This window comes from Serratia sp. PL7, from assembly GCF_945957435.1.
In genome coordinates this window covers 56,835-114,181 of the sequence record NZ_CAMFLB010000008.1, presented here as the reverse complement: position 1 = coordinate 114,181, position 57,347 = coordinate 56,835, and the positions used below count along the sequence as shown (strand labels likewise).

54 protein-coding genes, 1 tRNA gene and 3 pseudogenes (2 of these 58 cut by a window edge) are annotated in these 57,347 nt (G+C 51.2%); 35 read left to right on the top strand and 23 right to left on the bottom strand.

Annotation, left to right across the window (positions count from 1 at the left end; translation table 11 throughout):
* Positions 1-255, top strand: the end of a protein-coding gene (locus N6G83_RS28210) for a dTMP kinase (protein ID WP_260524070.1). Its footprint begins 417 nt before the window's first position; the window shows 255 of its 672 coding nt (coding positions 418-672); its start codon lies off the left edge, out of view; the stop codon is at positions 253-255.
* A gap of 285 nt (positions 256-540) precedes the next feature.
* Positions 541-1,383, top strand: a complete 843-nt coding sequence (locus N6G83_RS28205) for a nucleotide-binding protein (protein WP_260524069.1) — start codon at positions 541-543, stop codon at positions 1,381-1,383.
* A gap of 392 nt (positions 1,384-1,775) precedes the next feature.
* Here the strand turns inward: N6G83_RS28205 and N6G83_RS28200 are convergent, their stop codons facing one another.
* The 3 genes and pseudogenes from N6G83_RS28200 to N6G83_RS54960 form a co-directional block, all read right to left on the bottom strand.
* Positions 1,776-2,564 carry a malate dehydrogenase gene (locus N6G83_RS28200; RefSeq protein WP_260524068.1) on the bottom strand — a complete coding sequence of 263 codons (789 nt, stop codon included), beginning with the start codon at positions 2,562-2,564 and terminating at the stop codon, positions 1,776-1,778.
* Positions 2,565-3,798: 1,234 nt separating this feature from the next.
* A complete protein-coding gene (locus tag N6G83_RS54835; RefSeq protein WP_282440788.1) occupies positions 3,799-3,864 on the bottom strand; it encodes a hypothetical protein in 66 nt (21 codons plus the stop codon).
* 211 nt (positions 3,865-4,075) lie between these two features.
* Positions 4,076-4,282: pseudogene (locus N6G83_RS54960) on the bottom strand (hypothetical protein); the annotation flags it as partial.
* 182 nt (positions 4,283-4,464) lie between these two features.
* Here N6G83_RS54960 and N6G83_RS28190 point away from each other — a divergent pair.
* From N6G83_RS28190 to N6G83_RS28180, 3 genes are all read left to right on the top strand, one after another.
* The gene (locus tag N6G83_RS28190) at positions 4,465-4,980 is read left to right on the top strand and encodes a hypothetical protein (RefSeq protein ID WP_211134586.1); all 516 of its coding nucleotides are present in this window, start codon (positions 4,465-4,467) and stop codon (positions 4,978-4,980) included.
* Between the two features lie 142 nt (positions 4,981-5,122).
* Positions 5,123-5,338: a hypothetical protein gene (locus N6G83_RS28185; protein WP_260524067.1), complete on the top strand. Its 216-nt coding sequence runs from the start codon at positions 5,123-5,125 to the stop codon at positions 5,336-5,338.
* On the top strand, positions 5,339-6,073 hold the full coding sequence (locus N6G83_RS28180) for a hypothetical protein (RefSeq protein ID WP_260524066.1): 735 nt from the start codon (positions 5,339-5,341) through the stop codon (positions 6,071-6,073).
* 496 nt (positions 6,074-6,569) lie between these two features.
* Here the strand turns inward: N6G83_RS28180 and N6G83_RS28175 are convergent.
* A tRNA-Ser gene (locus N6G83_RS28175) sits at positions 6,570-6,659 on the bottom strand.
* A 225-nt stretch (positions 6,660-6,884) separates the two neighbouring features.
* On the opposite strand from N6G83_RS28175, the gene ghrA reads away from it, so the two are divergent.
* The 3 genes from ghrA (at position 6,885) to N6G83_RS28160 (ending at position 9,286) form a co-directional block, all read left to right on the top strand.
* Positions 6,885-7,826 carry a glyoxylate/hydroxypyruvate reductase GhrA gene (gene ghrA, locus N6G83_RS28170; protein WP_211134583.1) on the top strand — a complete coding sequence of 314 codons (942 nt, stop codon included), beginning with the start codon at positions 6,885-6,887 and terminating at the stop codon, positions 7,824-7,826.
* 105 nt (positions 7,827-7,931) lie between these two features.
* Complete coding sequence (locus N6G83_RS28165; protein WP_024530476.1) at positions 7,932-8,669, top strand: phosphatase; 738 nt, start codon at positions 7,932-7,934, stop codon at positions 8,667-8,669.
* A gap of 38 nt (positions 8,670-8,707) precedes the next feature.
* Entirely contained in the window at positions 8,708-9,286 is a 579-nt protein-coding gene (locus N6G83_RS28160; RefSeq protein ID WP_211134582.1) for a molecular chaperone, read from the top strand.
* 37 nt (positions 9,287-9,323) lie between these two features.
* On the opposite strand, the gene N6G83_RS28155 is transcribed toward N6G83_RS28160, so the two are convergent.
* From N6G83_RS28155 to mdtH, 4 genes are all read right to left on the bottom strand, one after another.
* Positions 9,324-9,887 (bottom strand): lipoprotein, encoded by a 564-nt coding sequence (locus tag N6G83_RS28155; protein ID WP_024530478.1) that lies wholly within the window; start codon positions 9,885-9,887, stop codon positions 9,324-9,326.
* A 144-nt stretch (positions 9,888-10,031) separates the two neighbouring features.
* Complete coding sequence (locus tag N6G83_RS28150) at positions 10,032-11,672, bottom strand: ABC1 kinase family protein (RefSeq protein WP_074028701.1); 1,641 nt, start codon at positions 11,670-11,672, stop codon at positions 10,032-10,034.
* Between the two features lie 31 nt (positions 11,673-11,703).
* Positions 11,704-12,351 carry a glutaredoxin 2 gene (grxB, locus tag N6G83_RS28145; protein ID WP_199063658.1) on the bottom strand — a complete coding sequence of 216 codons (648 nt, stop codon included), beginning with the start codon at positions 12,349-12,351 and terminating at the stop codon, positions 11,704-11,706.
* Positions 12,352-12,520: 169 nt separating this feature from the next.
* Positions 12,521-13,726 carry a multidrug efflux MFS transporter MdtH gene (gene mdtH, locus N6G83_RS28140; RefSeq protein WP_211134581.1) on the bottom strand — a complete coding sequence of 402 codons (1,206 nt, stop codon included), beginning with the start codon at positions 13,724-13,726 and terminating at the stop codon, positions 12,521-12,523.
* A gap of 334 nt (positions 13,727-14,060) precedes the next feature.
* On the opposite strand from mdtH, the gene rimJ reads away from it, so the two are divergent.
* From rimJ to murJ, 4 genes are all read left to right on the top strand, one after another.
* Complete coding sequence (rimJ, locus tag N6G83_RS28135) at positions 14,061-14,645, top strand: ribosomal protein S5-alanine N-acetyltransferase (protein WP_021181129.1); 585 nt, start codon at positions 14,061-14,063, stop codon at positions 14,643-14,645.
* A 10-nt stretch (positions 14,646-14,655) separates the two neighbouring features.
* Positions 14,656-15,300 carry a YceH family protein gene (locus tag N6G83_RS28130; RefSeq protein WP_098930863.1) on the top strand — a complete coding sequence of 215 codons (645 nt, stop codon included), beginning with the start codon at positions 14,656-14,658 and terminating at the stop codon, positions 15,298-15,300.
* Positions 15,293-16,210, top strand: coding sequence for a Gfo/Idh/MocA family protein (locus N6G83_RS28125; protein WP_211134580.1), 918 nt, complete (start codon positions 15,293-15,295; stop codon positions 16,208-16,210). The genes N6G83_RS28130 and N6G83_RS28125 overlap by 8 nt, the downstream gene beginning before the upstream one ends.
* A gap of 119 nt (positions 16,211-16,329) precedes the next feature.
* Positions 16,330-17,865: a murein biosynthesis integral membrane protein MurJ gene (gene murJ, locus N6G83_RS28120; protein WP_024530484.1), complete on the top strand. Its 1,536-nt coding sequence runs from the start codon at positions 16,330-16,332 to the stop codon at positions 17,863-17,865.
* A gap of 209 nt (positions 17,866-18,074) precedes the next feature.
* Here the strand turns inward: murJ and N6G83_RS28115 are convergent.
* Positions 18,075-18,807: pseudogene (locus tag N6G83_RS28115) on the bottom strand (transposase); the annotation flags it as partial.
* A 548-nt stretch (positions 18,808-19,355) separates the two neighbouring features.
* Between N6G83_RS28115 and N6G83_RS28110 the strand changes: the two are divergent.
* The 4 genes from N6G83_RS28110 to N6G83_RS28095 are packed head-to-tail and all read left to right on the top strand — an operon-like array spanning position 19,356 to position 21,121.
* Positions 19,356-19,805, top strand: coding sequence for a glycosyltransferase (locus N6G83_RS28110; protein WP_211134579.1), 450 nt, complete (start codon positions 19,356-19,358; stop codon positions 19,803-19,805).
* A 39-nt stretch (positions 19,806-19,844) separates the two neighbouring features.
* Positions 19,845-20,522 (top strand): hypothetical protein, encoded by a 678-nt coding sequence (locus tag N6G83_RS28105; protein ID WP_211134578.1) that lies wholly within the window; start codon positions 19,845-19,847, stop codon positions 20,520-20,522.
* Positions 20,512-20,874, top strand: a complete 363-nt coding sequence (locus N6G83_RS28100; RefSeq protein ID WP_074028709.1) for a nitrogen fixation protein NifS — start codon at positions 20,512-20,514, stop codon at positions 20,872-20,874. Before N6G83_RS28105 ends, N6G83_RS28100 begins: the two co-directional genes overlap by 11 nt.
* Positions 20,867-21,121: a hypothetical protein gene (locus N6G83_RS28095; RefSeq protein ID WP_139102415.1), complete on the top strand. Its 255-nt coding sequence runs from the start codon at positions 20,867-20,869 to the stop codon at positions 21,119-21,121. The genes N6G83_RS28100 and N6G83_RS28095 overlap by 8 nt, the downstream gene beginning before the upstream one ends.
* A gap of 503 nt (positions 21,122-21,624) precedes the next feature.
* Here N6G83_RS28095 and argS read toward each other — a convergent pair.
* Positions 21,625-23,355 (bottom strand): arginine--tRNA ligase, encoded by a 1,731-nt coding sequence (gene argS, locus N6G83_RS28090; RefSeq protein WP_024530485.1) that lies wholly within the window; start codon positions 23,353-23,355, stop codon positions 21,625-21,627.
* A gap of 859 nt (positions 23,356-24,214) precedes the next feature.
* Here argS and N6G83_RS28085 point away from each other — a divergent pair.
* Entirely contained in the window at positions 24,215-24,784 is a 570-nt protein-coding gene (locus N6G83_RS28085; protein WP_211134577.1) for a VOC family protein, read from the top strand.
* Between the two features lie 232 nt (positions 24,785-25,016).
* Positions 25,017-25,763: a copper homeostasis protein CutC gene (gene cutC, locus N6G83_RS28080; protein WP_024530487.1), complete on the top strand. Its 747-nt coding sequence runs from the start codon at positions 25,017-25,019 to the stop codon at positions 25,761-25,763.
* 250 nt (positions 25,764-26,013) lie between these two features.
* Here the strand turns inward: cutC and N6G83_RS28075 are convergent, their stop codons facing one another.
* The gene (locus N6G83_RS28075) at positions 26,014-26,148 is read right to left on the bottom strand and encodes a hypothetical protein (protein ID WP_255519184.1); all 135 of its coding nucleotides are present in this window, start codon (positions 26,146-26,148) and stop codon (positions 26,014-26,016) included.
* 379 nt (positions 26,149-26,527) lie between these two features.
* Here N6G83_RS28075 and N6G83_RS28070 point away from each other — a divergent pair, with 379 nt between their 5' ends.
* Entirely contained in the window at positions 26,528-27,028 is a 501-nt protein-coding gene (locus tag N6G83_RS28070; protein ID WP_211134576.1) for a hypothetical protein, read from the top strand.
* A gap of 56 nt (positions 27,029-27,084) precedes the next feature.
* Here the strand turns inward: N6G83_RS28070 and cmoB are convergent, their stop codons facing one another.
* The 5 genes from cmoB to N6G83_RS28045 form a co-directional block, all read right to left on the bottom strand.
* Positions 27,085-28,056 carry a tRNA 5-methoxyuridine(34)/uridine 5-oxyacetic acid(34) synthase CmoB gene (cmoB, locus tag N6G83_RS28065; RefSeq protein WP_074028715.1) on the bottom strand — a complete coding sequence of 324 codons (972 nt, stop codon included), beginning with the start codon at positions 28,054-28,056 and terminating at the stop codon, positions 27,085-27,087.
* Entirely contained in the window at positions 28,053-28,796 is a 744-nt protein-coding gene (gene cmoA, locus N6G83_RS28060) for a carboxy-S-adenosyl-L-methionine synthase CmoA (protein ID WP_024528725.1), read from the bottom strand. The genes cmoB and cmoA overlap by 4 nt, the downstream gene beginning before the upstream one ends.
* A gap of 95 nt (positions 28,797-28,891) precedes the next feature.
* Positions 28,892-29,287, bottom strand: a complete 396-nt coding sequence (locus N6G83_RS28055; RefSeq protein WP_024528726.1) for an MAPEG family protein — start codon at positions 29,285-29,287, stop codon at positions 28,892-28,894.
* A 101-nt stretch (positions 29,288-29,388) separates the two neighbouring features.
* Positions 29,389-30,204, bottom strand: coding sequence for a DUF72 domain-containing protein (locus N6G83_RS28050; protein WP_173410159.1), 816 nt, complete (start codon positions 30,202-30,204; stop codon positions 29,389-29,391).
* 77 nt (positions 30,205-30,281) lie between these two features.
* The gene (locus N6G83_RS28045) at positions 30,282-30,854 is read right to left on the bottom strand and encodes a hydrolase (protein WP_065685641.1); all 573 of its coding nucleotides are present in this window, start codon (positions 30,852-30,854) and stop codon (positions 30,282-30,284) included.
* Between the two features lie 201 nt (positions 30,855-31,055).
* On the opposite strand from N6G83_RS28045, the gene N6G83_RS28040 reads away from it, so the two are divergent.
* From N6G83_RS28040 to ruvB, 7 genes are all read left to right on the top strand, one after another.
* Entirely contained in the window at positions 31,056-31,286 is a 231-nt protein-coding gene (locus N6G83_RS28040; RefSeq protein WP_021181142.1) for an FmdB family zinc ribbon protein, read from the top strand.
* An 82-nt stretch (positions 31,287-31,368) separates the two neighbouring features.
* The gene (gene aspS / locus N6G83_RS28035; protein ID WP_024528729.1) at positions 31,369-33,153 is read left to right on the top strand and encodes an aspartate--tRNA ligase; all 1,785 of its coding nucleotides are present in this window, start codon (positions 31,369-31,371) and stop codon (positions 33,151-33,153) included.
* Complete coding sequence (gene nudB, locus N6G83_RS28030; RefSeq protein WP_021181144.1) at positions 33,153-33,599, top strand: dihydroneopterin triphosphate diphosphatase; 447 nt, start codon at positions 33,153-33,155, stop codon at positions 33,597-33,599. The genes aspS and nudB overlap by 1 nt, the downstream gene beginning before the upstream one ends.
* 21 nt (positions 33,600-33,620) lie before the next feature.
* Positions 33,621-34,364, top strand: a complete 744-nt coding sequence (locus tag N6G83_RS28025; protein WP_021181145.1) for a YebC/PmpR family DNA-binding transcriptional regulator — start codon at positions 33,621-33,623, stop codon at positions 34,362-34,364.
* 67 nt (positions 34,365-34,431) lie between these two features.
* A complete protein-coding gene (ruvC, locus tag N6G83_RS28020) occupies positions 34,432-34,953 on the top strand; it encodes a crossover junction endodeoxyribonuclease RuvC (RefSeq protein WP_021181146.1) in 522 nt (173 codons plus the stop codon).
* A 136-nt stretch (positions 34,954-35,089) separates the two neighbouring features.
* The gene (gene ruvA, locus N6G83_RS28015; protein ID WP_021806658.1) at positions 35,090-35,704 is read left to right on the top strand and encodes a Holliday junction branch migration protein RuvA; all 615 of its coding nucleotides are present in this window, start codon (positions 35,090-35,092) and stop codon (positions 35,702-35,704) included.
* Between the two features lie 18 nt (positions 35,705-35,722).
* Positions 35,723-36,730 (top strand): Holliday junction branch migration DNA helicase RuvB, encoded by a 1,008-nt coding sequence (gene ruvB, locus N6G83_RS28010; RefSeq protein WP_024486543.1) that lies wholly within the window; start codon positions 35,723-35,725, stop codon positions 36,728-36,730.
* Between the two features lie 42 nt (positions 36,731-36,772).
* Here the strand turns inward: ruvB and znuB are convergent, their stop codons facing one another.
* Both znuB and znuC read right to left on the bottom strand, forming a co-directional pair.
* Positions 36,773-37,558 carry a zinc ABC transporter permease subunit ZnuB gene (gene znuB / locus N6G83_RS28005; RefSeq protein WP_074028721.1) on the bottom strand — a complete coding sequence of 262 codons (786 nt, stop codon included), beginning with the start codon at positions 37,556-37,558 and terminating at the stop codon, positions 36,773-36,775.
* A complete protein-coding gene (znuC, locus tag N6G83_RS28000; RefSeq protein WP_024528731.1) occupies positions 37,555-38,313 on the bottom strand; it encodes a zinc ABC transporter ATP-binding protein ZnuC in 759 nt (252 codons plus the stop codon). The genes znuB and znuC overlap by 4 nt, the downstream gene beginning before the upstream one ends.
* A gap of 78 nt (positions 38,314-38,391) precedes the next feature.
* Here znuC and znuA point away from each other — a divergent pair, with 78 nt between their 5' ends.
* From znuA to lpxM, 3 genes are all read left to right on the top strand, one after another.
* Positions 38,392-39,333, top strand: a complete 942-nt coding sequence (gene znuA, locus N6G83_RS27995) for a zinc ABC transporter substrate-binding protein ZnuA (RefSeq protein WP_024528732.1) — start codon at positions 38,392-38,394, stop codon at positions 39,331-39,333.
* Positions 39,334-39,354: 21 nt separating this feature from the next.
* On the top strand, positions 39,355-40,677 hold the full coding sequence (mepM, locus tag N6G83_RS27990; RefSeq protein ID WP_024528733.1) for a murein DD-endopeptidase MepM: 1,323 nt from the start codon (positions 39,355-39,357) through the stop codon (positions 40,675-40,677).
* A gap of 192 nt (positions 40,678-40,869) precedes the next feature.
* Positions 40,870-41,838: a lauroyl-Kdo(2)-lipid IV(A) myristoyltransferase gene (lpxM, locus tag N6G83_RS27985; RefSeq protein WP_024528734.1), complete on the top strand. Its 969-nt coding sequence runs from the start codon at positions 40,870-40,872 to the stop codon at positions 41,836-41,838.
* Between the two features lie 326 nt (positions 41,839-42,164).
* Here lpxM and N6G83_RS27980 read toward each other — a convergent pair whose 3' ends face one another.
* The 5 genes from N6G83_RS27980 to N6G83_RS27960 form a co-directional block, all read right to left on the bottom strand.
* Entirely contained in the window at positions 42,165-43,046 is an 882-nt protein-coding gene (locus N6G83_RS27980; RefSeq protein WP_211134575.1) for a leucine-rich repeat domain-containing protein, read from the bottom strand.
* 125 nt (positions 43,047-43,171) lie between these two features.
* Positions 43,172-44,167, bottom strand: a complete 996-nt coding sequence (locus N6G83_RS27975; RefSeq protein WP_211134574.1) for a YadA-like family protein — start codon at positions 44,165-44,167, stop codon at positions 43,172-43,174.
* A gap of 438 nt (positions 44,168-44,605) precedes the next feature.
* Positions 44,606-45,457 carry a hypothetical protein gene (locus N6G83_RS27970; protein WP_211134573.1) on the bottom strand — a complete coding sequence of 284 codons (852 nt, stop codon included), beginning with the start codon at positions 45,455-45,457 and terminating at the stop codon, positions 44,606-44,608.
* Positions 45,458-45,715: 258 nt separating this feature from the next.
* On the bottom strand, positions 45,716-47,158 hold the full coding sequence (gene pyk, locus N6G83_RS27965; protein WP_021181157.1) for a pyruvate kinase: 1,443 nt from the start codon (positions 47,156-47,158) through the stop codon (positions 45,716-45,718).
* A 190-nt stretch (positions 47,159-47,348) separates the two neighbouring features.
* Positions 47,349-48,215 (bottom strand): MurR/RpiR family transcriptional regulator, encoded by an 867-nt coding sequence (locus N6G83_RS27960; RefSeq protein WP_024528738.1) that lies wholly within the window; start codon positions 48,213-48,215, stop codon positions 47,349-47,351.
* Positions 48,216-48,607: 392 nt separating this feature from the next.
* Here N6G83_RS27960 and zwf point away from each other — a divergent pair, with 392 nt between their 5' ends.
* From zwf to N6G83_RS27930, 6 genes and pseudogenes are all read left to right on the top strand, one after another.
* Positions 48,608-50,083, top strand: coding sequence for a glucose-6-phosphate dehydrogenase (gene zwf / locus N6G83_RS27955; protein WP_021181158.1), 1,476 nt, complete (start codon positions 48,608-48,610; stop codon positions 50,081-50,083).
* Positions 50,084-50,374: 291 nt separating this feature from the next.
* Entirely contained in the window at positions 50,375-51,016 is a 642-nt protein-coding gene (locus tag N6G83_RS27950) for a bifunctional 4-hydroxy-2-oxoglutarate aldolase/2-dehydro-3-deoxy-phosphogluconate aldolase (RefSeq protein ID WP_021181159.1), read from the top strand.
* 81 nt (positions 51,017-51,097) lie between these two features.
* A pseudogene (locus N6G83_RS27945) lies at positions 51,098-52,102 on the top strand (ABC transporter transmembrane domain-containing protein); the annotation flags it as partial.
* Positions 52,103-53,572: 1,470 nt separating this feature from the next.
* Positions 53,573-56,383, top strand: a complete 2,811-nt coding sequence (gene dagR / locus N6G83_RS27940; RefSeq protein WP_211136464.1) for a transcriptional regulator DagR — start codon at positions 53,573-53,575, stop codon at positions 56,381-56,383.
* Positions 56,384-56,520: 137 nt separating this feature from the next.
* On the top strand, positions 56,521-56,940 hold the full coding sequence (locus N6G83_RS27935) for a PTS sugar transporter subunit IIA (protein WP_409529727.1): 420 nt from the start codon (positions 56,521-56,523) through the stop codon (positions 56,938-56,940).
* Positions 56,941-56,942: 2 nt separating this feature from the next.
* Positions 56,943-57,347 carry the 5' portion of a PTS system mannose/fructose/N-acetylgalactosamine-transporter subunit IIB gene (locus tag N6G83_RS27930; protein WP_024528742.1) on the top strand. 81 nt of this gene lie beyond the right edge of the window, so only the first 405 of its 486 coding nucleotides appear in the window; it begins with the start codon at positions 56,943-56,945; its stop codon lies beyond the right edge, outside the window.

Here is a 57,347-nt window from a genome sequence, read left to right as displayed (position 1 = left end):
TCATGGGCAAGGGCCACGGCCCGATCGCGTGGGCTAGGTAGTACAGTGATTTCTAAGGTGGAGGAGCATGTCGCTTGTACCAGGGCATTCGAGCGAGAAATTGCAAATCACGGCTGGGTTTTATGCCGTAATGAAGGAAGAATTGAAGACGCAACAATGCAGGTCATTTCTGAGATTTACAGTATGCTCGGATCCCCCGCCTCAGCGGCTTCCTACGCTCCCCCGCATTCATCTGCGGGCCTGGTTGCAGGCTGAATCGTTGCTCGTAAATCGACAAATTGAAGGGTAGCTTTGTGCCAGGAGCTGACGTTGCTGAGATCAGTGTGTGTTATTCAACTGGTTCAGCTCACTGATTCAATGTTCGCAATCTTCAGTACCTGCCTTGTAGAGCGCTCTCTAGGCGGGAATTAACTTGTGTTGAAATGTATGGATTTAGACGACCATCTGCATCTAGTTGTTTTCCTTGTGGTATTGTAGTAAACATAAAGATGTTCTGCTTTACTCCTACCATCGTTTTTGAAAGGATAAGGGTGTGTAATTATGAGTTATTACCATATTGTTGTTGAAACCATTGACAGGGATGCAAATAAAAGATTTATAAAAATAATAGAGTATGATAGAAGAGACCTTGAAGAAATTAAGTCTGAAGTAATAAATCCATACTCTAAAAAAGAAGAGGTTTATATTGACGGTGCATATTTAAAGCCTGCTAATATTCGCTCACTTAAAATCAAAAAATCAGAAATGAGTTCTGCCGAGCTGACCACGAAAGCAAACAATGAAATTCCAGATGGTTTCATTACGTATATTACTAGTGAAAATGTAATTTCAGGTGATGGATATACCACAGATATAACCAGGGATTTAATTAGGGAAGTCACTGAAAAAAATTCCATTTCTTCTAGAGAAACTGCTGTTCCTTTGAGCCTCCATGCTGACAACAAAAAGGTTTTCGTGGTACACGGGCAGGATAACGCAATTAAGTCTGAGATGGCTAGGTTCCTTGATAAAGCGGGTCTGGAACCCATCATACTGCACGAGCAGGCTAGTTCAAGCAACACGATAATTGAGAAAATAGAAGCACATAGTAATATTGGTTTTGCGGTAGTGCTCTATACCCCCTGCGATATAGGGGCAAAAAAAGTTGATAACCCTGAACTTAAATCAAGAGCAAGGCAGAACGTAGTATTTGAGCATGGTTATTTTATTGGTCGCTTAGGTAGGTCCAGAGTTTCTGCTTTGTTAGTGGAAGGTGTAGAGGCGCCTAACGATATTAGTGGTGTTGTATATATTGACTTAGATACCCGAGGCGCATGGAAACTTGATCTGGTTAAAGAGTTGACAGCCGCAGGATACGATATCAACCCTAAAGCGTTCATGTAGCTGATTATTTGACTTTTAGTTAACTAGACCTGTAATTATTTGGCGAGCATTGCATTAACAATAATACTCGCCTTTTTATATAATCACTCATTGACTGTGACCTTTTCCTTGTTGGTTAAAACATGGGGATGAGATTAATACTTATAAAAGAGTTGATAACGTTTGCGTACTTCCTCTGTGCGCTCAAGGCCGACTGTCAGATAAGATAGCGTTCTATCCGCGGAAACTGTTAGTTCAGGTTTGAGCTAATACAGCTTAAGCCTGCGGATTTTCACGTAGATCTTGATTCGAACTAGCAAAGATAACAAATCCGGCCGTGCCAGCGGCCTTTTTTATGCTCGCCCGGCTGGCACGGCCACAAACCTAACCCTGTAAGGTGACACTTAAGCGTGTCAGAACTGCGCAATAATCACTTTCACTTTTCCTTCCGCATCTTTAGATTCCAGATCGGTTTTCACACCCAAAGGATTATTTATGTAGCAATCCGGGTCATATACAAACAAGATCAGCGTATCGCAGTCCTGGTGAGCGCGGTAGCGTGCCATATCAATAAGCAACTCCCCGCCAACTTTACCGGCTCCCAGCGATTCACGGGTTTTCTTCACCTCGATCACAATTTTCTCTTTTTTCAAAAGAAAGTCCTGTCTTGAGGCTGCGCCCGCAAAGCTGGGGGTATACTCTTCTGCCCTTATATCATTAAAGTGAAGCGTCAGCAGCGCATAAACCATATCCTGTACGTCATACTCATCATTAACTTCAAGCGGTGCACGGCCGCTGTGCCGTCTCTTTAACTGGCGAACAAAGGCCGGAAACCTGTTAAGAATATTAAGCACGAGGCTCAGCGCTGAACTTTCTTGAGGTGCATTCGTACTGACAGCAGAGTGCGCAAGATCATCTCTCGCCGCATCAAACAACGGCTTATAACTTCTTATCAGGGTTTTGTAATTACTAGACCAACTGCTGTTTACAGTATTGAATTCATTGTAATAATCAGACTCTTTTCCGTAGCTGTCCTCTATTAACTTTTTCACTCTGGCGATCCAGTTTTTATATTTACCGGAATCAACATAGGTTTCCATAATGTGAGTGAGAGCGCTCTGCTCAGTATATTTTGTGGAAATGAGCGTCTCATAATCTTTCTCAAGCGCCTTAAATCTTTCTTCCAGTTGTTGGTTTGTCATGGTGCCTTCCGGGCTGCATAGTTGGGTAACAAAGTATGTACGTATAGAAATTCTACCATACTTAACTTTCTTTCCTTCACACTGGACGTAACAGTCATTCTGTCCAGTACCCCCCGTGATCCTGCCAGCTGCGGCATTCCGCTGTCCGATCGCCAGAATGAGACAGGACAAAACCGCCCGGAAATGCAAAACTGTCCAGTACCGTACGCGCCCCAATCCGATTTATTTACTTCATAGCTTTTCAGTAGAATGAATAAATTTTTTAATTTCTGCGGTGATTAGTATCGGACGGTACTATGTCTGCTTATCGCTCATAGTCGACGATGGATCCTATTCGCAAGCTCACCTTGCGGGCGGCCGGTCGGCCGTCCAAAATGTCTCTGCGTTGCGAGCCATTTTGTCGAACCTTGTCGAGGCTTCTCACCCCTCCCAGTGTGGGGAATATTGACTAGTCCTAGCATAGGTTGACACTTTTTTGTCTGTTGACACTCAAATACAACTATATATATCAGTGAGTTATATTGGTTTTGCGGTTAAAAAATAAACTGATTGACTCAGGCCTCGCCCAATAATCACGCAGCTGTTTATAGAGTAAAATACAGTAAAGTCAACATCATTCATTATGGTAATGTAGGTAGCGTTGCGATCTTCTCTGGCCGTTATGTCGAGCTCAATTGAGCTCCTTTTACTAAGTGTATAACTGACATATTTACTGCCGATGAAACAGAAGTACTGCATGATGAATACGGAGTTTCTGGGGCGAGTCTATTGGCCGGATTTGCCTCGTTGGCGAATTAATGCGACTAATGCGGACACCATGACCTTGGTGTCGGCTGGTGTGACTGGTTTAGGTACTGAGTGCCCTAATTTATATGTTATCTCAAAATCAGTTGGCTCAGGCTTAAGTTGACACACAGGGAAGTGAGGGAGGGGCGTGGATGGATAATAGGGAAACTTTTTGAATAAATATAGAGGGAATACAGATATTGATCTTACACATAAAACAACTATTTCCTTCTTCCCTGCCAAGCCCCGTTTGGTAAAATAACTAACTCGGCAATCATCTTGTCGGAGTCGCTCATGAGCCATGCTAGTGCAAGGACACAAGTAAAAGCAGCAGACTGGAGGCTGTAATTCAGGGGCGGTAGCCTTGTCTGATGAGAGCAGTAAACAAATGGCGGCATACTAGGTGTTAAAGTGTTCACCCTTGCGGGCTAACCACACCAGCAAAGCCCTAGCCCAGCACATGCGTATAGATCTGCGTTGTGCGTACATTGGTATGCCTGAGTAGCGTCTGCACTGTTCGGATATCACTGCCACGGTGCAGCAGTCCGGTAGCGAAAGGTATGGTAACTGACAGGTTTATGCAGATTGGATTGTCTGACAGCTTTCTGTATTGCTCTGACGTGAATGTGATGGAGAAAGATCTGCTTGCTCGTCTTCATCCGTGCAAAGCCCCGCCGATGGGAAAAGCCACTACCACTAGAATGAACGCCCGGCACTGGAGGTACCTATGTTATAACGCAAATGGTAGGCTGATGAGTGCTTGATAAAAGATGTCCTGTTGTTCCTAGGCGTGAAACATGCTCCAGTAGTGGTGCGATCAAGGGGGCAGGTAAGAGCGTTGTACGTTCTTTGGCTTCTTTATTAGCATGAATGGTGATGACCTGCCTGTCAAAGTCTATATCCTTGATGCGCAAACGTGCGGCCTCCGCTACACGTAAGCCTGCGCCTTACATTAGCGAAGCCAGTACTGACCAAGCCGAGCGATCAGCGCAGTGGCTTTCTCTAGTGTCAGCACGTAGGGAATACGAACCGTGCGTTTCTCGCTTACCACTGCTATGTTTTTAAAGCTATATTTATTACTTAATGTGTAGATTGTCATTAATATTTGGAGGTTATGATGAAAAATCCATTTTGGTTCAATATTATTCAGCAATGGAAACTTATGGGGAAAGGGCAGTATGGGGTTACATTTCCTTTTCTAATGGGAGCTATTGCGCATAAAAATAGCGAAAAAACTGACATTGAAAGTGTATTTCAGTTGATAATTAATGAACCAGTAGATGGGTATTACAGTGAGGTTCGTTGGTGCGGAAATATCGATGAGCCAGTTGTTTCAATCAAAAAAATTGAAGATATAACTAAAGTGGCTATCAAAGCAAGCTTTTCTGCTCGTAGCTCAGACACCACGTCACTAGGATTTACTGAAGACTTGATGTCGTTTTTTCACCTAGATTGTACAACGGCAGATGAATGTTTAAGTAAGTTGATATCCTATACCGAAAAGTACGTGAGTAATGGTCAATTTTCTAAGGAATTGAATAGAGAAACATTTGAGCGTGAATTTACAGTATTCTCTTCTGACGATATTAAGTTCATTGAAGATATTCGTGCGTTGACAGATAAAAACTGACAAATTGTTTAAGAGTGATTCTCAATGCGTGACATTTTTACTATGCGTTGTGTTTAGGGTGGTTTGCGGAGGCGGCGATATCGCATTGCTAACACCTTAAAATAGCATTGTTTTATAGAAAAAAACAGTATAGGTATACTTGATGAGTACAGTTAAAACAAGTCATAATATTGATGAGTTGATAATTGAGTTCGATCGGTTAATTTCAAACATTGAAAAATGGCTTAAAAAGATTAGACCTCGAACAAATGTGATGAATACTAGATTTGGTAATATTCGTCGAGATCTCGAGAATATTTTAGAACTTAAGCCTGTAGAAATGGCTAAGCTTTTAGAAATTGTAATCAAACATAACTAATTGAATGTTATTTTTGATAACGGAATTGACTTCAATGATGATGATATACTGAAAATTATTGAAGGTAAGTACGATCTTTCTCAAGATGATAAAGAAAAATACCACGACTTTGTCTTTGAATTCGTCATGGGAGTTAGATTCGTTTTGGCTATTAGTGACAGCGATAAAGTTAACTTGTCAGGTCGGGGTGACGTAACAATTGGCAATAATATTGCAATTGAGTGTAAAAACATTCGAAGCCTTAAAAACCTAGTCAAAAATGTCGACAAGGCGAAAGATCAAATTGAGAAGAGAGTTGCGATGAATGAAGTTAAATTTGGATTTGTTGCTTTAGATATTTCGAACATCTTCCCAATGGAGAAGGCTCAAAGCTTTGTTCAAAGAATATTCGAAGTCTTTGCCCAAAACCATGCCAGACTGAAGGATTTTCAGCGATTTGATCAAAGTGTTATTGACAGTGTTTTAGAAGACGTAAATTTTCAAAAGTTAATTCAAAGTTACATCATGCATGAGGCAGAAACGTCACTCTATAGTGCTTTATCTCTTCGCTATGCAATGGGCAGTTGTGTCTTTGGTATAATTTTTCAAATTAATCAGTGCTTTGTGGTTCAATATGAAGGTCTATACTTACCTGTACCAACTAGGGGGATGACTTACATTTTAAACACAGACCTTTCTGGAGAGGGCTACAAGAAAGTTCAAGAGTTTATTCATGGATTGGCAGTCGGCTTTTAGAAAATCATAACAAAGCTTTTAAGAGTAATTCCAACGCTTGGCACTTTTAGTTTAAGGTTGGATTTTGTGTTTATGGAGTAATGCTTTAGGTTTAGTGATAGAGTTGCTCACACGTTAATGTGGCGTTAGTTGCTTGGAAAGTTTGGAGAAAAATGAGCAGTATTTTCTATAAAAAAACACAAACAGGACCAAATTCCATCATGCTGCTGGATATTGCCGGTTTTGAGTTGGCATACCTCTGGGGGCTCAATCCGGCATACGGACATAACAGATGCACCCAGAAGTCCTGAGGTTTTAATTTTCTTTTTTCGACATTGTTTGTTGCGCAAACTAGCAAACAGTTGATCCGCACCCTACGGGCGGCCCGTCGGCCGTCCAAAATGTCTCTGCGCTGCGAGCCATTTTGTCGAACCCTGTCGAGGATTCTCACCCCTCCCAGTGCGGGGAATATGCAAAAAAAAAGTCTGAACGTGAGTTCAGACTTCTTCTTTAAATATGGCGGTGAGGGAGGGGTTCGAACCCTCGATACACTTACGCGTATACACACTTTCCAGGCGTGCTCCTTCAGCCACTCAGACACCTCACCGTTTTGTCATCGGCAACGGTTTACGCTGTCGACGGGCGCTAATGTAGGAGAATCTGATCCCAGCGTCAATAGCCTTGTGCCATAACCGCGTGCGTTTAGCCAAACTTCCAGCAATCTGCTGATTTGTCGCACGATAATTCCGCCTTCTCCCTGCCAGTTTATTCTTGCATCGTGTGGCAAAGCGCGAAAGGATAGCTAAAAATCCACCCAAGAAGGGAACCGGCAGTGAATATTATTTTCTATCACCCGTTTTTTGATGCGCAAGATTGGCTGGCAGGAATGGCGAAGCGCTTACCACAGGCGAATAACCGGGCATGGCAGCCGGGGGACGATCGCCCGGCGGACTACGCGCTAGTATGGCGGCCACCTTATGAAATGCTGGCCAACCGCCGCGATCTGAAAGGTATCTTTGCTCTTGGGGCTGGAGTAGACGCCATTCTTGAGCAGGAACGCCAGCATCCAGGAGTCCTACCGGCGGGAGTGCCGCTAATCCGGCTGGAAGATACCGGCATGGCGCAGCAGATGGATGAATACGCGTTAGCCGGTGTGTTACGCTATTTCCGTCGTTTTGATGAATATCAGTTGCAGCAACAACAGCAGAACTGGTTACCGCTTGAGCCTCATCAGCAGAGTGATTTTACCATCGGCATCCTGGGCGCCGGGGTGTTGGGGAAAAGCGTGGCGCAAAAGCTGGTGGCGTTCGGATTTAACGTCCGTTGCTGGAGCCGCAGCCCCAAGCAGATTGAGCAAGTACAGAGTTTTGCTGGGCAACCTCAGTTAGCGGCGTTTCTTGATGGCACGCGGTTGCTGATCAACCTGTTGCCTAATACGCCTGAAACGGCGGGTATCCTCAACCGCCAGCTGTTTAGCCGTTTGGTACCGGGCGCTTACCTGATCAACATTGCTCGCGGTGCCCATCTGGTGGAAGACGATCTGCTGGCGATGTTGGCACAAGGGCAACTGGCGGCCGCCATGCTTGACGTATTCGTCAATGAACCTTTGCCGTCCGCTCATGCTTTCTGGCGTCATCCTCGTGTCACTATTACCCCGCATATTGCTGCAGTTACCTTGCCGGAACAGGCCATGGATCAGGTTAGCGCCAATCTCCTGCGGCTCGAGGCGGGTGAACAGCCTTCAGGCCTGGTTGATATTCAGCGTGGCTATTGATGCTTTCACAACCCGCTAACATGTCGATAGCCGCGTTAACTGCTATCATGAACAAGGATTGGCCGCCATCCGCTGACTCTGGCGAGCGCCTAAGAAGGAGAAAGAATGTACCCCGTTGATTTACATATGCATACCGTAGCCAGTACCCATGCCTATAGCACCCTGCACGACTATATCGCCGAAGCGAAACACAAAGGTATAAAACTGTTCGCCATTACCGACCACGGGCCGGATATGGCCGATGCGCCACACTACTGGCACTTTATGAACATGCGTGTGTGGCCACGCCTGGTGGATGGCATTGGCATTTTGCGCGGCATTGAGGCCAATATCAAAAACCTGGCCGGTGATATTGACTGCACCGGTCCCATGCTCAACGAAATCGATCTGATCATTGCCGGGTTCCATGAGCCGGTATTTGCACCTCAGGATCGGGCCGCCAACACCGAGGCGATGATTGCCGCCATGGCTCAGGGTGATGTCCATATCATCAGCCATCCGGGCAACCCCAAATATCCGGTCGATATCCCGGCGATTGCCGCAGCGGCAGCCAAATATCAGGTAGCGCTGGAGCTGAATAACTCTTCGTTTATTCATTCCCGTAAGGGCAGTGAATCAAATTGTCGTGCAATAGCTGCCGCAGTGCGTGACGCTGGCGGCTGGCTGGCATTAGGCTCTGACTCGCACGTGGCTTTTGCTCTCGGTGGTTTTGAACATTGCGAGCGTATCATTGAGGAAGTGAATTTCCCGCAGGAGCGCATTTTAAATGTGTCACCGCGCCGGATCCTGAACTTTCTTGAGCAGCGTGGCAGACCGGCAATTGCGGAATTAGCCGATCTGTGACATCGTCACGGCAAATTTTAGTTTTATAGGGTGTTATCATGAATGAGTTTTCCGTTGTCTGCCGGGTGTTAGGTACGCTGTTTTACCGCCAGCCGCAGGATCCGTTATTGGAGCCGCTGTTTACCTTGATCAAAGAGGGTAAACTGCAACAGCACTGGCCGCTCGAGCAGGACGAACTGCTGACTCGTTTGCAACAGCATTGTACCGATCCGCAGTTGGCCGCCGATTTTAACGCCCTGTTTGTCGGCAGCGAGTGCAGCGTCTCACCACTGCGCTCGTCCTACGTTGAAGGTGCCAGCGAAGCGGACGTGCGGGTATTTCTCCAACAGCGTGGGATGCCATTAGGCGAAGCGCCAGCCGATCATTTCGGTTCGCTGCTGCTGGCCGCCTCCTGGTTGGAGGATCAGTCGCAGGAAGATGAAGTCCAGGCACAAATCACGCTGTTTAACGAGTTCTTGCTGCCTTGGTGTGGCCGCTTCCTGGGTAAGGTTGAAGCACACGTCACCAGCGGTTTTTACCGTACTCTGGCAGAGATCGCTCGCCATGCCATCGCCGCCATGTGTGATGAGCTAGCAGAGTATGAGCAGGATGAAGAAGGGAAGGACGAAGAAGAGTAAATGTGAGAGGGCGCAGCCTAGACTGCGCCCAAAAGAATTAATCGGTGAACGGGATCACCAACTGACCGGGCTTCACTTCCAACCCTTTAGCCAGCTTGAGTGCCATGGCTTCCGTTTTGCTCTTATCCGCGTCGAGAACATACACTGGTTTCTGATCGAAATACGATTTCAACGACTGATTCAGGTAAGGCGATAGAGCTTTCATCACCGTATCCATCTTCTCCGGCTGCACCTGGTAATCGACCAACTCCATGTCCTTGAGGAAGATCGCTCCCTTTTCGCGGTCGTAGACCGGTTGCGCCTTCAACGTTAGCTGCAAATCGGCGGCCTGTGGGCCGAGGATCGAGGTGATGTTGACCTTGGCATTGCCGGAAAGCGTTACCTTATTAGGTTCTGTACGACCAATCTGGCTCTGCAACTGGGTTAGCACGATATTGGCATCAACCAACCCCGGAACGCCGATCTGCTTTTGGTAGTCGTTATGTTTTTGCAGGTAATTATTCACTTCCTGCTCGCTGACGCTGTATTGGGTAAGCTGGTTACAGCCGATAAGCGTACCGGCAACGACCAGGGCGGCCACGCCCATCAGGATCTTCTTCATTCAAACCTCGTAAAACGAAAATGTGGCAGACTTTGACTGTTGCAAACCAAAGGCGACTGCCAGCAAAGAAAAATTTCAGCTTGCAGGATAACAGATGACACGGCGCAAAGGGTTTTTTACCTAGTCGGATAAGGCTGAAATTACCTATCGCCGCAGCCGCCATACCAACAGCACCACGCCTCCCAGACAGGTTAGCCCGCCGAGCGCGGGGAACAGAGGAATGCCCCAAAGCTGGCTGGTGGAGCGCATGAGATAAGGAGCCAGGCCCAGTGCGAATGCCGCCGTGACGATAGCAATGGCCAGCGTGACCGCTGCGCGTTCCAGAGCTTTGCTCAGTTGGTTAAGGTTCTTGACGTTGATTTCAGCATCGATCTTGCCTTGCTTTAACCTGCGCATCAGCAAGCGAATGGCCTGCGGCAGTTCCTCTCCGGCATCCAGCGCCTCACCACCCAGCAATAAAGCACGACGGCGCAGCGCTTCGGGTGTATAGCGCTGGAGCATCACCTGGCGCAGCATTGGTTTCAGGGTGGCAACAATATCAAAGGCGGGATCCAGGCGGTGTAACACGCCATCTGCGGTGATCAGCGCCTTGAATAACAGCACCAGATCGGGTGGCAATGGCAGTTGATGCTCACGGGCCATCACTAACAGGTCGGTGAGTGCCTTGCCTAGCGTCAGAGTGCTCGAAGCCTGCTTATCGAGAAAGTTTTGCGCAGCCTGTTCCAGATCGGTCAGATCCAGTTCCTGGCTGTCAGACCAGGCGATCAGCGTATTGACGATGCCGTCGCTCTGGCGCTCCGCAATGGCCTGTAGCAACAGCAGAAGCTGGTTACGCCGCCGTTCCGACAGTTGGCCAACCATGCCAAAATCGATAAACCCTACGTGGTTGTCGCCCAAAGCCATCACGTTACCGGGATGAGGATCGGCGTGATACAGCCGATGTTCCAGCACCATGGTCATAAAGGCCTGCGCACCACGCTGTGCCAGCAACGGGCCGTCGAATCCGGCAGCGGCTAATTGCTGCGGATTTTCGGGGGCGATGCCGGGCAGATATTGTTGTACCAGCAAGCGTTTTGACGAGTGCTGCCAATAAATTTTCGGGATCACCACTTCGGGCTGTTTGGCAAAGTTTTCCGCAACCCGATCGCAATTATTACCTTCATGCGTCAGATCCAGCTCGTGATTGAGCGCGGTGGCCAGCGTTTGCACCATCTGGTGTGGGCGATAACGCGCCAGCGCCGGGCTTTGTTGTTCCACGGTTTCGGCCAGATAGGCCAACAGGCGTAGATCGGCATGAATGGTTTTGGCTAATCCAGGGCGCAACACTTTCACCACCACCTGCTCGCCACTGTGCAGGCGGGCGCGGTAGATTTGTGCCATAGAGGCAGCGGCTAGCGGGATCGGATCGAATTGGGCAAATACTCGTTCAGGGTCACCGCCCAGATCGGCGGTGATCTGCGCGGCCAGCTTTTCCCAGGGTAGGGTTGTCGCCTGGCTATGCAGACGCTCCAGTTCGTCTGTCCAGCGCTGTTCCAGCAGATCGGTGCGGGTGGCTAGGATCTGGCCGAATTTAACGAAGGTTGGCCCCAGCGCTTCCAGGGCCGCGCGCAGGCGTTCTGGCAATGTCTGATTATCGGCCTCCACGCCGCCGCTGCTCAGGCCGCCAAGCATTTTGCCTAACCCCAGCAGCCTGATGACATCCTGCAAACCGTAGCGGATCAGTACGGATGAGATTTCTTGCAGCCTGGCGCGGTCACGAGCGGTGACAAAAAACATTTTTAGCATCTGCGCGTGACTCCCTTATCGCCGTTGTGGATCATTGCTCCATATCGAACAGCAACGGAATATCAACTCGCTGCGCCATGCGGTTGCGGTAAGCCTCCACGTTGTCCGGCAGGGCGACACCGGCCACGATCGATAGCGAGCGTAACAGCGGAAACAGATGGATATCATCTTCACTGAGAGTGCCGTTGACCGCTTCCGATGACTGGATCAGCGGGGAAAGCGTGGCCAGATCCTGTTCCAACTGGGCGATCAGATCGGCGCTGTCGGCCAGTAACACGGCAAAATCACCGCTGGCCGCCTGTTTTTTGTCGCTGAAATAGCGGCGTGCGTTGTCAGTGGCGAACTCTTCGAAATCGGCATTGGCAAAGCGCGGTAACAGCAGTTTGTTGACGTAGGTGGCAGTGTATTGCAACCACGCGGTGATGGCCGGATTGGTTTTCCCCGTCAGTAGCGGTTTGCCGTCCAGGTTATCGACGTAATGCACGATATCCATGCTTTCGGGTAGATAGCTACCGTCGTCTTTTTGCAGGATTGGCGCCATTTTCTTGCCGATCATACTGATGGGGGTGATTTCGTCATCGCTTAACAGGGTCACTAAACGTACCGGCAAATCCTTGAGGCCGAAAATCATGCGGGCCTTTACGCAGAATGGGCAGTGATCGTAAATAAACAGTTTCATGCATGCTCCTGTTGTCGGGGTTGGCAGCCAGTCTTGGCCGCTGCGCAGGTTGTCGTGGGATGATGCGCCATCATAAGCCTTTCTGCGCCGTTTTTTGTACTATCAGGATAGCAACTTTGGCAGGTTTGGTCGCCAGAGACTGGGCGCAAGGGATGCTTCCGGGCAAAAATCAGCCACCACGTAGGATCGCGGGGGCTGCGGTACGCGGATTAAATTGCCAGTACAAGGCAAACAGCGTGATAAAGCCTACCAGCCCCAGCAGGAACCAGGGCAACTCCGGCATACCCATCGCATTGCCGGTGTCATACATCCAGCCGCCGCCGGTATAACCCAATGCGCCACCGAGTGCCAATCCCAGGCGGCTAAAGCCCATATAGCTGCCGCGTGCCCGTGAATCGGCCAGTGAGGCGCTCAGGGTCTCACGTGCCGGTTCGGCGATGATCGATCCCAGGTAGAAGCAGCAGATCAGAGTAAACACCGCTTGCAGGCTGGTGGCAAAGCCGACAGGCAGCAGGCTGAGGGTCATCAGCAGCAAGCCGGCCATCAAGCGTTGTTCCAGTCGGAAGTGCTTTTCGCTCCAATGGGCCAGTGGGTATAGCAATGAGAGCGATAGCGCAGCTTCGATGGCGTACATCCATTTGACCGCCGACGGCGAACCGGCGATCTCGTTGACCACGATTGGCAGCATCAACATCACCTGCACCGATAACATGTAATAGCCGGTCAACGTCAACACATAGGTCAGGAAGCGGCGATCGCGCAGTACGCGCATCATGCCTTCTTTCATCGGTGCCCGAATGGTAGAGATCCGGTAATTGGGTAACAGCCAGGCATTCCAACCTGCGGCCAGCACAAAAATACCCGCGCCTACCCAGCAGACGAAATGGAAGTCGTACTGCAGCAGCCAGCTGCCGATTAACGCACCGATAACGGCACCGGCGCTGTCTTGCATCATCAGCAGCGAATAAAAACGGCTGCGTTCATGTGGACGGGTCAGTTTGATCACCAGCGCGGTACGGGGCGGATCGAACAGGGTGCCGCCAATGGCCGACAGCGCGCAGGAAAACCACAGTATCCAGGGTTGATCGGCCATCGCCATGGTGGCAAAGCCTGCCGCACGCAGCAACATGCCGGTGACGATCATCGGTTTGGCGCCAAAACGGTCGGCAATCGCTCCACCAAAGATCCCCAATCCCTGCTGAATGAGCTGGCGTAATCCCAGTGCCAACCCCACGACCACGGCCGCCCAGCCAAGTTGATCGACAAAGCGAATAGAAATAAGTGGGAAGACGACGAAAAAGCCTAAAACCACCAACAGGTTATCAAACAATAAAAAATACTTACCCAAGCTCCGAGCTTGCGATACCAGAGACATGCTTCACCACGAGCAGTTAAAAGGAGAGAAAGACTACCCGGTTATTCTCTACCCAATACGTAATGTCTGATAGGGGGGTGATAGATAATATTTTTTAATCGTCAATACGTTACCTGAGTGGCAAAACTACACTTAAAAATGGGCAAAACAGCTAACTGGCTATTTACTGAGCGCTCAGGGGCTTACCTGCTGGGCGGGCTACGGTTATATTACCGGGGGAATACGCGGTTTTACGCCGACAGTCTGCCATGAGTCATGTGAGATAATGCCTGACCCTGTAGATGTTGACCCAATCAATACTTCTTATCGAACCGTTCTGACCGCGGGGGAAATGATGTTTGGCTATCGCTCTGCATCACCGAAAATACGCCTTACCACCGACCGGCTGGTTGTCCGTTTAGTTCACGAACGCGATGCCTACCGCCTGGCCGAATACTATGCCGAAAACCGGGCGTTCCTGAAGCCCTGGGAGCCGGTGCGCGATGATAGTCACTGTTACCCCTCTGGCTGGCAAGCCCGCCTGGGTATGATCACGGAAATGCAAAAGCAGGGCAGTGCCTACTATTTTATCCTGCTCGATCCGGAAGAACTCCATGTGTGCGGCGTCGCCAATTTCAGCAATGTGCTGCGCGGCTCGTTCCATGCCTGCTTCCTGGGATATTCCCTGGGTGAAAAGTGGCAAGGGCAGGGGCTGATGTACGAAGCGTTGCAAACGGCCATCCGCTATATGCAGCGTCAACAGCGGATGCATCGCATTATGGCCAACTATATGCCGCATAACCAACGCAGCGGTGCGTTGCTGACCCGGCTCGGCTTTGAACGCGAAGGCTATGCCAAGGATTACCTGCTGATCGACGGACAGTGGCAGGATCATGTGCTAACCGCATTGACCAATAAAGAGTGGCAACCGCCACGCTGAGGCCGTAACAATGAAATATGAATTAAATGCCAAAGAAGCCCGAGTGATCGGTTGCATGATGGAAAAACAGGTGACCACGCCTGACCAATATCCCCTTTCCCTCAATGCTATTACGCTGGCCTGTAATCAAAAAACCAACCGCGAGCCGGTGATGGACCTGTCGGAAAGCGAAGTTCAACAGCAGCTTGATTTGCTGTTAAGAAGGCACTTCCTGCGCACCTTAAGTGGTTTTGGTAATCGGGTAGTCAAGTATGAGCAGCGTTTTTGCAACTCCGAGTTCGGCCAACTGAAACTGTCACCGGCCGAAGTGGCGGTGATTGCGACCTTGCTATTACGTGGCGCACAGACGCCGGGTGAACTGCGTACTCGCACCAACCGGATGCATGAATTCAACGACGTCAGCGAAGTGGAAGAGGTGTTGCAACAGTTGTCGACCCGTGAGGATGGGCCGTTCGTGGTACGTTTGCCGCGTGAGCCAGGCAAGCGTGAGAGCCGCTTTATGCACCTGTTCAGCGGCCAGATTGATGCGGCTCCGGCTGAAGCCGAGGAGGCCAATGCGGGTGAATTGACTGAACGCGTGGTGCGTCTGGAGGCCGAAGTCGCTGAATTGAAACAACAGGTGCAGCAGTTGCTGGCGCGGGGTTCACATGAGTAAACTTCGTATCGGGGTCGTGGGTTTAGGTGGCATCGCGCAAAAGGCTTACCTGCCAATTCTTTCTCAAGCGGTGGACTGGCAGTTTATAGGCGGCTTTTCACCGAATCAGCAAAAAGCCCAGCCGGTATGCGATAGCTATCGTATGCCTTATTTCTCTCGTCTTGATAGCCTGGCACAACAGTGTGATGCAGTGTTCGTGCACAGCAGCACGGCTAGCCATTTTCAGGTAGTGGGTGAGCTGTTGGCGCAGGGCGTACACGTCTACGTGGATAAACCGCTGGCGGAAACGTTGGAACAGGGCGAGCAACTGATCGAGCTGGCCGCAAAGCAGGGTGTGGCACTGATGGTGGGCTTCAACCGCCGTTTTGCGCCGTTGTATCGCCAGTTGAAACAACAAATGCAGCTACCGGCCTCGATCCGTATGGATAAACACCGCGCCGATAGCGTAGGGCCAAAGGATCTGCGTTTTACCCTGCTGGATGATTATCTGCACGTGGTGGATACCGCGCTGTGGTTGGGTGGCGGGAGCGCCAGCTTGCAGAGTGGCCAGTTGCGCGCTAACGAAGCGGGCGAGATGCTTTACGCGGAACACCACTTTGCCTGCGGTGACACCATCGTTTCCACCAGCATGCACCGGCGTGCAGGCAGCCAACGGGAGAGCGTGCAGGCGGTTACCAACGGTGCGGTCTATCAGCTGAACGATATGCGCCAATGGCTGCGGGAAGACCCGCAAGGCGTGCTCGAGAAACCAGCCCCAGGCTGGCAAACCACGCTGGAACAACGCGGTTTTGCCGGTGCGGTGCACCATTTTATTCAGTCCATCAGCAACCAGACCGTGCCGGAAACCGCCGGAGAACAGGCCATTTACGCCCAGCGATTGATCGAGAAAATGCTGCGTGATGCCAGTTAACCCTATGTAACATATGGCGGTAGCTATTAGCGGCGCGGAGCCGTAGACTAACGCCACTCAACTGACGCCTGCCGATGCAGGCGTTGATATTTACCCGTCGTACTCATCAGAATAACCACATGAATCTACTTAAATCACTGGCAGCCGTTAGCTCGATGACCATGTTTTCACGGGTGCTGGGCTTTGCGCGTGATGCCATTGTGGCACGCGTTTTTGGGGCAGGGATGGCTACGGATGCTTTCTTTGTGGCGTTCAAACTGCCAAACCTTTTACGGCGCATCTTTGCTGAGGGGGCTTTCTCCCAGGCGTTTGTGCCGATCCTGGCGGAATACAAAAGCCAGCAGGGGGAAGAGGCGACGCGCACCTTTGTCGCCTACGTTTCCGGCCTGTTGACGCTGGTACTGGCGGTAGTGACCGTACTTGGCATGCTGGCCGCGCCCTGGGTGATTTTTATTACGGCGCCGGGGTTTACTGATACGCCGGATAAGTTTGCCCTGACCTCGTCACTGTTACGTATCACCTTCCCATATATCCTGTTGATTTCGCTGGCCTCGCTGGTGGGGGCGATCCTTAACACCTGGAACCGTTTCTCCATTCCGGCCTTTGCGCCAACGCTGTTGAACGTCAGCATGATCGGCTTTGCGCTGTTTGCCGCACCGTACTTCAATCCGCCGGTGCTGGCTTTGGCCTGGGCGGTGGTAGTTGGGGGCGTGCTGCAACTGGGTTATCAATTGCCACATCTCAAGAAAATTGGGATGCTGGTATTGCCGCGCCTGAAGCTGAATGACGCAGGCGTATGGCGGGTGATGCGCCAGATGGGGCCAGCGATACTGGGGGTTTCGGTCAGCCAGATCTCGCTGATCATCAACACCATCTTCGCTTCGTTCCTGGTCTCCGGCTCGGTTTCGTGGATGTATTATGCCGACCGCCTGATGGAATTCCCGTCTGGGGTATTGGGTGTGGCATTGGGAACCATCCTGCTACCGTCCTTGGCGAAGAGCTTCTCCAGCGGTAACCATGACCAATATAACCGCCTGATGGATTGGGGCCTGCGTCTGTGCTTTGTGCTGGCTTTGCCGAGTGCCATTGCGTTAGGCATCCTGGCCAAGCCGCTAACCGTCTCGCTGTTCCAGTACGGCAAGTTCTCCGCCTTTGATGCGGCGATGACCCAGCGTGCGCTGGTGGCCTATTCGGTTGGTTTGATGGGCCTGATCGTGGTGAAAGTGTTGGCACCGGGTTTCTACTCGCGCCAGGACATCAAAACGCCGGTCAAGATTGCCATCATTACGCTGATCCTGACTCAGGTGATGAACCTGATATTTATTGGTCCACTGAAGCATGCCGGGCTTTCGTTATCGATTGGTCTGGGAGCCTGTCTGAATGCTTCTCTGCTGTATTGGCAACTGCGCAAGCAGGATATTTTCCAACCGCAACCCGGCTGGGCGATGTTCCTGTTCAAGCTGGTGGTTGCCGTGCTGGTGATGGCGGCGGTACTGCTTGGCGTGATGTGGCTGATGCCAGAATGGGATCAGGGCAATATGCTGGCTCGTTTACTGCGTCTGTCGGTCGTGGTGGCTGCGGGGATTGTGGCCTACTTCGCGGTGTTGGGGATCCTTGGTTTCCGCCCTAGAGACTTTGCTCGGCGGGTAGATTGACTTCCAACCGCTAATGCGACCTCAGACTGCTGACTAACCCCACTTTTTCAGGTGGGGTTCTTCTTTTTTAGCGACCGCAGGTCGCGATCGCAATATTTTTCCATAACCACATCAGTTGACCTGGCTTCCCGTCTATAGAAGCCTTCTGCTCCTCCTGAACCTCGTTCAGCCACATATAAAGACGATAAAGAAGCTCCAACAGCGCCATCTTCCGTCAGATGGCACACCACCGAGGTAAAATAACCCGCATCCACACCCACGGTGACCGTATCACGACTGAACCGCTCCACCTGCCGCGCCAGCCTGCCGATGAACGGCTGGCTGCCATGCACGTTGCCCTGTATCCAAGATGATGCCGTGCTTGTCGTCCACCGTGAATGGTCCAGATTGAAGAAGCCCTTCGGCTTGTTGTCCCGGTGCATGAAGCTGCTTTTCGGGGCGGTGGTGCTGATTTTGGTGTTTTTAACCGTGTCATTTTTGGGGACTTTTCTTACGGCGGGCAGCGATTTTTTTCGCGTTGCTTCCTGTCGGCCTCCACGGCATCATTCAACTGTGTGAAGTATTCACTGACACCTTCAGGGCGCAGTTCATTCACGGCCTTGCACGGGTTGGCATCGGCTTTCAGATGAGTACTGTCGGTGTAAAGCACACGTCCGTTTGCCATGCTGCCATTGAGAGCCTGCCCTATGGTCTGGATTTCCTTGACCAGACGGCGTTCGGAAGGAACACCGAAGAGGTAGCCCAACAGCATCATTTTAATCAGACGACGGGGTCGATAGCGGGCCTGCCATTATAGGGGCAATAGAGGTGAGCAACGGCATCGCGGATAAATTCAAAATCGATGGCGGCATCAATTTTGCGCACCAGATGGTCTTCGAGAACCAGTTGATCATGGGGGATGGTTTTAATCTGGTATTGCTGGGGAGAGGGTTCTTTAAGCATGGCAGTCAGTCCGTTTTTTCACTGACTTTGTCAGCAATCTGAGGGCGCTAACGCAACCTGAGGCTTATGTAAATTGTTACTAATGTCACTTGCCATTGCTGAAAAAATGTTGGCGGTAACCCTATTTATACCTAGTTAATACGCACGGATTATCCTTTCACATACACTATGTTGATCATGTAGAAACCAGACTTTTGAATACCATTAAATTTTCAATGGAGAACAGGGGGTTAAATAAGCTAATAACTGCGAATATTACTCACGTCGGGATCTAAATCGCTTTGCTTAAAATAGCGTATTTTGACCAATATTCAATTGGGTATGTGCTTATGAAGGATAGCGAGCTCGACGTTAGGAGGATAGTAGTTTTATAAGTCAGAATAGCTGTTAATGATGTGTTCATTGTTAGAAAAAAAACGTAATAACATGAAGCGCATCACGTTTTTGACCTTAAAATGCGCTTTTATGTGTATTTCACACAGCGTTATTGATAATGATAATAGATATCATCTACGGAAGGCGATAGGAATCAATAAAGGGAGGCTTGAATGAATGACTTTGAAAGCAACGTGACAGTAGCAGCGGCGATTATTGTCAAAAATGAAGAGCGCTGTATTGCTCGCTGCATCGACAGCTTACTTCCACTTTTTCAAGAAATAATCGTTGTTGATACAGGATCAACAGATAATACGCTTAAAATATTAAATGGCTATTTAGCTGATGGAGTTAAAATATTTCATACTGAATGGGAAGATAGTTTTTCAAAACCAAGGAATCTTGCCATAAGCAAGTCAATATCTAATTATGTTTTTTTTGTTGATGCAGATGAATATGTTGTTTCTTCAAAGCATGAGGTTTCAAAGATATTTGTAAAAATAAACAACCATAACAATAGAGACCTTGTTGCAATTTGTCCTAAAATTAAAAATCATGATGGTGATATATCAAAGGATATACGAAGAGGATTTGCTAATAACGGAGGTTTTTTCTATTTTTGATATGTCCATGAAGAGTTGAGACGAAAAGACAAAAATAGGATGATCGACATCAGTGTTGATATTATTATCAATCACGATGGTTATACTCATGATGTTTTAAAAGCCAAAGGAAAATATAATAGAAATAAACGGCTGAATTTAAAAAACTTATCTAAAGAGCCTTTGTATCTTCGCTGGAAATTCTTTTACTACCGAGACTGCTTCGAGGGGACTCCACCCGATGAAATTTATAAAGGCTTAGCGAAAGCAATAAAATGCGAAGAGTTAGAACCGTTAAGCATGACAAATATAAAGATGGAAGCCTATACCTTTTCCATCCTTGATCTGATGGCGAAAGCAAAACTAAGTATGATGGATAATGATAAAGAATTTTATGAGGTGATTGAACTCATGGATGCTATCATTCCTTATAATAGCAATGGTTTTTACTATAAACTTATTTATGAATTATTCAAATGGAAATGCAAGTGTAGAATATCAATCAAAGAAATTATAGAGTATAAAAGAAAAAATAAAAAAGTCCATGAAGGAATGATTCATTCAGAGGGGTTACATATTGATGCTGCGCTTTCATTTTATCTTAATGAGATTGGTATGGTGAAACAGGCAAGAAAGCTATTGCTAAGTGTTAGGGATAATGGATTTTCCACGGGGATTGTTAATCAATACTTGAACAGTACAAACACACTAAATTATGAGGGTGACAATGGTAAGTAAAAGAATTTACTTTATTTACAGGCCCAGCCCGACATTTGGTCGGTCTCCTATCCAAGGTGCAGGTGGCGGTTTGTTCGGTTTTTACAAAGAAGATAAATACATTACAACTTTGCAGGATTATCTAAATAAAAAAAATCTCAACTGGCTCGTTGAGCGGGATGACACTGAATCAGATATAGAGAAACTTATAGAGCAAAATGCTCAATTACTGGTTTGCGCACCCGGATTACGCTTCCAGTTCTATCGTAATGGTTTTGATAAAAAAAATATTATTTATCTTAGCACAATGGAATATGTGAGCAATAATATTAACCCTGTTGTTAAACGAATAAGGGAAATAAGTAATGAATAAATATCATGATTTAGTTTTAAGAGAAATAACAGATGAAATTGAATTGATGTCCGTTGGTGGCAGTGGTGGTGGCAGTGGGCAATGGGAAACTGGAGCGGCAGGGGTTTGGGCCGGAGTTATGGATGGGTTAGGCTATAGTTGTTCATTACCTGGTGGATTTTATGGTCCAGGTACTTCTGTAGCAACAGGTTCCGGAACTTGTGTAGGAGGTAACATGGGATCGTCTGACCCCATATGGGGAAATTGAGAAGAGCCTAATCAAACAAACGTAAACTGATAGGATTATATTAAATAATGGTTCGTGGACTAACAGAATGCCATTTTAAATAAATACCAATTCTACTTTTTGCAATATTAGCCCGGCCTTTCGCCGGGCTAACCACCAACCTAGCTATTGAGGAAGATAAACACACTAAGCTATCCTGCGAAATTGAGCAATTAGGCTAAAACCGACTGGGCTTATTGAAATACACGCCAACAGCGCGGAGGCGCAATGCTGATGATAGTATCAATGGTACATATCAGAAGTCCTTGGGGATGTCATTAGCATCAAGGATCATGAGTTCATATTGGTACTGATGAGTGAGCGTTTTTTATATGGAAGCCAGTCCGTTATTGGCACTGGCTTTAGTAGAGTCAAGCTTTGATCGTCAGATAAGAACTTTGTCAGCAATCTGAGAAGTCGGTAACGCGACCTTCTTCAGATTGATGACAAAGGCTAGATGGGAGCGCATGCAGCGTCCCTACATGTTACATGCGTTCGACGGTTTCGATCCCGAGCGTATCCAGACCGGTTTTCAACGTTTTGGCGGTCAGCAGTGCCAACTTCAGGCGGCTCTGACGGGCCTCTTCGCTTTCGGCGTTGAGGATCTGGCAATGCTCGTAGAAGCCAGAGAACAGCCCCGCCAGGTCATACAGATAGGTACACATCACGTGCGGCGTACCTTCACGGGCGACCACGGTGAGGGTTTCTTCGAACTGTAGCAGGCGAGTTGCCAGCGCGATTTCACGCTCTTCTGTCATCACCAAAGGTAGCGTCAGGTTGCTTTCGTCTACGCCAGCACGCTTGAACACCGAGGCAACGCGAGTATAGGCATACTGCATATACGGCGCGGTGTTGCCCTCGAAGGTCAGCATGTTATCCCAATCGAAGATGTAGTCCGTGGTACGGCTTTTCGACAGATCGGCATATTTCACTGCACCGATGCCGACCGCGTTAGCCACGTTCTGCATTTCGTCGGCAGGCATATCCGGGTTCTTCTCGGCAATCAGTTTGCTGGCGCGTTCAACGGCTTCATCCAGCAGATCGGAAAGTTTGATGGTGCCGCCTGAACGGGTTTTGAACGGTTTGCCGTCTTTCCCCAGCATCATGCCGAACATGTGGTGTTCCAGCGAGACAGAGTCTGGCACGTAACCTGCTTTGCGCACGATGGTCCAGGCTTGCATCAGGTGCTGATGCTGGCGCGAGTCGATGTAATAGAGAACACGGTCGGCACCCAGGGTCTCGAAACGGTATTTGGCGCAGGCGATATCGGTAGTGGTATACAGGTAACCGCCATCTTTCTTCTGGATGATGACACCCATCGGATCGCCGTCTTTATTTTTGTACTCGTCCAGAAACACCACGGTGGCGCCTTCGCTTTCTACCGCCAGGCCTTTCGCCTTGAGATCGGCAACGATGCCCGGCAGCATGGCGTTGTACAGGCTTTCGCCCATGACGTCATCTTCGGTCAGGGTGACATTCAGACGGTTATAGGTCAGTTGGTTCTGCGCCATGGTGATGTCCACCAGCTTGCGCCACATCTTCAGGCAATATTCGTCGCCGCCTTGCAGTTTGACCACATAACCACGGGCGCGCAGAGCGAAATCTTCGTCTTCGTCGTAGTTTTTCTTGGCTTCGCGGTAAAATTGCTCCAGATCCGACAGCCCCATATCGCTGGCGTGCTCGTTTTGCATCTTTTCCAGGTAGGCGATCAGCATGCCGAACTGGGTACCCCAGTCGCCCACATGGTTGGCGCGTACCACTTTATGGCCCAGGAATTCCTGGGTACGGGCAGCGGCATCGCCAATAATGGTGGAGCGCAGGTGGCCCACGTGCATTTCTTTCGCCACGTTGGGCGCAGAATAGTCGATCACGATGGTTTGCGGCTTAACGGGGGCAATGCCCAGCTTAGCTGCGCCCAGGGTGGCATCGGCCTGACGGGCAACCCATTCGCTGTTCAGGAAGATATTGATAAAGCCCGGGCCGGCAATTTCCACTTTGCTGCTGATGTCACCCAGGTCAAGCAGTTGCACGACTTTCTCTGCCAGTTGTCGTGGCGGCATACCAAGTTTTTTGGCAACGGACATCACGCCGTTGGCCTGATAGTCACCAAACTGTGCTTTCGCGGACTGACGAACCTGAGCTTCGCAATCTGCAGGCGCACCTGCGGCAATCAGCGCCTGGCTGACCTTATCTGATAGAAGAGCCTGAATATTCACCGGGTTACCTTAAATGACAAACGAGGGCCGTGCAGTACGCCCTCCGGATCAAAAGGTGGTTTTACTCTGTTGGCCTGCAAAACGCCTTGGCGTACAACTTGCAGTCCAGCAGGGACGACGCCACACATCGCAGACGACGCTCAACCACAAAACAGCCTGCAATTGTAACCGATTGACGGCACCGCGTCAGTAGTTGACGCGGGCTGGCATGGTGAAAGATAGGGAAAAGAGAAGGCCAAAATGGTAAGCAGGTGAATCAAACCGTCCGCGGTCATTGGTTTGATGGGAGCGGATTAATGGTAGCTTTAACGCTTTTTATTGCCTCGTCCAGAGCGTAACACACTATTCTGGCGAGTTTTGAAATGGCGATAAATCGCGTAGCCAGCAATGGCTATTAAAACAAGGGATATACCTAACAGGGTCATGTTTATTTATCCAAAATCAAATGCTCTCCTAACCTAACTTATTAACGTCACCTAATCAATTATAAGAATGCTGTTTAGGATTGTTCGCATGATTATCTTTTTTTGATAATAAAAACATTGTGTTACCTCGGTGTTTGAGAGGGGTGTAAATTTCATTTCAAGCGATTTTTATACATTGGCCTTGAGAAAGCGTAAAACGACAAATCGTTAGGGAAACTTAAGGGTTTTAATGGTGGCTTAATTAAGTGCGGACTAAGATGATTCTTGATCATTTCTTGCTTCCTGAAGGATAACTCGGCCTAAAATAGGCACTAGCGCTAAAGAAACAGCATTATGTCCATCCGTTAGGTTTTTATTCTCTGATCCATAGCCTCCAGGCGATTCGACGTGTAGATTATTGGCCTGCCAAAGATCCTGGAGAGCCTGAGAAACTTATGACTACCTTGTCATCGATCGCCGAACTTAACGACCTGACGCTGGATTTACCTCGCTTTGAACTGGCGCTGGAGCAGTTTGCACAACGGCTTCATCTTGAGCTGGCAAAATTCATCGCAGACCATATCTCGCTGCGTTGCCATCAGAACAGCACCGCCGATCGTTGGCGGCAGGGGTTGCTGCAATGCGGATCGCTGCTTTCGGAAACGATGATTAACGGCAGGCCGATTTGCCTGTTTGATCTCCGTCAACCACTGAAGGTTGGCCCTTGGCAGATTGATTGTATCGAGCTGCCATACCCCGGTGAGAAGCGCTATCCGCATGAAGGATGGGAACATGTAGAGCTGGTGCTAAGCGGCGATCCCTCTACCCTGTATGCTCGCGCCCTGGAACATCTGGCGGACGAAGCCTTGCTGCTACCTGGCATCAAACTTAAGCAGAGCTCACCTAAAGGTGAGGGCGAACGCCTGGCCAATCCGACTCTGGCGATCACCGATGGTAATGTCACCATCAAATTCCATCCGCATCATATTCGTGACATCGTGGCCAGTGAACGGGCGAAACCGTAGCGTTTCGTTCGTTGCCGGTTTCGAATGGGGGCTTACAGGGAAAAATGATGCGTTCGCGTTATTTATCAGACTTAACGCCGCCACTGTGACTGCGATCGATCCATTCATCAAAATTGAGTGCCATAGTTAGCACCTTGTGCCGTTAAGACTTTTATCAGGTTTTCATCCTGTGGCTTATAGGCGATGGGTGAACGTTTGCTGTAGCATTTTTGACCGTTATCTGGGGGTAACAATAATGAAGCTGGAAGTTTGTTGCTATAGCGTCGACTGTGCCATGACAGCAGAGCATGCGGGCGCTGACCGCATAGAATTGTGTGCTAGCCAGAGTGAGGGCGGATTGACGCCGAGCTTTGGTTCGTTACGGCTGGCACGGGAGCGGGTAACGATACCCGTTCATCCAATAGTGCGGCCGCGTGGGGGCGATTTCTGTTACAGCTCCGTCGATTTCGAGATTATGAAGAACGACGTGGCGCAAATCCGCGAGATGGGTTTTGCCGGTGTGGTAATCGGCATGTTGGACGACGAAGGGCATATCGATCTTGCGCGGATGCGCGAGGTGATGAAATTAAGCGGTGATATGGCGGTGACCTTCCATCGCGCGTTCGATATGTGTCAAAACCCGATGGTGGCGCTGGAGCAACTGACGCAGCTAGGCGTGGCACGCATTCTGACCTCTGGGCAGCAGCAGAATGCCGAATTGGGCTTGCCGCTCTTGCGCGACTTGGTGCATGCCAGCAAGGGGCCGGTGATCATGGCCGGTGCAGGTGTCCGTTTGAGCAATATGCATAAGTTTGTGGATATCGGTATTCAGGAATTGCATAGCTCGGCCGGGCATACGGTACCTTCCACCATGCGTTACCGTAAGGCGGGTGTCACTATGTGTGCCGATAATGAGTTTGACGAATTCAGCCACTACTGCGTGGATGGTGAAACGGTCGAGGCGATGAAGAACGCGTTGGCCATGCTCACTCCTGCCTAGTGAGATAGTAGGGGCCGCATGCTGAGAGCGTTAGCAATGGCCCAACGGTGTGAGCCCTGTTTGAAGCCCCGAATATTCGGGGCTTTTTGCTTCTGTGCGCAAAAAAAGCCCTGAACAGGGTAGAGGTGCTCAGGGCAAACAGGTTCAATACTTCACTGGTGTTGGCGCGATACCAACACTTTAACTCTAGTTAACGATGAGTCACTGTCTTAAGTTTAAATATTGATAAAATGTAACTGGCAGCGGTGGCTTATCGCAGGCTCTCCACCCAGTGAAAAATGGCCGAGAGCATTTGCACGGTGCCGCCGATATTGAATATGACGGCGAGCCATATGCCAGCCATGATGGTAAGCAATGCCATCAACAGCCTGTCAACGCTTATCATTAACCATCCTTATGAATTTGTTGGATTTTGTCCAGTCTACCACACCAGTGAAAGCGTTCAACCCTGGACGCTGAGCCCCGATTGGTTTTTCCCGCGATTGTATTGCCAGCGTTGACACACATGACAGGAAGCGACACGTAACCGCCGAGACGATACCGTTTGTCGGTGCTGGTGCTCAAGCCGCACGAAACAAGATCAACCGCTTTTGGTCAGGAGGATACATGAGAGTTTATGTTGTGTGGTTAATGCTGGTTTGTTGTTCATTATCGGGCTGTGTTGCGGCCTATTATCGTTAACGGAGGAGGGGGAGATGCGTTATTTACTGATTGTTGGGCTTGTCATGTCGTTAACGGCTTGCGCCACGCTGTATTACAGGTGAATGATGAGATATTTAATTTTATTGCTGGCATTGGCATTGACGGGTTGTGTTTCGGTGTATGGCCCAACTAAAACCGGTAACCAGCCCGGCAGTGCGGCTGAAACTGCCGCTGGCGAGCCGACTGCTGGTGCGAAGCCCACCTTGATAGGCAACCGTAAGCCGGATGAGCTGTTAACTCGTGCCGAGGCAATTTTTGTGCAGAAAGGGTTAAAGGCCACGGTTGTCGACCCACATCTGGGGATCGTTGGCACGACGGGCAATGATGCCGAGCTGGCCAGCCTGTATCTGATTTGTTCAGACCAGCCAGGGCCGTCTAATCTGAATGTGACCTACCGGATCCTGGTGCAGATTTTTAGCGCTGGAGAAGGGACTAACGTGATGGTGCAAGTCAATGGCGTTGCGGGGCTAGTGGCGGGAGATGGCAACGACAAGGTCAAGCCTTTCGAGTGTTCATCCAGCGGAGTGTTTGAAAAGGATCTGCTACAGGCTTTGAGAAAATAACAATACAACTAAAAGGGCGTAGCATTGCTACGCCCTTTTAGTGAGTTGATTAAGGCTTACGGTTTTTTGGCGATCAGCACGGCGCGGATCGGTGCCGGGTAGCCTTCAACCGTTTTGCTCGGATCTTTGGGATCGAGAAACTCGGCCAGTGACTCGCTGGTCATCCAGTCAGTGCGGCGCTGTTCTTCGGTGCTGGTTGGGCAGATATCGGCAATCCTGACGTCCACAAATCCGCATTTCTCCAGCCAGCACTTCAGCGCTTCGGCAGACGGAATAAAGTAGACGTTACGCATCTGCGCGTAGCGGTCGCCCGGCACCAATACCTGATGACGATCGCCTGGTACAACCAGCGTTTCCAACACCAGTTCGCCCTCGGAGACCAGTTGGTTTTTCAACTGATACAGGTGATCCAACGGGGAGCGGCGGTGATAAAGCACACCCATCGAGAAAACGGTGTCGAACGCGGCCAGCTCGGGCAGTTGTTCAATACCCAACGGCAACACATGGGCGCGTTGATCGCCTCCCAGCAGTTTACGTACCGCTTCAAACTGGCACAGGAACAGCTGCATCGGATCGATACCTACCGCCAGATGCGCTCCGGCACCGACCATGCGCCACAGATGGTAACCGCTGCCGCAGCCCACATCCAGAATGGTCCGGCCAGCCAGCGGGGAGATATGAGGCAGCACCCGATCCCACTTCCAGTCGGAGTGCCATTCGGTATCGATATCGATGCCGTAAAGTGAGAAAGGCCCTTTGCGCCACGGCATCAACGTACGCAGCATTTTCTCAATGCCTTCGAGCTGGCCAGGTGACAGCGGTTGTTCCATCTCGGCACGCACGCCATGCAATAAATCCAACTGGGTTGGCGTGAGGGAAGGTAGGTGCTCTACCGAATTGAACCACTGCTTGAACTTGCCATGCAGCGATTCTCGTTGCCAGGCGGTGATTTGTGCCGGCAGCGTATCCAGCCAGTGGCTCAGCGGGCTTTTGGCGATGCGCTGGTAGAAGTCTCCAAACTCGATCATGCGGTTTCTCCTGATTTCAGGGCGATCAACGAGCCGAAGTTGAAACATTGGAACCAGACTTCTGCATGTTCAAAACCGGCTTGCCGGAGGCGCGCTTTATGCGCTTCGACCGAATCGGTCAGCATCACGTTTTCCAACATGCTGCGCTTTTGGCTGATTTCCAATTCGCTGTAGCCGTTGGCTCGTTTGAAGTCGTGGTGCATGTTGAACAACAGTTCACCGACGTCCGTATCCTCAAAGCTGAATTTCTCTGACAGCACCAAGGCACCGCCCGGACGTAGCCCGCGATAAACCTGTTCGAGCAGGCGCAGCCGATCGGCCGGTTCAAGAAACTGTAGGGTGAAGTTCAATACCACCATCGAGGCGTTTTCGATGGTAATGTCTAAAATGTCCGCCTCAATGACGTCGACTGGCGTATCGGCGCGAAACGCATCAAGATGGCGGCGGCAGCGCTCTACCATCGCGGGGGAATTATCGACCGCAATAATCTGACAACCTTCGACGCTGATGTTCCTGCGCATCGATAGCGTGGCCGCGCCGAGCGAGCACCCCAGGTCATACACCCGGCTGTATGGCTGGACAAAGCGTTCGGCCAGCATGCCAATCATCGAAATGATATTGGAGTAGCCCGGTACGGAACGCTGGATCATGTCTGGGAAGACTTCAGCAACGCGCTCGTCGAAGGTCCAGTCGCCCAGTTTGGCGATCGGGGCGGAAAAAAGAGTATCGCGGTTTGGCATAGCGGCAAATCAGGTCAGAATTCGAAGGGGCGTATACTAACAGAAAAGCGGCGCAGGCAGAAGCAGGCGGCGTGGCCGCCTGAGCAGAGGGGATATCAGTGCAAACTGAAGATAATGTCCCACGGCAGATAAACGATATTGGCTATCACCATCAGTATCAGAGAAATATAAGTAGCCGCCATACCCGAACGGCGCCAGCGGACTTCACGGTTACGTAAACCGTAGTAGTGAACCAGTCGGCCTGCCATCAGCAGCAAACCACACAGATGCACCATCCAGACTTCGGCACCGTTCATCTCCATGATCACCAACAGGATGGCGGCGATCGGGATGTACTCCACGGCGTTACCGTGTACGCGTATCGCGGTTTGCAGCTCATAGAACCCGCCGTCACCATAAGCGACCCGGTACTGCATTCTCAACCTGACCACGTCATAAGAGAGTTTGATCAACAACAATGCGCCAAGCACCACATAGAGCGCGCTTACCATTCTTAACTCCATTCGTAACCAAATCTGGCAACGAGCATCATAACTGCCATCATCGCGACTGTCGCGAGGAAATATCCGATGGGACCCATCAGATTAATAGGTTAAAACAAGGCTTCTTGCTCTGGCCAGCCCGGAGGCATCGATAAATTCGGAATTATGCCGTATAGCCCTTGCCAGATTTTCTGTGCCTGCTGCGGTGAATCGCTGTTATCTGGCGTGTGAATAAACAGGTAGGGCTGATGTTGTTGCGCCCAGTCAGGCAGCCTCTGTTGCCAGGACTCGAACCAGCGCTGATTGTCCGCCAGCACGTCACCGCCGATAAAGCGGATCAACGGGTTGTTGGCCGTTACCACTGCATGCACCGGCAGCTTGGGCTTTTTCTGTTGTGCATCGCGGATCGCCGGGCTGTGTGGCTTGGCATGGTGAAGTGGGCGGCTATCGAGGATGGTGCGGTTAATACCTCGTTGGTGCAAACCCTGATTCAGTTGGCGTTCTGCGTCACCCTTGGCGAAAAATTCCAGATGGCGGACCTCGACTCCGTAGGTAAACTCCGGCGGTAAGGCATCAAGAAAAGCCCAGAGAATGCCCAGATGCTCGGGTGCAAAGGCAGCGGGCAACTGCAACCACAGCTGTCCGATACGCCCTTCAAGGGGGCGCAGGCAATCATAAAACGCCTTGATATCGGCTTCACAGCCGCGCAGTGCTGCTTTATGGCTGATCGCTGACGGGAATTTAAAGCAAAAACGGAAATCATCGCCGGTCATATCGCGCCAGCGATGGACAATTTCCGCCTTGGGCAACGCGTAGAAGGTAGTGTTACCTTCCACGCAGTTGAAGTAGCGGCTGTAGTCCGCCAGATCGCGCAGGCCGATGCGGTTCCAGGCCGGATGTTGCCATTGCGGTAATCCAATATAAATCAACGGTCATCTTCCCTGCTTTACATTTTGGCAACAACGTTAACGTTATCTGCGCCGCCTTTCAAGTTACGGCGGGCTTATAGCGCCGCAAGGATTTCACTGGTGCTTCGCACACGGGCAATACGCGGGAAGATATTATCGAAGGCGAACTGGTGCATCTCGGCGCTGTAGGTGCTGCACATGTCTTCGGCGATCACCAACTCGTAGCCATGTTCCCAGGCTGCGCGAGCGGTAGACTCCACGCCAATATTGGTAGCGATACCGCCCAATACCACCGATTTGATACCCCGACGACGCAGTTGCAGATCCAGATCGGTACCATAGAATGCGCCCCATTGACGTTTGGTGATCAACACATCGCTGTCTTGTACCGCCAGCGCTTCGGGGAATTCCCACCAGGACGCTGGCAGCCCGCCGACCGGAGACGGTGAAGGTTTATCTACTGGCTGCTTGAGCGCTTCGGCAAAGGAATCAGACCAGCCGACGCGCACCAGAAACACGGGGGCATTCAGCGCGCGAAAGCGTCCTGCCAGATGGGCCGCATGGGTGACGACTTGGCTGGCACTGTGCGGGCCAGCGGCGTAAGGTAAAATGCCGTGTTGCAGATCGATCAGGACCAGGGCGGTGGTTTGGGCATCAAGTTTTAGCATTGGGAGCATCTCAGGGGTAAAGTGGATTTAAGGTTGTGCTACTGGCATATGAAAGACGACGGGGACATAGGCTACGTGATAAAACTGCTGCCAGTTAATGGGAAATTTGTTAACCGATGTGTTGTTTCTTAACGTTCGGTACCATTTAGCGTTGCAACAATGCCGTGTTCGCTCTTATCTGGCGCATGAATTTCCTTTATAATGACCGCCTTTTTTCACCAATCTTTAATCCAGCGATCTATGCCGATTTATGAATATGCATGTGGCTCATGCCAACATCGATTAGAGAAACTACAAAAATTTTCCGACGCGCCGTTGACTCAATGCCCGGCGTGTGGGCAGCCCGCACTGACCAAGTTGATCTCTGCCAGCGGTTTCCAGTTAAAGGGTACTGGCTGGTATGCAACAGACTTCAAACCGGGTGATAAATAACAATTCGTCAGATAACAGCCGTGCGGAAACAGCAACTGTTGCCAACCTCCGGCGGAATCGGCTTAAGTCAAAAGGATAGCGTATGCGTACTGAATATTGCGGGCAGTTGAATCTGGCCCACGTCGGCCAGGAAGTCACTTTGTGTGGTTGGGTCAACCGCCGCCGCGATCTGGGTGGCCTGATCTTTATTGATATGCGTGACCGCGAAGGCATCGTGCAGGTGTTCTTCGATCCGGATCAGAAAGCGGCCTTCGACAAAGCCTTCGAACTGCGTAACGAGTTCTGCATCCAGATCGTCGGTACCGTGCGTGCGCGCCCGGAAAGCCAGGCCAACAAGGATATGGCGACTGGCGAGGTTGAGGTGTTTGCCCACGCGCTGGAGATCATCAACCGCTCCGAACCGCTGCCGTTGGACTCGAACCAGACCAACAGCGAAGAAGCGCGTCTGAAATATCGCTACCTGGATCTGCGTCGCCCAGAAATGGCCGACCGCCTGAAAACCCGTGCCAAGATCACCAGCTTTGTGCGCCGCTTTATGGACAGCCACGGTTTCCTGGATATCGAAACCCCCATGCTGACCAAAGCCACGCCGGAAGGTGCCCGTGACTATCTGGTACCAAGCCGCGTGCATAAAGGTAAGTTCTATGCGTTGCCGCAGTCCCCACAGTTGTTCAAACAGCTGCTGATGATGTCTGGCTTCGACCGTTACTACCAGATCGTCAAGTGCTTCCGTGACGAAGACTTGCGCGCCGATCGCCAGCCGGAATTCACCCAGATCGACGTGGAAACTTCTTTCATGAGCGCCGAGCAGGTGCGTGAAGTGATGGAGCAACTGGTGCATGAGCTGTGGCTGGACGTGAAGGGCGTCGATCTGGGTAAATTCCCGATCATGACCTTTGCCGAAGCGATGCGCCGTTACGGTTCCGATAAGCCAGACCTGCGTAACCCGCTGGAGCTGGTGGACGTTGCCGACCTGGTCAAAGACGTTGAGTTCAAAGTGTTCTCTGGCCCGGCGAACGATGCCAAAGGCCGCGTGGCCGCGATTTGTGTTCCGGGTGGCGCACAGCTGACCCGTAAGCAGATCGACGAATACGGCGCTTTCGTTAATATCTACGGTGCCAAAGGTTTGGCATGGTTGAAGGTTAACGATCGTGCTGCGGGTATGGAAGGCGTGCAAAGCCCGATTGCCAAATTCCTCAGTGCCGAAGTGCTGGAAGCGATCCTGGCGCGCACTAATGCGCAAACCGGTGACATTCTGTTCTTCGGTGCCGACAGCTTTAAAATCGTTACCGACGCCATGGGCGCGCTGCGCTTGAAAATTGGCCGCGATCTTGGCCTGACCAAGCTCGACAGTTGGGCACCACTGTGGGTGGTCGATTTCCCAATGTTTGAAGAAGACGGCGAAGGCGGCTTGGCGGCGATGCACCATCCGTTTACCGCACCGCGCGATATGAGCCCGGAAGAACTGCAAAAAGATCCTACTTCAGCTATCGCCAATGCCTACGATATGGTGCTGAACGGCTATGAAGTGGGTGGCGGTTCCGTGCGTATTCACCGCAGTGAAATGCAGCAAACCGTCTTCGGTATCCTTGGCATCAATGAGCAAGAACAACGCGAGAAGTTCGGCTTCCTGCTGGATGCGCTGAAGTACGGTACGCCTCCGCACGCCGGTTTGGCCTTCGGTCTGGATCGCCTGGTGATGCTGGTAACCGGTACCGAGAACATCCGTGACGTTATCGCCTTCCCGAAAACCACCGCAGCAGCCTGTCTGATGACCGATGCACCAAGCTTCGCCAACCCGGCTTCGTTGCAGGAGCTGGCGATCAGCGTAGTGAAGAAAGCCTCAGCCGAACAAGAGAGCGAGTGATGAATTACAAGCGGCCCGAGTCTATTCTGGTGGTGATTTATGCAAAATCCAGTGGCCGGGTGCTGATGTTACAGCGGCGTGATGATACGGAGTTCTGGCAGTCGGTGACCGGCAGCCTTGAGGACGCCGAATCGCCGCCGCATGCCGCACAGCGCGAAGTCATGGAAGAGATTGGCATCGATATCGCAGCAGAGGGGCTGCCGTTGTTCGATTGCCAGCGCTGTGTGGAATTTGAACTCTTTGTCCATTTGCGACACCGCTATGCGCCGGGAACCACGCGTAATAAAGAGCACTGGTTCTGTCTGGCGTTACCTGATGAGCGCGATCCGGTCTTGACCGAACATCATGCTTACCAATGGCTTGAGGCGTCCGAGGCGGTCAAACTGACCAAGTCCTGGAGTAATCAGCAGGCGATTGAAGAGTTTGTGATCCATTCTGTCCAGTAGTTCTTTTTGGAGATATTTTTTATGGCAGGTCATAGTAAATGGGCCAACACCAAACACCGCAAAGCTGCACAAGATTCCAAACGCGGTAAGATTTTCACCAAAATTATCCGTGAGTTGGTGACTGCCGCCAAATTGGGCGGCGGCGATCCGGGTTCGAACCCACGTCTGCGTGCGGCTATCGATAAAGCGCTGTCTAACAACATGACGCGCGATACCCTGAACCGTGCTATCGCCCGTGGCGTAGGCGGCGATGATGATACCAATATGGAAACCATCATCTATGAAGGTTACGGCCCTGGCGGCACCGCGGTAATGATCGAGTGCCTGAGTGACAACCGTAACCGTACCGTGGCAGAAGTGCGCCATGCCTTCACCAAGTGTGGTGGCAACCTGGGTACCGACGGTTCCGTGGCCTATCTGTTCACCAAAAAAGGCGTGATCACCTACGCACCGGGTCTGGATGAAGACACCGTGATGGAAGCCGCGCTGGAAGCGGGTGCCGAAGATATCCAGACCTATGACGATGGTGCCATTGACGTCTTCACCGCCTGGGAAAATCTGGGTGAAGTGAAAGACGCGTTGACCGCCGCAGGCTTTGAGGCAGACTCGGCCGAGGTTTCCATGATCCCGTCCACCAAAGCGGATATGGATGCGGAAACTGCGCCTAAGTTACTGCGCTTGATCGACATGCTGGAAGACTGTGACGACGTGCAGGAGGTTTACCATAACGGTGAGATCTCCGACGAGATCGCTGCAACGCTGTAATGCAAGTGAATGATGGCGTTGCCAACCGGCAACGCCAGGCAACAATCAATGCAGGGTGGTGGTAGCAATGGCGATCATACTGGGTATCGATCCCGGCTCGCGCGTCACCGGCTATGGCCTGATCCGCCAGCAGGGCCGCCAACTGACCTATGTTGCCAGCGGTTGTATTCGTACCGTGGTGGATGATATGCCGACGCGCCTGAAGCTGATTTATGCTGGCGTGAGTGAAATCATTACCCAGTTTCAACCGGACTTCTTCGCTATCGAACAGGTGTTTATGGCCAAGAATCCGGACTCGGCGCTTAAGCTGGGGCAGGCGCGGGGCGTGGCGATCGTTGCTGCCGTCAATCAAAACCTGGAAGTGTTTGAGTACGCGGCGCGCCAGGTGAAACAGACGGTGGTCGGTACCGGTGCGGCGGAAAAGTCTCAGGTGCAGCATATGGTTCGCTCATTGCTGAAGCTGTCTGCCAATCCGCAGGCGGATGCCGCGGATGCGTTGGCTATCGCCATTACCCACTGCCATCTCAGCCAGAACGTGCTGCGTATGAGTGAAGGGCGGTTGAATCTGGCGCGCGGGCGTTTGCGTTAGAGCCGTTGACAATGTGGCAGTGTTGCTAAATGTCAGTAATCTGAGGCTGGATATTCATCCAGCCTTTTTTATGGTATAAGCTGTATCAATACTGCGTGGCAGTGCGCCACGTGCAGGGATCCATTCAGGAGGGGTAATGATAGGTCGTCTCAGAGGAATTATTCTGGAAAAGCAGCCACCGCTGGTGTTACTTGAAACCAATGGCGTCGGGTATGAAGTGCATATGCCGATGACCTGCTTTTACGAGCTGCCGGAGCTGGGGCAAGAGGCTATCGTGTTTACCCAATTCGTGGTGCGTGAAGATGCACAGCTGCTGTATGGGTTCAATGATAAGCAAGAACGAGCGCTGTTCCGTGAGCTGATTAAAGTGAACGGCGTGGGGCCAAAACTGGCGCTAGCGATCCTTTCAGGCATGTCTGCCCAGCAGTTTGTCAGCGCGGTAGAACGTGAAGAGATCACTACATTGATCAAATTGCCAGGCGTGGGTAAGAAAACTGCCGAGCGTCTGGTCGTCGAAATGAAAGACCGCTTCAAAGGCCTGAACGGCGATCTGTTCAACAACAGCAGCGAAATCCCCCTGCCGGCCAGTGCGGCCAAAGCGGCGGAGATGGATATTGAAGCCGAAGCGGCCTCTGCGCTGGTGGCCTTGGGCTATAAGCCACAGGAAGCCAGCCGGATGGTCAGCAAGGTTGCCAAGCCGGGTGCGGATTGCGAGGCATTAATCCGCGAAGCATTACGTGCCGCTCTGTAGGCAGGAAAGGGGTAGACCATGATTGAAGCCGACCGCCTGATCTCTGCCGAGCCGTTCAATGAAGAAGAGGTGCTGGATCGCGCGATCCGTCCTAAGCTGCTGACGGAGTACGTTGGCCAGCCGCACGTGCGTGAGCAGATGGAAATCTTTATTCAGGCTGCCAAACAGCGCGGCGATGCACTGGACCATCTGTTGATCTTCGGGCCGCCTGGGTTGGGTAAAACCACCTTGGCCAACATCGTGGCCAATGAGATGGGCGTTAACCTGCGTACCACTTCTGGTCCGGTGCTGGAAAAGGCTGGGGATCTGGCGGCAATGCTGACCAACCTGGAGCCCCATGACGTCCTGTTTATCGACGAAATCCACCGTCTTTCGCCGGTAGTGGAAGAGATCCTGTATCCAGCGATGGAAGACTATCAGCTGGATATCATGATCGGTGAAGGCCCGGCGGCGCGCTCAATCAAGCTCGACCTGCCACCGTTCACCCTGGTTGGAGCCACCACGCGTGCCGGTTCCTTGACCTCGCCATTACGCGATCGCTTCGGCATCGTGCAGCGTTTAGAGTTCTATCAGGTGGCCGATCTGGAGCATATCGTTTCCCGCAGTGCCAACTGCCTGGGGCTGGATCTGTCTACCGATGGGGCGCATGAAGTGGCACGTCGCGCCCGCGGTACACCGCGTATTGCCAACCGTTTGCTGCGCCGCGTGCGCGACTTTGCCGAAGTTCGTGCCAACGGGGTGATCAATGGCGAAGTGGCCATGCAGGCGTTGGATATGCTGAACGTCGATGCGGAAGGTTTCGACTATATGGACCGCAAGCTGTTGCTGGCGATCATCGACAAGTTTACCGGTGGCCCGGTGGGGTTGGATAACCTGGCGGCGGCAATCGGTGAAGAGCGTGAAACGATAGAAGACGTGATCGAACCTTTCCTGATCCAACAGGGGTTTATTCAGCGTACTCCGCGTGGCCGAATGGCGACCAATCATGCCTATAAGCACTTTGGTATCGAGCGGGAAGAGAAGTAGAAATCCAGGATTTACGCCAGGGGAGTCCCTGGCGTAATGAGATCAAGCCTGCTGCTTTTTTGACAGGCTCAGTACAAACAGCACCGCTGCGCTTAACACTACCGAAGGCCCCGCTGGCGTATCGTAAAACGCCGAGAAGGTCAGCCCACCGGTGACCGCAATTATCCCTACCAATACCGCATAACCGGCCATTTGTTCCGGAGTACGTGCAAAACGCCGTGCGGTTGCCGCCGGGATAATCAGTAGTGACGTAATAATCAGCGCGCCGACAAATTTCATGGCCAGCCCGATGGTCAAGGCGGTGACCAGCATCAAGATGGTGCGTGCGCGGGGCAGGTTAACGCCATCGACATGTGCCATCTCCGGGCTGATGGTCATCGACAGCAGATCGCGCCATTGCCACCAGAGCACCAGCAGCACAATCACCACGCCGGTGCCGATCATCCAGATATCGCTGATCGTCACCGACAGCAAATCCCCAAACAGATATGCCATCAGATCTACGCGCACGTTGGACATCAGCGCGACCACCACCAGACCCAGCGATAGCGCGCTATGCGCCATAATGCCGAGCAGCGTATCGATCGACAGCTGCGGGCGGCGCTCCAGCCAAACCAGCACCAGAGCCAACAGCAACGTGACGGCAATCACAGCGTAAAACGGGTTGACGTCCAGCAATAAGCCGAAGGCAACGCCTAGCAGCGAAGCATGTGCCAACGTATCGCCAAAGTAAGACATCCTGCGCCAGACCACAAAGGAACCCAACGGGCCCGCCGCCGCAGCCAGCAGCACACCGGCCAGCCAGCCGGGCAATAACAGTTCAATCATGCCTCACGGCCCCCGGTTTTTTTCAGCACAATTCTGCCTTGCAGGTCGTGACGGTGATTATGGTGATGGCGATAGATCGCCAACTGCTCAGCGCCCCGGTTACCGAACATGGCGATAAACTCCGGGTGCATTGACACCACTTCTGGCGTGCCGGAGCAGCAAATATGTTGGTTCAGGCACAGGACGTCGTCGGTTTTGGCCATCACCAGGTGCAGGTCATGGGAAACCATCAGCACCGCGCAGCCCAGCTCTTTGCGCAATTGGTCGATCAGGTCGTATAACGCCAACTGGCCGTTAACGTCCACCCCTTGCGTGGGCTCATCCAGCACCAGCAACTGCGGTTGATTCAACAGCGCTCGTGCCAGTAACACCCGCTGGTTTTCGCCGCCGGACAGTTTTTGCATAGGCTGTTCCAGCAGGTGCGCAGCCTGTACGCGTTTGAGCGCGGGCAAGATATCGGCCTTTTTTACCCCGGGTTTGAGCCGCATAAAGCGGTTGACGGTCAAGGGCAGGGTGGCATCGAGATGCAGCTTTTGCGGCACATAGCCAATGCGCAGCCCAGGCAGACGTTCCAGCGTGCCTTCCGTTGGGGCAATTAAGCCCAGCACTACGCGAACCAGCGTTGACTTGCCGGCCCCGTTAGGCCCGAGGAGCGTCAGAATACGACCCGGTTGCAGGTTGAGAGAGATATTTGTCAGTACCCGCCGGGTACCAAAAGAAACAGAAATATTTTTTAGCGTTGCCAGTGTAGACATATCGTGATTACATTTTGCAGAACTAACCGAATGTTATAATATCACGCTTCTTTGCTGAAAACGACGGGATTACTGATGATGGGACAGAAAAATAAATGGCTGCAACGCACTCTGCTGGCGGCGGCTTTGGTGATGGCGGGCAATGCAACGGCCGCCGTAGTGACCTCTATCCGCCCGCTGGGCTTTATCGCATCCGCTATTGCAGATGGGGTCACGCCTACCGAGATTTTATTACCGGACGGCGCCTCGCCCCACGACTTCGCCTTGCGCCCGTCGGACATTCAGCGGCTGCGTAGCGCCGACCTGGTGCTTTGGGTCGGGCCAGATATGGAGGCTTTTCTGACCAAATCCCTGACGCAGCTGCCCGCGAATAGGCAATTGGCGATCGGTGAACTGCCTGCGGTACAGCCGTTGTTGATGAAAGGCGATGACGACGATGACCATGATCATGCAGCCGAAGCGCATAGTCATGCGGATGGCGACGATGGACATGACCATCATCACGGTGACTATAATATGCACGTTTGGCTGTCGCCAGAGGTGGCAAAAGTGACCGCGATCGCGATTCACGACAGATTATTGGAACTTATGCCGCAAAAGAAGGACAAATTAGACGCAAACCTGCGCCAGTTCGAGGATCAGCTAGCGCAAACTGATAAAAATCTTGTTAAGATGCTAACGCCTGTGCAAGGTAAGGGATATTTTGTTTTTCATGACGCTTATGGCTACTTTGAAAAACACTTCGGCTTGAGCCCACTGGGCCATTTTACCGTTAATCCCGAAATTCAACCTGGCGCACAGCGTTTACACCAAATTCGAACACAGTTGGTTGAGCAGAAAGCAGTCTGCGTTTTTGCTGAGCCACAATTCAGACCGGCCGTAATTAATGCCGTTGCCAAGGGTACCACTGTGCGTTCTGGAACGCTGGACCCGCTGGGCACCGGCATCGAACTGGGGAAAGACAGCTACGGGAACTTCCTGACAGCGCTGTCCAACCAGTACGTGAGCTGCCTGAAGTAAAGATTATGAGGATATTATTGAGTGCAGAAGATAGTCCGAACTATCACTCTGGCGTATAACAACCTGCCTCGGCCCCATCGCGTAATGCTAGGGTCGTTGACAGTCGTTACGTTGGCCGTCGCTGTTTGGCGGCCTTCCGTTTATCACCCAGAACATAACCCTATCGTTAAAAGCGTCGAGTTGGAAGCCAACCAGTTAAGGGCATTGCAGCCCGAAGCCAGTGAACCTATTGATGCCGACCAACCTACCCCCGATGATGACATCCCTGAGGATGAGCTGGACCAGAAGGTCGCCGGAGAGGAGGGTGTGCATGAATATGTGGTTTCTACCGGTGACACGCTCGGCAGTATTCTGACCCAGTACGGCATCGAAATGTCGGATGTTTCGCTGCTGGCTTCGCAGAACCGCGATTTGCGTAACCTGAAAATTGGCCAGCAACTCTCCTGGACGCTTACCGAAGATGGCGATCTTAAGCGCCTGACCTGGGAGGTTTCACGCCGTGAAACCCGTACCTACGATCGCGTAGGCAATTCCTTTAAAGAAACCAAGGAAACCCAGAAGGGTGAATGGCGCAACAGCGTGCTGAGCGGCAAGCTGAACGGCAGCTTTGTCAGCAGTGCCTCGGCGGCTGGCCTGACCCGTGCCGAGATCAATGCGGTGATCAAAGCCCTGCAATGGCAGCTTGATTTTCGCAAGCTGCGCAAAGGCGATCAGTTCGCGGTGTTGATGTCGCGTGAAGAGTTTGATGGCAAGAGCGAGCAAAGCCAACTGTTGGGCGTACGTATGCGTAGCAGCGGCAAAGATTACTTCGCTATCCGCGCCGATGACGGCAAGTTCTACGATCGCCAGGGTTCCGGTCTGGCACGTGGCTTTATGCGTTTCCCGACCATGAAGCAGTTCCGTATTTCTTCCAACTTTAATCCACGCCGCGTAAATCCGGTGACCGGGCGCATTGCACCGCATAAAGGTGTCGACTTCGCCATGCCGGTCGGCACGCCAGTGTTGGCGGTGGGTGACGGTGAAGTGGTGATCGCCAAGCGCAGTGGCGCGGCAGGTAACTATGTGGCGATCCGTCATGGCCGCCAATACACCACGCGCTATATGCACTTGAAAAAGCTGTTGGTCAAGCCAGGGCAGAAGGTGAAACGTGGCGATCGCATTGCACTTTCCGGTAACACCGGCCGCTCTACCGGCCCACATTTGCATTATGAAATGTGGACTAACCAGCAAGCGGTTAACCCATTGACGGCTAAATTGCCTCGCTCTGAAGGGCTGATGGGGAAAGATCGCAGCGATTATCTGGCACAGGTGAAGGAAGTGGTGCCGCAGCTGCAGCTGGATTAACCATCGCTATCCCTTATGATTTCCCATCGGCCTGATTTCGGGCCGATGTTTTTTTATTAATGCCTGCTCGAGATAACGATAGCTGCATTTTGTCAGTGAACGGTGATGGTTTTAACCTGGCTCACCCGCCTGACTGCAACTAGGTATATAGTTTATATCTTCCGAGCAGGTGCGTTGAATAAAGAGCAGGTCATGCAAAACGAGAAGAAATCGAACGTAGAGTTCATCCCACAATTTGATAAAGCCTTCTATCATCCGCGCTACTGGGGCGTTTGGTTGGGAACCGGGCTGATGGCCGGTATTTCTCTGGTCCCTGCTCGAATGCGAGACCCATTACTGGGTGCGATTGGTAAACTGGCTGGCAAGGTTGCGAAAGGGGCACGACGCCGCGCCCGTATCAATCTGCTCTATTGCATGCCGGAACTGCCAGAACAGCAACGCGAGCATATTATCGATGAGATGTTTGCTACCGCGCCGCAATCGATGATCCTGATGGCAGAACTGGCCTGTACCAAACCGGAAAAGGTGCTCAAGCGCGTGCGTTGGCACGGTGAAGACGTGCTGGATAAAATCCGTGAGGAAGGCCGCAACGTGATTTTCCTGGTGCCGCACGGCTGGGCCGTTGATGTGCCAGCGATGCTGATGGCTGCGCGTGGGCAACCCATGGCGGCGATGTTTCATAACCAGAGCAACCCACTGGTCGACTATCTGTGGAATAGCGTGCGCCGCAAGTTTGGTGGCCGCATGCACGCCCGCAACGATGGTATCAAGCCTTTCATCAGTTCGGTGCGCCATGGTTATTGGGGCTATTATCTGCCCGACCAGGATCACGGTGCCGAGCACAGTGAATTCGTGGATTTCTTTGCGACCTATAAAGCCACATTGCCTGCGGTCGGCCGCCTGATGAAAGTCTGCAAAGCGGCGATCGTGCCGCTATTCCCGGTTTATGACGGTAAAACCAGTATGCTGGACATTTATATCCGTGAGCCGATGGATGATCTGGCCGAAGCCGACGATGTTCGCATTGCGCGCCGCATGAACGAAGAAGTGGAAAACCTGGTGGGTCCTAATCCGGAACAATATACCTGGATTTTGAAGCTGCTGAAAACGCGCAAGGAAGGTGAGATTGAACCTTACTCGCGGGACGATTTATATCGTTAAGGCAGTTCTCCACTTCAACCGACTCGTACTCCAGGGGAGTTACACGTGCTGCTAAATGGACGCAGCACGTGTAACGCCCGTACAGTCTAGCCTTGTCGTTTCTTACAATTTCAGCAACTTTTGACAATCTGCAACGACGGACCAGCTCCTTGCCTCTCGGCAGGTAATAGCTAACCACACGTTATGTGGGCGTTAGAATTGGCCTCGGGTTGATGTTATCGACTCGGGGCCTTTCTCTTTGTATCCACACTTTGGCTTCAGATACCAAGATCCAGAGCACCCATGCGTCGTATATTCATCAACCGCTGTGGATTTTGGGCAGACTCTTAACAATGCACCATACAGCCCTGTTGGATCAGCGGTTCAAGCACCGCAGGATAATGGTCGAAATCATTCCAACGCAGATCCAGTCGCCGCAGATTTTTCATTTGCGCCATGCTGGCCGGTAATTCGCTTAATCGGTTTGCACGCAAGTCTAATGAAACCAGTGAACTCAATGCACCAAAGTCTTCAGGTAGCCGGGATAACTGGTTGAAACGCAGGTTGAGGGTGGTCAGCTTGGGCAACTGGCAGAATTGATCGGGTAAGTACGCAATGGCGTTGTTTTCCAAATCCATCACCTGTAACTCTGACAGCTGAGCGATCTCGCTGGGCAGGGTAGTGAGACGGTTTTTCATCAGGTGCAATTCACGTAGTTGCTCCAGCATACCGATCTCTGAGGGCAACGCGGTAATGGCGTTATTGTAGAGACGCAACTCTTGTAGCGAGGCCAGAGCACATAGCGCCGAGGGGATCTCTGTCAGTTGATTATCCGTCAGATTCAGGTAGCACAATGCTTGTAGTTGGCGCAGCGAATCTGGCAACTGGCTAAAGCCGTTATCACTCAAATACAGATATTTTAATTCACGCAACTCGCCGATTTCGGCTGGAATTGTTGCTGCCTGATTGTGGCCAAAATCCAGCATCTGCAACTGGTTTAACATACCGATTTCAGCGGGGAACAGGGCAATCTGGTTGCAGGAAATATTTAGCACTTTCAGGCCGTGGTGGTGAAATATCCGTTCTGGGAAGCTGGTTAGGCGATTATTGTACAGGCTGATTTTTTGCAAGGAGGATCCACTGAGGCTTTCCTCGCTTAGGTTTTCCAACTGCTGGTTATCGAGATCCAACGAACCCTGAGTGTGTTGCCGGTGATGCTGGTGCAGCATGAATGACTCTCCAAAATTGCGGATATCGACTGATGGTACGCAAGCGGGGGAGGTGGGGGAACAAAAATTTGGCGGTGTTGACCTCGAATGCCAAAAGCACCCGAGGGTTTGGAGAGGTTTACGGCTTAAAAGTTTGAATGGAAACCGACGCCGGCGCCCGTGGCGTTGCCGTCCCAGCTAACTTGCATGGTGACGGCACTGTCTTGTGAGGTACTAAATTGCATACCACCCGCGATGGAGGCTTCACCATCATATTCCCCGGCGGCAACGGCGTAGCCAGACTCATTGCGGTTATAATGCAGCGAACTGACCGCTTGCGCCATCGCACCGACTCGTTTGATATCTTTGGTGTTTTCATCGATATCCTTGCGGTTGGCGGCAATATCATGCGAGTTCTGATTGATCGCGGCACTGTTGCTGGCAATACGGGAACGGTTAAGAGCAACGTTGGCGCTATTTTGTTGAATGTAAGCACCCTGTGCGGCCTGTTCGTTACGTACACCGCGCAGAGCAACGACATTGGCGTTAACCAGTGTCATATCCGCATCTTTGCCTTTAGCCCCTTTCTTACCAGTGATGGATTGTCCGTCTTTGCCATCGGCACCGTTCTTACCATCAATACCGTCGCGGGGGATATTAGCCGAGGCATATTTTCCGGCGGTTAATGTGCTCTGTTCGTTTTGCCGATCGTCCTGATGTGAAGCTGGGGCATTCTGATGTGTCGGATTACCTTCGGGATTGTTGTGGTGATAGGCAGCGAGTTCCTCTGCGGCAGCTTTGGCGGTATCGCGCTGTTCCTGAGTCGCGTTGCTGTCCAGATGCGAAGAGCGATCAATCACTGGCGCATCGAGATGGGGGGTAATCAGCGCCTGATGGGGGAGAGTATTTACCGTCGGGCTGGTGTAGGTTAAGCCGAGGTCTTCTAACACTCCTTTAATATTTGTGCCTTCAGGAGCACGCTCGATGAAGCGTTGAATTTTCTGATTTATTTCTTCCTGACTCATGCCTGATTGGATGGTTTGCAGCTCTGTCAACGCACCTGCGAAGCTATCCGCATGGGCGATACCGCTAATTGCGGCCAGCGTGATTAAAGAAGCAAGCAGGGTTTTCTGGATGGTCATTTCTACTACCTATCATTAAGTCATTAAGGTTGGGGAGCTTGATATGACCATCCATAGTCTTTCTTGCTTCTATAGACATTGCATAAACAATCACAGTCTTTGTTTTGTGTTTATAGTCTTTATTTTGTCAATTCTATGTATTGGTAAAGGCTTTTTATTGACTGTTATCAATTTTAAATGACTTACATAAATGTGTTGACTTGATGACTTTCGATCGAAGACTTAAGGCGTTTCAAGTGAGGTGTATTACGCTGGGATGGTAATTGCTAACAGGTGTGGATTATATCCGTGGGCAATGAATTTTGTGAAGGTCTGGCAGATTAGGTGTACTAGGGACGGAAGCCGTGTGAGATGAGAGAGGTAGTCTGGAGACTAGTAGGTCACGTTGCGCCGGACCGTTTCCAAAACCTCGGTCAGCGCAACTGACTATGTTATGACTTACTGATAGTGAAAATCAAAGTCTGCTATGGTGCAGTCACCTGCCAGGCCAATGGCTGCTGATAACGTGGCATAGTAGCTATCAAGGCCAACCGCCTCAACCGCTTCAATCGCGGGTTTGATCCGCATGCAGTAGAGATCAGGGTAACCCTTTTCAACCACCTTGTTGTTAGGGATCTGCTCGCCACACACCGCTTTATAGTAGGTTCTAACGGCTTGCTTGACGCTGGTTGGGGCCTGATTAACCGAAACTTGCTCGCCAAGATCCATCAGCTTTTGCAGGGTGGGGAAGGTGTCGGTCGTCACGCATTCGCGCAGTCTGGCGAAGAAGTTAAGGAAATACTCCACCGAACCCAAGTCCGAAATCTTGGGTTTGGTTGATTTACCATTACGATTGCCTGCAGAAGATCTTGCACCAACTGAGGGGATCAGCTTGTCGAGGTCAAGATTAAACAGATTGTCGGCAATCTCGCGCCGCTCTTTTAGCGGTATTTCCAGCATTTTGGCTATCAGTGCCTTGGCGGGGGCATCGAGCAGACCATGATTGGTGAGCCATTGCGTGCGTGAATATTCTCTTTTGGTCCGCGCCCAATCTGGTGGATTATCCGAGTGGAACAGCGTGGATTTGCCTTTGCTGTCAAAGGCGATATAGGTGCCATCCGCAAACTGAAAACGGGTGTTTTTAAAGCTGCCGATGGTGGTGTTAATGACCAGTACGTCTTTGACAAATTTGGCGACTTCAGGTGCCATGACGAAACTTGTCGAGCTATCGCTGTTAATGACTTCCTTCAGTTTGCTGACGTCGGTCACCTTGGCTGGCAGTAAGGGGAATTCAAAAAATGCGTGTATCATTTATCTGATTGTCCTTTGATTAACCTTTGTCTAATCCAATACTTATTAAAGTTTATCACCTCTTCAAGCTGTCTGTTGCTACTAATTATGATAGCTAGCGCACAGATGGCTTGATGAACTGCTTTTTAGTCTATGCAAAGGAATGGAAGAAAAGCTCAAAGGTCAGCACCTGGGAGACGGAAAACGTTGTCCAGGTATTAAAAAAGCCAGCCGGTAGAGTAACCGGCTGGCTTATAACAGCGTGTCGAAATAACTAAATCAGTCTACGCGCAGGATACGGCTGGTATTGGTGGTGCCCACGGTGCTCATGACGTCACCTTGGGTAACCAGCACCAGATCGCCAGACACCAGGTAACCTTTATCACGCAGACGGGCGATAGCGTCATTAGCGGCGGCAACGCCATCGCTGTGGCTGCCGAAGTAGACCGGGGTAACACCACGATACAGCGCCGTCAGGTTCAGCGTGTGCTCATGGCGTGACATGGCGAAGATCGGCAAGCCGGAGCTGATACGCGACATCATTAGCGCGGTGCGTCCAGATTCGGTCATGGCGATGATGGCGGTAACCCCTTTAAGGTGGTTAGCGGCGTACATGGTCGACATGGCGATGGCTTCTTCGATATTGTCGAACTGCACGTCCAGACGGTGCTTGGATACGTTGATGCTTGGGATTTTCTCTGCGCCCAGGCAAACACGCGCCATGGCGGCTACCGTTTCGGCTGGATACTGGCCCGCAGCGGTTTCGGCAGACAGCATGACCGCATCGGTACCATCCAGCACGGCGTTCGCCACGTCCATCACTTCGGCACGGGTCGGCATCGGGTTGGTGATCATCGATTCCATCATCTGCGTGGCGGTGATCACCGCACGGTTCAGTGTACGGGCGCGACGGATCAGTTTCTTCTGGATGCCCACCAGCTCCGGATCGCCGATTTCGACGCCCAGATCGCCACGGGCAACCATGACTACGTCGGAAGCCAGAATGATGTCATCCATCGCTTCGTCGCTGCATACGGCTTCAGCACGTTCTACTTTTGACACGATTTTGGCGTTGCAGCCTGCGTCACGTGCCAAGCGGCGAGCATAGTTCAGGTCTTCGCCGGTACGTGGGAAGGAGACGGCCAGGTAGTCGACACCAATTTTGGCGGCGATCAGAATATCGGCTTTGTCTTTTTCGGTCAGAGCTTCGGCAGAAAGGCCGCCGCCCAGTTTGTTGATGCCTTTATTGTTCGACAGCGGGCCACCTACGGTGACTTCGGTGAACACTTTCATGCCCTGAACTTCCAGCACTTTCAGCTGTACGCGGCCATCGTCCAGCAGCAGCACATCGCCAGGAACCACGTCCGCAGGCAGGCCTTTATAGTCGATACCGACTTTTTCTTTATCGCCTTCACCCTTGGTCAGATTGGCATCCAGCAGGAATTTATCGCCGATGTTAAGGAAAATCTTGCCTTCCTTAAAGGTGGAAACGCGGATTTTTGGCCCTTGAAGATCGCCCAGGATAGCGACATGACGCCCCAGCTTGGCCGCAATCTCACGCACTTTATCTGCCCGTGCCTGATGGTCTTCTGCATTGCCGTGGGAAAAGTTAAGCCGAACTACGTTCGCACCAGCAGCAATAATCTTTTCCAGATTATTGTCGCGGTCGGTAGCCGGACCCAGTGTGGTAACGATTTTGGTTCTTCTGAGCCGTCTGGTCATGTATTACTCCGTTGACTTGTGACGCAAGTATTGGTGTTGCTGAACGTCAGATAACGAAACCGGATGAGGGGGCCGACGTTTTTCGCCTACCCAATGTTCATCTGGGTTATCTGTATGAACGAGCTATCAGGGTACAACTATAATCCCGCGGGTCAACTTGTGATCTGACCGGCGGTTTTTAAATCCGTTTTCAGTCGAAACTGTTGGGGACGATCCCTTTATCAAAGCGCGATTCTTTCAACGCTTCCTTGACCCGCTTCAAGTTATCTCTGAATTTAGCCCCTCGACGCAAGGTAAATCCAGTGGCCAGCACATCAATCAGGGTCAACTGTGCAATTCGGGACACCATGGGCATATAAACATCGGTATCTTCCGGCACGTCCAACAGTAGGGGGAGGGTCGCAGCCTGGGCCAACGGTGTATCTTTCGAGGTGATGGCGATGACCGTGGCGTCATTCTCTCGTGCCAGATGCGCCATCTCGACCAAATTCTTGGTGCGCCCGGTATGGGAGATTAATACAACGACATCTCCCTCGACGGAGTTCATGCAGCTCATGCGCTGCATGACGATATCGTCAAAATAGACCACCGGAATATTGAAGCGGAAAAATTTGTTCATGGCGTCGTGCGCCACGGCAGCAGAGGCCCCCAGGCCGAAGAACGAGATTTTTTTTGCCTGGGTAAGCAGATCAACCGCACGATTGATTGCGGTAATGTCGAGATTTGCCTTTACTGTATCCAGGTTGGCCATCACCGACTCAAAGATCTTACTGGTGTAAGCGGCAACGGTGTCGTTTTCTTCGACATTGCGGTTTACATAGGGTGTACCGTTGGCCAGACTTTGAGCCAGATGCAGCTTGAAATCGGGGAATCCTTTGGTTTCAAGGCGGCGGCAAAAGCGGTTAACGGTCGGCTCACTGACATCGGCCAATTTGGCCAGCCGGGCGATGCTGGAGTGAATAGCGGTTTGTGGGGAGGCCAGGATCACCTCGGCGACTTTCCTTTCCGATTTGCTCAGGAGCTCCAGATGGTTCTGGATTTTTTCCAGCGTATTCATATAACGAGAGTCACTCATGGTTTATACCTGCCGGACACCTGCTGTCACTGGTGATCCATAGGGTATGTCGATTTCAATCAAAGGAGAAATCAATCCGGTTTAATGAAAATATACTACGTGCTGGTAAGCGTTGGCAGTGTCGACAAGGGATAAGCTGGCTTTTTTCACCAGAACATGACCTGTGTCTAACTTTCATAATGGTAAAAGAGTGTCAAAAAAGATAGAAAATTACAGTTTCCCCCGTTGCCAGCAGCGTTAGCGCTACGTCAGGGATAACGCCGTAGTTTCTAGGGCTTTTTTTCTGCTTTTGATCCGGGTTTACTGGCCGTAGCGAAAGAGAGTACATTAGTAATGTAAGAAAATTACAAATATCCTGCATCGAGGAGATGAACATGGCGGTAACCTCTACAGCCCAGGCCTGTGACCTGGTTATTTTCGGCGCAAAAGGCGATCTGGCGCGTCGTAAACTGCTGCCTTCCCTGTACCAGTTAGAGAAAGCCGGTCACATCCACCCGGATACCCGTATCATCGGGGTAGGCCGTGCCGAGTGGGATAAAGAAGCTTATACCAAGGTGGTCAAGGAAGCCCTGGGCACCTTTATGAAAGAAAAGCTGGACGATGAGCTTTGGGCCACGCTGAGCGCACGCCTGGACTTCTGCAATCTGGACGTCAACGACAGCAAGCACTTCGCCGAGTTGGGCAAGATGCTGGATCAGAAACATCGTACCACCATCAACTATTTCGCCATGCCGCCAAGCACCTTTGGTGCCATCTGCAAGGGCCTGGGCGAGGCCAAGCTGAATAAAGAACCGGCGCGCGTGGTGATGGAAAAGCCACTTGGTACTGACCTGGCATCCTCACGGGTGATCAACGATCAGGTCGCTGAGTACTTTAACGAATCCCAGGTTTACCGCATCGACCACTATCTTGGCAAAGAGACGGTACTGAACCTGCTGGCGCTACGCTTTGCCAACTCCCTGTTTGCCTCCAACTGGGATAACCGCACCATCGATCACGTGCAGATCACCGTGGCGGAAGAGGTAGGTATTGAAGGGCGTTGGGGTTACTTCGATCAGGCCGGGCAGATGCGCGACATGATCCAGAACCACCTGTTGCAGATCCTGACCATGATCGCCATGTCACCACCGGCGGATCTGACCACTGACCGTATCCGTGATGAGAAAGTGAAAGTGCTGCGCTCGCTGCGCCGTATCGATCAGACCAATGTCCGGGAAACCACCGTGCGCGGCCAGTACACCGCAGGCTTCGTGCAGGGTAAAAAAGTGCCGGGCTATCTGGAAGAGGAAGGGGCAAACAAGAGCAGCAACACCGAGACTTTTGTGTCCATCCGCGTCGATATCGACAACTGGCAATGGGCTGGGGTGCCATTCTATCTACGTACCGGCAAGCGTTTGCCGACCAAATGTTCAGAAGTGGTGGTGTACTTTAAAAACCCACCGCTGAACCTGTTCCGTGACTCCTATCAACAACTGCCACAGAACAAATTGACCATTCGCCTGCAGCCGGACGAAGGGATCGAAATCCAGGTATTGAACAAGGTGCCGGGGCTGGATCACAAACATCGTTTGCAAACCACCAAGCTGGATCTGAGTTTCTCGGAAACCTTTAACCAGGAACACGTGGCCGATGCCTATGAGCGTCTGCTGCTGGAAACCATGCGCGGCATTCAGGCGCTGTTTGTGCGTCGTGACGAAGTGGAGGAAGCCTGGAAGTGGGTTGACTCAATCATGGATGCCTGGAAAGCGGACAACGAAGCACCTAAGCCATACCAGTCTGGGACTTGGGGGCCGGTGGCTTCCGTCGCGATGATCACTCGCGATGGCCGTTCGTGGAACGAATTCGAATAAGCAGCAGTTAACCAGCTCCCTCTCTCGCCCTAACCCTCTCCCAAAAGGAGAGGGAACCGATCGAGCTCTCCGCTACCCTGGTGTTCTTTCTGAGGCCAGAGGTAGATTGAGACCGATTTATTATCGGAGAGGCCTGGGGTGAGGGGCTGGTAACACGTCAACAGAATTAGCCTAGGTGACCGGCGTCAGCCTGTCTGCTGGCTTTTAGCGGTGCGATCGGAATCTGCAGCGATGCGGAGCCCTGTGGCAGGGGCGTGCCAACACCAACCGAAAGTAATGGAGAGAATGACGATGAAAAACTGGAAAACCAGTGCAGAACAGATCCTGACGGCAGGCCCCGTAGTTCCGGTGATTGTGATTAACAAACTGGAACACGCTGTGCCGTTGGCCAAAGCACTGGTTGCGGGTGGCGTGCGTGTGTTGGAAGTGACGCTGCGTACCGCCTGTGCGATGGACGCGATTCGTGCGATCGCCAAAGAAGTTCCTGATGCCATCATTGGTGCGGGCACGGTGATCAATCCACAGCAGTTGCAAGAAGTGACCGAGGCCGGTGCACAGTTTGCCATCAGCCCTGGTCTGACCGCCGATCTGCTGAAAGCCGCCACCGCAGGCAGCATTCCGTTGATCCCGGGTATCAGCACCGTTTCCGAGCTGATGTTGGGGATGGATTATGGCCTGCGCGAGTTTAAATTCTTCCCAGCGGAAGCCAACGGTGGCGTCAAGGCGCTACAAGCCATTGCCGGGCCGTTCTCGCAGGTGCGCTTCTGCCCAACCGGCGGTATCACGCCAAACAACTACCGTGACTATCTGGCACTGAAAAGCGTGCTGTGCATCGGTGGTTCCTGGTTAGTGCCTGCGGATGCGCTGGAAAGCGGCGACTATGCTCGCATCACCGAATTGGCGCGTGAAGCCGTCAAAGGTGCTACCGCCTAAACCCGCGTTCGCTCCTGCTGATGCCAATCCTCTGTGATTGGCATTTTTTTTGCCTGTAAATACCACAACTTCACATTTTGCGGTGCAACGATGGCCTCATTGATCGATATAGCAAATGCACTGAGGTTACAATCGCGCGCACTGTCACTGAACATCGACGAACTTAAGGTGTTGAAAATGCCCTGTATCCTCCATTGGGATATGAAGCACTTCGTTGTGCTGGTCAGTATCAGCCGCGGACGAGCAGTTATCCACGATCCGGCTTTCGGGCGTAAGGTGATGGAATTGCATGAGCTCTCACGGCACTTCACCGGGGTAGCACTCGAACTGTGGCCCGACAGCGAATTTCAACCAATCAAGCAGCAGAGCAGGTTACGTTTTCGCAAGCTCATGGCCAACGTGCACGGCCTCAAGGGGGCATTGTTTAAGATCTTCTGTCTTTCGATAGTGATTGAAGCCATCAACCTGTTGCTGCCGGTTGGCACACAGTTGGTTATGGATCATGTCATCCTGGCTGGTGACCATGACCTTTTGGCTTTGATATGCATAGGATTGTTGTGCTTCATTTTATTCCGTACTGGCGTATCCATGCTGAGAACGTGGATTTCCATTGTTATGGGGGCGCTGATAGACGTACAGTGGAAGGCGGGGTTTTTCGATCATCTGCTGAAACTGCCTCTTTCTTTTTTCGAAAAGCGCAAGCTGGGTGATATTCAATCCCGCTTCGGTTCGCTGGATACAATCAGAACCACCTTCACCACCAGCATCGTCAGCAGTATTATCGATGGCATCGTGTCAGTAGGCGTGTTTATTATGATTTTGCTTTATGGCGGTTGGCTAGTGTGGGGGGTGTTCGGCTTCACTGCGGTATACATCATCTTACGGCTATCGACATACCAATATCATCGGCAACTGTCTGAAGAGCAACTGGTAAAGGGCGCGCGGGCAAGTTCTCACTTTATGGAGACGTTGTATAGCATTGGTACCTTAAAAGCATTGGGATTATCCGAGACTCGGGCACAGTTTTGGTTAAACCTGAATGTGGAAACGATTAACGCTGGCATCAAGTTAACCAAGCTGAATATGATAATACCAACACCAGATTATCATTGATTCCATAATGAAAATTCTGAAAGTAGCGTTGAAAAAAAGTGAGAGCATCTCGTGTTTATAAATAACAAGCATTAGTGGTGGCGTAAAAAATGAAGCTCTAGATGTTAATGATTAAAATAAACCTTACAATACAAACGATATGATTTATGCTAGTCAGTAGGTACGGATGAGGCATTGACCCTGTTGGCCAATAACGGTTGAGTTTGGCCATTGTCTATAATGCATTTAAATGCATATAGGTGATCTTAACATCATATTTGTAGTGATTAATTTATTGAACCACTCCCTTTAAGATGTTATCTTTTTCATTCCATTAGTAGGAAATGGAGGTTTTATGTTTTTAGTTCTAATGGTCTTACAGTTTGTTGTCGCTTTTATCGCATATGATTATTGTGAAAAAAGAGTAGATAAATTAAATAGTAAATAACCTAAACAAGCAGGGTCGTCTTTTTTCGACTCTGCTTTCTATTTCATCCACGAAGAAGTTAGGCTTGACACCGTTTCCATCGTCTGTTCTGTGAAGGATTGGTGAGTATTTAAAAAAACCAATAATGTAGACTCAGATATATCTTGTGGTAGTTCTAATCATTATTCTACCATCATCTGAAAATACACCTAGGCAGCCGTTTCTGTTGAAATTCGACTGCTAATGAAATTGCCGTAGGTGATTATCCTATTGTGCTTGTAATATCGAAAATAAAAGATGTCGGATCATATGATTTATTACCTTGATAATCATGGAGGAATGATAGTTCAATACCCGTTAATGCTCTCATGTAGACTCCATCCTTGTGAATGGTGACATACAAAAAAGATGCCATTGTAGAACCATAAATTGCCGATGTTATAAGTCCAATCGCGTATTTAATGACTTTCTTTTGCTGCAATAGTATAAAATATTAAATGCTAATGATAATCATTTATGAAAAAGCTACAGCGATTAAACTGAAAAGTCAATAGATGTTTCCATAATTATTCCCAAGGTCCGCTTGGAAAATGGTATATCCCACCATAAGGGCTTCCGCAGGTAGTTAATGCTGGCTTTTTGTATTGATGAAAGAAGGGGTAATCCTTCTAAATATAATCAGTATCTATAATTGTTGACGATTGGGGTTCTGATGAAAGGAGCAATGGCAATAACATTCCCTCAAGGGTAAATATCACTCCATGAGTGCATGGAATATAGCAAGTCGAATAGCTAGGGGAACTCTCTATCACTTGCTAAGGCGCATGCTACCTGAATTTTTCGCATTTAAAAGTCGCTGAAGTTGTCCAAAGGCTCGGACAGAAACCTGGTTTTTTGCCTGCAAATGCCACAACACTCCATTTCGCTGTGGCCGTCTTCCACACCCCTGTATTAGGATGACCTGTGGCGAGATGGACCGTAAACTTGCCAATTACCGTCTTTTTCTTCTTTATAATTAATAATAACAACAGGTTAAAATGAAACGTAAAGATGCAGTTCGCCAGGAGCTGGAACGTCTTACCCTTACGCTTAGCCGGGAAACGCTGGAACAAAGCGCTGGCGGTTTCGCCGCGGAAACCATCGCTTTCAACCTGGGATTGGCGCGTAACTCTGTCAGTAAAGATCTCAACGAGTTGCACGGTGATCGGTTGGTCATCAAGATTAAATCCCGTCCCGTGCTGTTTTTGCACCGGGCAGTCTGCGAACAGTTGATTGAGCAGTCGCTGCCAGATGACAGGCTGGAAGCCAAAGACTTGCTGGATCTATTACCCGCCAAAGCCTTGCCGCAGCCAGCCAGTGATGACCCTTTTCATACGGTAATTGGTTATGACCGCAGTCTGCGGCTGTCAGTAGAGAAGGGCAAGGCGGCGGTGCTTTATCCCGGTGGATTGCATGTGTTGCTTACCGGGCCTTCCGGGGTGGGGAAAACCTTCTTTGCCGAGGTGATGCACCAATTCGCCACGGTGCAACAGCCACAGCGCCAAATCCCGTTGGTGTATTTCAACTGTGCCGAGTATGCCCATAACCCGGAGCTGCTTTCGTCCCATCTGTTTGGTCATAAACAGGGCGCGTTTACCGGCGCGATCGAAAGCAAACGTGGCCTGATCGAACAGGCGGACGGTGGCTTTCTGTTGCTCGATGAAGTTCATCGCTTGCCCTACGAAGGGCAAGAGAAACTGTTTTCGATCCTCGATAAAGGTGAATATCGTCCACTGGGTTCAAGCGATAAAGCCCGCCCCATCAGCGTACGGCTGATTTGTGCTACCACCGAAAGCCCAGACTCAACGCTGCTACGCACTTTCCTGCGGCGTATTCAGGTGTCGATTGCCATACCGGCGCTGCGGGAACGCTCGCTGGAGGAACAGGTAGAAATCATTACCGGTTTCTTACAGCTCGAGAGCCGCAAAATTGGCCGTATTATCCGCCTGGATAAGGGATTACTGCTCTATCTGTTGGAGAAGCCACTGAGCGGCAACATTGGCCAACTCAAAAGCGATATCCAATTCCTTTGTGCCCAGGCTTGGGCCAGTGGGATGGGACACAGTAGCCCAAGGTTGCTGCTGGATAAGCGGCTGATGGACGTACCGCACTCAGCCAGCGCAAGCAGCCGCCTGCTGGTGGATGCGCTATTTGGTCAGCAGGAGTATCTGGATATCAGCTCACAGCCTATGGAGCAGCTCAAGCAGCATCTGAGCGCCTTGAGCAGCGAGCAGGACAGCGATCTGTTTTACACCTATCTGACGCGCGAATACGTCAACCTGCGCAACAGCAACGTGCCGCCGCAGGAAACCCTGTCAATCCTGAAGAACAAGCTACGCACCATTTTTGAATATGGGTTGTACAGCCGCAACGGAGGGGAAAGCGAGGAACGCTATTATGGCGGCCAGGTTGAGCAACGCATCACCCTGTTAATCGGCTGCATTGAACAGGTGTTGGGTTTCCCGCTGCCACAGAATATGGCCGGTCATCTGCGTAAACACCTGCTGGCACTGCTTTCCTATGTGCAGAAAGGGCTAATCCCTAACCTGTACTCCTCCAGCCTGATCCTGGATTACTGCAAGGATGAGTACGACAACGCCAACCAGCTATGTCGTAAAATCAATGAAATCTTCCACATCCAGTGCCCGTCGACGGAAATCGTCTACCTGTGCCTGTTTTTGAAGGAGTGCCGTAGTTTCCGCCAGCGCAAGGAGGTTAACCCTGACTGCGGTGCCATGTTGATCGGCCACGGTACTACCACGGCCAGCAGCATGGCGCACTATGTCAATCGGGTGCTGGAATGTGAGTTGTTTACCGCCATCGATATGCCGTTCGAGCAGTCGGTGCATGACACATTGGAATTACTGATCGCGACACTGCGGGAAAAGCGCTATCAGCGCTTGATCCTGATTGTGGATATCGGCTCGTTGGTGCACTTTGCCAGCACCGTCAGCAAACTGTTCCATATCGATGTGCTGCTGATCCAGAACATCACCATGGGGGCGTTGCTGGAGATTGGGTTGGATCTGACCTATGAAACCAGTGATTTCGTCCCCTTGATGGAACTGATGACCAGCAAAGGGATTGCCCACCAGCTTTACGACCAGCGGGAAGATGAGACCGGCAAGGTGTTGGCAATCTCCTGTATCACCGGGATGGGCACGGCGGTGAAGATCAAAAAAGTGCTGGAGGAAAGCTTCGGTGAGCTGATGGCGGAAGATACCCGCATGGTCTTGGTGGATTACAACGAAGTGCGCAGCCTGGAGCGGTTGCGTCAGGCGATAGGCGGTAACGAGCGGCTGGTGGGGATCGTGGGCACCTTCCAGCCCGGCTTGCCGGATATCCCGTTTATCGCGTTGGAAGAGCTGTTCTCCGAACAGGGGCCGGAACTGGTGCTCAGCCTGTTAAACCCGGACCTTGGCAGCGCCGAACGCCAACTGCAAGTGGAGCGTTGTTCAATGCGCTTCATCAGCGCGCTGACGCTGGAGAGCATCATCAACCATATTTCCGTGCTCAATCCCCAACGTATTCTGCAAGAGATCGAAGCGGTGTTGCATCAGATTTGCCGCACGCTGGATCTACAGCCCTCAAGGCAAGTGACACTTCGCTTCCTGATCCACTGCTGTTGCATGGTGGAGCGTATCGTTTTAAGCCACAAACCGTTACAGATTGCCCTGGATGCTCAGCAGGATATCGACCAGCAGGCGTTTTCTGTCATCAAAGACGCGTTTTCGCCGATTGAACGTGCCTATTCTATCCGCCTGTCTGATGCGGAATATTTTTATATCTACGAGCTCCTCTACCGCTAAACCCCACCCAGGTGGGCCTTGATGGCCCACTATCCACTGACCTCCTCCCGGCGTGCCACAAAGTTGGCACAGGCATTGCTATATCTCTAGGGAGCGGAAATTTTCAATGACTTTCAATAGATTGCCAGGAGGCCATTTTGGCTGCATTACCACAGATTTTACTACTGACCCACGGTGGCTGGGGCCAACAACTGCGCGAAAGCGTCCGCATGGTGATTGGCGAAACCAGCGGGGTATTCGATATCGCGCTGATGCCGGTCGACACGCTGGCGGAGTTCCATGAGCGCGTTGAACAACAGGTAAAAACCATGCCGGAGGGCTCATTGATCCTCACCGACTTTATCGGCGGCACTACCTCCAACGTGGCGGCACGCTTGAGCCGTGACTACGCCATCGGTGTGATTTCCGGCCTGAATGCCACCTTGCTGCTGGCCGCCATCGATTTACGCGAACAGGGCAATCTTCTCAACCATCTCGATGAGTTGGTTGAACTGGGGCGCAACAGCTGCCTCGATGTAGTTAAACAAATTAAATCAATAATATCAGGGGAAAAATAATCATGGCCAACATCGTTTTATGTCGCATTGACAGCCGTTTGATCCACGGCCAGGTCGTCACCAAGTGGGTTGGGCAGTCACAAGCCAACCGTATCGCGGTAGTGAGTGATGAGCTGGAAGCCGATCCGTTTATGAAAAGCATCTATCTGATGGCCGCTCCGCCGAATGTGAAAGTGGATTGCTATAGCAACCAGAGCTTTGCGGCGGCTTGGCGGGAGAACCAACTGGGAGAGGGCAACGTATTGGTGCTGTTCCCGAACCTGGCTACGGTGCAACAAGCGGTGGTTGACGGGTTTGACGTCAAAAATATTCAGGTAGGTGGCCTGGGTGGTGGGCCGAACCGTAAAGCGGTATTCCAGAACATTACGCTGGATGAGGCTGATGTGACGATCCTGCGCGATCTGCAG

Excerpts from the sequence above, each read along its gene's own strand:
- N6G83_RS28150 (WP_074028701.1), bottom strand. The coding sequence starts at position 11,672 with ATGCTAAAAATGTTTTTTGTCACCGCTCGTGACCGCGCCAGGCTGCAA.
- znuC (WP_024528731.1), bottom strand. The coding sequence starts at position 38,313 with ATGTCTACACTGGCAACGCTAAAAAATATTTCTGTTTCTTTTGGTACC.
- N6G83_RS28070 (WP_211134576.1), top strand. The coding sequence starts at position 26,528 with ATGATGAGATATTTAATTTTATTGCTGGCATTGGCATTGACGGGTTGT.
- ruvA (WP_021806658.1), top strand. The coding sequence starts at position 35,090 with ATGATAGGTCGTCTCAGAGGAATTATTCTGGAAAAGCAGCCACCGCTG.
- N6G83_RS28095 (WP_139102415.1), top strand. The coding sequence starts at position 20,867 with ATGAATAAATATCATGATTTAGTTTTAAGAGAAATAACAGATGAAATT.
- cmoB (WP_074028715.1), bottom strand. The coding sequence starts at position 28,056 with ATGATCGAGTTTGGAGACTTCTACCAGCGCATCGCCAAAAGCCCGCTG.
- N6G83_RS28045 (WP_065685641.1), bottom strand. The coding sequence starts at position 30,854 with ATGCTAAAACTTGATGCCCAAACCACCGCCCTGGTCCTGATCGATCTG.
- N6G83_RS27975 (WP_211134574.1), bottom strand. The coding sequence starts at position 44,167 with ATGACCATCCAGAAAACCCTGCTTGCTTCTTTAATCACGCTGGCCGCA.
- dagR (WP_211136464.1), top strand. The coding sequence starts at position 53,573 with ATGAAACGTAAAGATGCAGTTCGCCAGGAGCTGGAACGTCTTACCCTT.
- N6G83_RS27950 (WP_021181159.1), top strand. The coding sequence starts at position 50,375 with ATGAAAAACTGGAAAACCAGTGCAGAACAGATCCTGACGGCAGGCCCC.
- N6G83_RS28130 (WP_098930863.1), top strand. The coding sequence starts at position 14,656 with ATGAAATATGAATTAAATGCCAAAGAAGCCCGAGTGATCGGTTGCATG.
- N6G83_RS28055 (WP_024528726.1), bottom strand. The coding sequence starts at position 29,287 with ATGGTAAGCGCGCTCTATGTGGTGCTTGGCGCATTGTTGTTGATCAAA.
- rimJ (WP_021181129.1), top strand. The coding sequence starts at position 14,061 with ATGTTTGGCTATCGCTCTGCATCACCGAAAATACGCCTTACCACCGAC.
- N6G83_RS28125 (WP_211134580.1), top strand. The coding sequence starts at position 15,293 with ATGAGTAAACTTCGTATCGGGGTCGTGGGTTTAGGTGGCATCGCGCAA.
- N6G83_RS28155 (WP_024530478.1), bottom strand. The coding sequence starts at position 9,887 with ATGAAGAAGATCCTGATGGGCGTGGCCGCCCTGGTCGTTGCCGGTACG.
- N6G83_RS27970 (WP_211134573.1), bottom strand. The coding sequence starts at position 45,457 with ATGATACACGCATTTTTTGAATTCCCCTTACTGCCAGCCAAGGTGACC.
- ruvC (WP_021181146.1), top strand. The coding sequence starts at position 34,432 with ATGGCGATCATACTGGGTATCGATCCCGGCTCGCGCGTCACCGGCTAT.
- N6G83_RS28110 (WP_211134579.1), top strand. The coding sequence starts at position 19,356 with ATGAATGACTTTGAAAGCAACGTGACAGTAGCAGCGGCGATTATTGTC.
- zwf (WP_021181158.1), top strand. The coding sequence starts at position 48,608 with ATGGCGGTAACCTCTACAGCCCAGGCCTGTGACCTGGTTATTTTCGGC.
- N6G83_RS28200 (WP_260524068.1), bottom strand. The coding sequence starts at position 2,564 with ATGACAAACCAACAACTGGAAGAAAGATTTAAGGCGCTTGAGAAAGAT.
- grxB (WP_199063658.1), bottom strand. The coding sequence starts at position 12,351 with ATGAAACTGTTTATTTACGATCACTGCCCATTCTGCGTAAAGGCCCGC.
- aspS (WP_024528729.1), top strand. The coding sequence starts at position 31,369 with ATGCGTACTGAATATTGCGGGCAGTTGAATCTGGCCCACGTCGGCCAG.
- ruvB (WP_024486543.1), top strand. The coding sequence starts at position 35,723 with ATGATTGAAGCCGACCGCCTGATCTCTGCCGAGCCGTTCAATGAAGAA.
- N6G83_RS28185 (WP_260524067.1), top strand. The coding sequence starts at position 5,123 with ATGAGTACAGTTAAAACAAGTCATAATATTGATGAGTTGATAATTGAG.
- N6G83_RS28075 (WP_255519184.1), bottom strand. The coding sequence starts at position 26,148 with ATGATAAGCGTTGACAGGCTGTTGATGGCATTGCTTACCATCATGGCT.
- N6G83_RS28165 (WP_024530476.1), top strand. The coding sequence starts at position 7,932 with ATGTACCCCGTTGATTTACATATGCATACCGTAGCCAGTACCCATGCC.
- N6G83_RS28100 (WP_074028709.1), top strand. The coding sequence starts at position 20,512 with ATGGTAAGTAAAAGAATTTACTTTATTTACAGGCCCAGCCCGACATTT.
- cmoA (WP_024528725.1), bottom strand. The coding sequence starts at position 28,796 with ATGCCAAACCGCGATACTCTTTTTTCCGCCCCGATCGCCAAACTGGGC.
- mdtH (WP_211134581.1), bottom strand. The coding sequence starts at position 13,726 with ATGTCTCTGGTATCGCAAGCTCGGAGCTTGGGTAAGTATTTTTTATTG.
- znuA (WP_024528732.1), top strand. The coding sequence starts at position 38,392 with ATGGGACAGAAAAATAAATGGCTGCAACGCACTCTGCTGGCGGCGGCT.
- lpxM (WP_024528734.1), top strand. The coding sequence starts at position 40,870 with ATGCAAAACGAGAAGAAATCGAACGTAGAGTTCATCCCACAATTTGAT.
- znuB (WP_074028721.1), bottom strand. The coding sequence starts at position 37,558 with ATGATTGAACTGTTATTGCCCGGCTGGCTGGCCGGTGTGCTGCTGGCT.
- N6G83_RS28205 (WP_260524069.1), top strand. The coding sequence starts at position 541 with ATGAGTTATTACCATATTGTTGTTGAAACCATTGACAGGGATGCAAAT.
- pyk (WP_021181157.1), bottom strand. The coding sequence starts at position 47,158 with ATGACCAGACGGCTCAGAAGAACCAAAATCGTTACCACACTGGGTCCG.
- N6G83_RS27960 (WP_024528738.1), bottom strand. The coding sequence starts at position 48,215 with ATGAATACGCTGGAAAAAATCCAGAACCATCTGGAGCTCCTGAGCAAA.
- N6G83_RS27980 (WP_211134575.1), bottom strand. The coding sequence starts at position 43,046 with ATGCTGCACCAGCATCACCGGCAACACACTCAGGGTTCGTTGGATCTC.
- nudB (WP_021181144.1), top strand. The coding sequence starts at position 33,153 with ATGAATTACAAGCGGCCCGAGTCTATTCTGGTGGTGATTTATGCAAAA.
- N6G83_RS28025 (WP_021181145.1), top strand. The coding sequence starts at position 33,621 with ATGGCAGGTCATAGTAAATGGGCCAACACCAAACACCGCAAAGCTGCA.
- N6G83_RS28160 (WP_211134582.1), top strand. The coding sequence starts at position 8,708 with ATGAATGAGTTTTCCGTTGTCTGCCGGGTGTTAGGTACGCTGTTTTAC.
- N6G83_RS28190 (WP_211134586.1), top strand. The coding sequence starts at position 4,465 with ATGATGAAAAATCCATTTTGGTTCAATATTATTCAGCAATGGAAACTT.
- N6G83_RS28085 (WP_211134577.1), top strand. The coding sequence starts at position 24,215 with ATGACTACCTTGTCATCGATCGCCGAACTTAACGACCTGACGCTGGAT.
- N6G83_RS28040 (WP_021181142.1), top strand. The coding sequence starts at position 31,056 with ATGACCGCCTTTTTTCACCAATCTTTAATCCAGCGATCTATGCCGATT.
- N6G83_RS28105 (WP_211134578.1), top strand. The coding sequence starts at position 19,845 with ATGATCGACATCAGTGTTGATATTATTATCAATCACGATGGTTATACT.
- murJ (WP_024530484.1), top strand. The coding sequence starts at position 16,330 with ATGAATCTACTTAAATCACTGGCAGCCGTTAGCTCGATGACCATGTTT.